The organism is Staphylococcus devriesei (assembly GCF_002902625.1).
GTDB classification, from domain to species: Bacteria; Bacillota; Bacilli; order Staphylococcales; family Staphylococcaceae; genus Staphylococcus; species Staphylococcus devriesei.
This window is the reverse complement of sequence record NZ_PPRG01000051.1, coordinates 1-57,671: the sequence shown is the minus strand read 5'-3', so window position 1 is coordinate 57,671 and position 57,671 is coordinate 1. Positions and strand designations below refer to the sequence as shown.

At 32.2% G+C, this 57,671-nt stretch carries 45 protein-coding genes, 2 pseudogenes and 1 riboswitch (1 of these 48 running past the window's edge); of the genes and pseudogenes, 14 read left to right on the top strand and 33 right to left on the bottom strand.

Annotation, left to right across the window (positions count from 1 at the left end):
- Nucleotides 1-152 carry the 3' portion of a cold shock protein CspA gene (cspA, locus tag CD147_RS08645; protein ID WP_002433901.1) on the top strand. It extends 49 nt beyond the left edge of the window, so the window shows 152 of its 201 coding nt (coding positions 50-201); its start codon lies off the left edge, out of view; the stop codon is at nucleotides 150-152.
- A 118-nt stretch (nucleotides 153-270) separates the two neighbouring features.
- Here the strand turns inward: cspA and lysA are convergent, their stop codons facing one another.
- The 8 genes from lysA to CD147_RS08605 form a co-directional block, all read right to left on the bottom strand.
- Complete coding sequence (gene lysA, locus CD147_RS08640) at nucleotides 271-1,536, bottom strand: diaminopimelate decarboxylase (protein WP_103166998.1); 1,266 nt, start codon at nucleotides 1,534-1,536, stop codon at nucleotides 271-273.
- A 2-nt stretch (nucleotides 1,537-1,538) separates the two neighbouring features.
- The gene (alr, locus tag CD147_RS08635; protein WP_103166997.1) at nucleotides 1,539-2,615 is read right to left on the bottom strand and encodes an alanine racemase; all 1,077 of its coding nucleotides are present in this window, start codon (nucleotides 2,613-2,615) and stop codon (nucleotides 1,539-1,541) included.
- Between the two features lie 6 nt (nucleotides 2,616-2,621).
- A complete protein-coding gene (locus CD147_RS08630) occupies nucleotides 2,622-3,773 on the bottom strand; it encodes an amidohydrolase (RefSeq protein WP_103166996.1) in 1,152 nt (383 codons plus the stop codon).
- Between the two features lie 245 nt (nucleotides 3,774-4,018).
- A complete protein-coding gene (dapD, locus tag CD147_RS08625) occupies nucleotides 4,019-4,738 on the bottom strand; it encodes a 2,3,4,5-tetrahydropyridine-2,6-dicarboxylate N-acetyltransferase (protein WP_103166995.1) in 720 nt (239 codons plus the stop codon).
- A gap of 30 nt (nucleotides 4,739-4,768) precedes the next feature.
- Nucleotides 4,769-5,494 (bottom strand): 4-hydroxy-tetrahydrodipicolinate reductase, encoded by a 726-nt coding sequence (gene dapB / locus CD147_RS08620; protein WP_103166994.1) that lies wholly within the window; start codon nucleotides 5,492-5,494, stop codon nucleotides 4,769-4,771.
- Complete coding sequence (gene dapA, locus CD147_RS08615) at nucleotides 5,494-6,378, bottom strand: 4-hydroxy-tetrahydrodipicolinate synthase (protein ID WP_103166993.1); 885 nt, start codon at nucleotides 6,376-6,378, stop codon at nucleotides 5,494-5,496. The genes dapB and dapA overlap by 1 nt, the downstream gene beginning before the upstream one ends.
- A gap of 1 nt (nucleotide 6,379) precedes the next feature.
- Nucleotides 6,380-7,369 (bottom strand): aspartate-semialdehyde dehydrogenase, encoded by a 990-nt coding sequence (locus CD147_RS08610; RefSeq protein ID WP_103166992.1) that lies wholly within the window; start codon nucleotides 7,367-7,369, stop codon nucleotides 6,380-6,382.
- 115 nt (nucleotides 7,370-7,484) lie between these two features.
- Nucleotides 7,485-7,661: riboswitch (Lysine riboswitch) on the bottom strand.
- A gap of 190 nt (nucleotides 7,662-7,851) precedes the next feature.
- The gene (locus CD147_RS08605; RefSeq protein ID WP_103166991.1) at nucleotides 7,852-9,456 is read right to left on the bottom strand and encodes an ABC-F family ATP-binding cassette domain-containing protein; all 1,605 of its coding nucleotides are present in this window, start codon (nucleotides 9,454-9,456) and stop codon (nucleotides 7,852-7,854) included.
- A 154-nt stretch (nucleotides 9,457-9,610) separates the two neighbouring features.
- Here CD147_RS08605 and cvfB point away from each other — a divergent pair, with 154 nt between their 5' ends.
- From cvfB to phoU, 6 genes are all read left to right on the top strand, one after another.
- The gene (cvfB, locus tag CD147_RS08600; RefSeq protein ID WP_103166990.1) at nucleotides 9,611-10,507 is read left to right on the top strand and encodes an RNA-binding virulence regulatory protein CvfB; all 897 of its coding nucleotides are present in this window, start codon (nucleotides 9,611-9,613) and stop codon (nucleotides 10,505-10,507) included.
- A gap of 273 nt (nucleotides 10,508-10,780) precedes the next feature.
- Nucleotides 10,781-11,731: a PstS family phosphate ABC transporter substrate-binding protein gene (locus CD147_RS08595; RefSeq protein ID WP_103166989.1), complete on the top strand. Its 951-nt coding sequence runs from the start codon at nucleotides 10,781-10,783 to the stop codon at nucleotides 11,729-11,731.
- Between the two features lie 182 nt (nucleotides 11,732-11,913).
- Nucleotides 11,914-12,840, top strand: a complete 927-nt coding sequence (gene pstC / locus CD147_RS08590; protein WP_103166988.1) for a phosphate ABC transporter permease subunit PstC — start codon at nucleotides 11,914-11,916, stop codon at nucleotides 12,838-12,840.
- 1 nt (nucleotide 12,841) lies between these two features.
- Complete coding sequence (gene pstA / locus CD147_RS08585) at nucleotides 12,842-13,762, top strand: phosphate ABC transporter permease PstA (protein WP_103166987.1); 921 nt, start codon at nucleotides 12,842-12,844, stop codon at nucleotides 13,760-13,762.
- Between the two features lie 92 nt (nucleotides 13,763-13,854).
- The gene (gene pstB / locus CD147_RS08580) at nucleotides 13,855-14,736 is read left to right on the top strand and encodes a phosphate ABC transporter ATP-binding protein PstB (protein WP_103166986.1); all 882 of its coding nucleotides are present in this window, start codon (nucleotides 13,855-13,857) and stop codon (nucleotides 14,734-14,736) included.
- Nucleotides 14,737-14,745: 9 nt separating this feature from the next.
- Nucleotides 14,746-15,384, top strand: a complete 639-nt coding sequence (phoU, locus tag CD147_RS08575) for a phosphate signaling complex protein PhoU (RefSeq protein ID WP_103167006.1) — start codon at nucleotides 14,746-14,748, stop codon at nucleotides 15,382-15,384.
- A gap of 209 nt (nucleotides 15,385-15,593) precedes the next feature.
- On the opposite strand, the gene pepF is transcribed toward phoU, so the two are convergent.
- Nucleotides 15,594-17,402 carry an oligoendopeptidase F gene (gene pepF, locus CD147_RS08570; RefSeq protein ID WP_103166985.1) on the bottom strand — a complete coding sequence of 603 codons (1,809 nt, stop codon included), beginning with the start codon at nucleotides 17,400-17,402 and terminating at the stop codon, nucleotides 15,594-15,596.
- A 167-nt stretch (nucleotides 17,403-17,569) separates the two neighbouring features.
- On the opposite strand from pepF, the gene CD147_RS08565 reads away from it, so the two are divergent.
- Entirely contained in the window at nucleotides 17,570-17,914 is a 345-nt protein-coding gene (locus CD147_RS08565) for a hypothetical protein (protein WP_103166984.1), read from the top strand.
- A gap of 73 nt (nucleotides 17,915-17,987) precedes the next feature.
- Here CD147_RS08565 and CD147_RS08560 read toward each other — a convergent pair whose 3' ends face one another.
- The 12 genes and pseudogenes from CD147_RS08560 to CD147_RS08505 form a co-directional block, all read right to left on the bottom strand.
- A complete protein-coding gene (locus CD147_RS08560) occupies nucleotides 17,988-19,001 on the bottom strand; it encodes a siderophore ABC transporter substrate-binding protein (RefSeq protein WP_103166983.1) in 1,014 nt (337 codons plus the stop codon).
- 82 nt (nucleotides 19,002-19,083) lie between these two features.
- Nucleotides 19,084-19,869: an HAD-IIB family hydrolase gene (locus CD147_RS08555; RefSeq protein WP_103166982.1), complete on the bottom strand. Its 786-nt coding sequence runs from the start codon at nucleotides 19,867-19,869 to the stop codon at nucleotides 19,084-19,086.
- A gap of 1,015 nt (nucleotides 19,870-20,884) precedes the next feature.
- Nucleotides 20,885-22,144: an aminoacyltransferase gene (locus CD147_RS08550; protein ID WP_103166981.1), complete on the bottom strand. Its 1,260-nt coding sequence runs from the start codon at nucleotides 22,142-22,144 to the stop codon at nucleotides 20,885-20,887.
- Nucleotides 22,145-22,161: 17 nt separating this feature from the next.
- Nucleotides 22,162-23,424, bottom strand: coding sequence for an aminoacyltransferase (locus CD147_RS08545; protein ID WP_103166980.1), 1,263 nt, complete (start codon nucleotides 23,422-23,424; stop codon nucleotides 22,162-22,164).
- Between the two features lie 655 nt (nucleotides 23,425-24,079).
- On the bottom strand, nucleotides 24,080-24,814 hold the full coding sequence (trpA, locus tag CD147_RS08540) for a tryptophan synthase subunit alpha (RefSeq protein ID WP_103166979.1): 735 nt from the start codon (nucleotides 24,812-24,814) through the stop codon (nucleotides 24,080-24,082).
- Complete coding sequence (trpB, locus tag CD147_RS08535; RefSeq protein WP_103166978.1) at nucleotides 24,807-26,018, bottom strand: tryptophan synthase subunit beta; 1,212 nt, start codon at nucleotides 26,016-26,018, stop codon at nucleotides 24,807-24,809. Before trpB ends, trpA begins: the two co-directional genes overlap by 8 nt.
- A complete protein-coding gene (locus CD147_RS08530; protein WP_103166977.1) occupies nucleotides 25,993-26,646 on the bottom strand; it encodes a phosphoribosylanthranilate isomerase in 654 nt (217 codons plus the stop codon). The genes trpB and CD147_RS08530 overlap by 26 nt, the downstream gene beginning before the upstream one ends.
- Nucleotides 26,643-27,424: pseudogene (trpC, locus tag CD147_RS08525) on the bottom strand (indole-3-glycerol phosphate synthase TrpC). Before trpC ends, CD147_RS08530 begins: the two are co-directional and overlap by 4 nt.
- Before the next feature lies 1 nt (nucleotide 27,425).
- Nucleotides 27,426-28,423 (bottom strand): annotated as a pseudogene (trpD, locus tag CD147_RS08520) (anthranilate phosphoribosyltransferase).
- Nucleotides 28,398-28,997 (bottom strand): anthranilate synthase component II, encoded by a 600-nt coding sequence (locus CD147_RS08515; RefSeq protein WP_103166976.1) that lies wholly within the window; start codon nucleotides 28,995-28,997, stop codon nucleotides 28,398-28,400. Before CD147_RS08515 ends, trpD begins: the two are co-directional and overlap by 26 nt.
- The gene (locus CD147_RS08510) at nucleotides 28,994-30,403 is read right to left on the bottom strand and encodes an anthranilate synthase component I (protein ID WP_103166975.1); all 1,410 of its coding nucleotides are present in this window, start codon (nucleotides 30,401-30,403) and stop codon (nucleotides 28,994-28,996) included. Before CD147_RS08510 ends, CD147_RS08515 begins: the two co-directional genes overlap by 4 nt.
- 292 nt (nucleotides 30,404-30,695) lie before the next feature.
- Nucleotides 30,696-31,733: a M42 family metallopeptidase gene (locus tag CD147_RS08505; RefSeq protein WP_103166974.1), complete on the bottom strand. Its 1,038-nt coding sequence runs from the start codon at nucleotides 31,731-31,733 to the stop codon at nucleotides 30,696-30,698.
- A gap of 152 nt (nucleotides 31,734-31,885) precedes the next feature.
- On the opposite strand from CD147_RS08505, the gene CD147_RS08500 reads away from it, so the two are divergent.
- Nucleotides 31,886-32,980 (top strand): prephenate dehydrogenase, encoded by a 1,095-nt coding sequence (locus CD147_RS08500; protein ID WP_103166973.1) that lies wholly within the window; start codon nucleotides 31,886-31,888, stop codon nucleotides 32,978-32,980.
- A gap of 82 nt (nucleotides 32,981-33,062) precedes the next feature.
- Here CD147_RS08500 and CD147_RS08495 read toward each other — a convergent pair whose 3' ends face one another.
- Complete coding sequence (locus tag CD147_RS08495) at nucleotides 33,063-34,325, bottom strand: Y-family DNA polymerase (RefSeq protein ID WP_103166972.1); 1,263 nt, start codon at nucleotides 34,323-34,325, stop codon at nucleotides 33,063-33,065.
- Nucleotides 34,326-34,471: 146 nt separating this feature from the next.
- On the opposite strand from CD147_RS08495, the gene CD147_RS08490 reads away from it, so the two are divergent.
- Nucleotides 34,472-34,657, top strand: coding sequence for a 2-hydroxymuconate tautomerase (locus CD147_RS08490; RefSeq protein ID WP_103166971.1), 186 nt, complete (start codon nucleotides 34,472-34,474; stop codon nucleotides 34,655-34,657).
- 217 nt (nucleotides 34,658-34,874) lie between these two features.
- Here the strand turns inward: CD147_RS08490 and CD147_RS08485 are convergent, their stop codons facing one another.
- Nucleotides 34,875-35,849, bottom strand: coding sequence for an LCP family protein (locus tag CD147_RS08485; RefSeq protein WP_103166970.1), 975 nt, complete (start codon nucleotides 35,847-35,849; stop codon nucleotides 34,875-34,877).
- Between the two features lie 146 nt (nucleotides 35,850-35,995).
- Here CD147_RS08485 and msrA point away from each other — a divergent pair, with 146 nt between their 5' ends.
- Nucleotides 35,996-36,508, top strand: a complete 513-nt coding sequence (msrA, locus tag CD147_RS08480; RefSeq protein ID WP_103166969.1) for a peptide-methionine (S)-S-oxide reductase MsrA — start codon at nucleotides 35,996-35,998, stop codon at nucleotides 36,506-36,508.
- Between the two features lie 85 nt (nucleotides 36,509-36,593).
- On the opposite strand, the gene mprF is transcribed toward msrA, so the two are convergent.
- The 6 genes from mprF to parE form a co-directional block, all read right to left on the bottom strand.
- On the bottom strand, nucleotides 36,594-39,116 hold the full coding sequence (gene mprF / locus CD147_RS08475) for a bifunctional lysylphosphatidylglycerol flippase/synthetase MprF (RefSeq protein ID WP_103166968.1): 2,523 nt from the start codon (nucleotides 39,114-39,116) through the stop codon (nucleotides 36,594-36,596).
- A gap of 196 nt (nucleotides 39,117-39,312) precedes the next feature.
- Nucleotides 39,313-40,542: an AI-2E family transporter gene (locus tag CD147_RS08470; protein ID WP_103166967.1), complete on the bottom strand. Its 1,230-nt coding sequence runs from the start codon at nucleotides 40,540-40,542 to the stop codon at nucleotides 39,313-39,315.
- A gap of 77 nt (nucleotides 40,543-40,619) precedes the next feature.
- Nucleotides 40,620-41,474: a glucose PTS transporter transcription antiterminator GlcT gene (gene glcT, locus CD147_RS08465; RefSeq protein WP_103166966.1), complete on the bottom strand. Its 855-nt coding sequence runs from the start codon at nucleotides 41,472-41,474 to the stop codon at nucleotides 40,620-40,622.
- Between the two features lie 154 nt (nucleotides 41,475-41,628).
- Nucleotides 41,629-43,095 (bottom strand): glutamine transporter AlsT, encoded by a 1,467-nt coding sequence (alsT, locus tag CD147_RS08460; protein ID WP_103166965.1) that lies wholly within the window; start codon nucleotides 43,093-43,095, stop codon nucleotides 41,629-41,631.
- A 233-nt stretch (nucleotides 43,096-43,328) separates the two neighbouring features.
- Nucleotides 43,329-45,728 carry a DNA topoisomerase IV subunit A gene (parC, locus tag CD147_RS08455; RefSeq protein ID WP_103166964.1) on the bottom strand — a complete coding sequence of 800 codons (2,400 nt, stop codon included), beginning with the start codon at nucleotides 45,726-45,728 and terminating at the stop codon, nucleotides 43,329-43,331.
- Nucleotides 45,725-47,725 carry a DNA topoisomerase IV subunit B gene (gene parE / locus CD147_RS08450; protein WP_103166963.1) on the bottom strand — a complete coding sequence of 667 codons (2,001 nt, stop codon included), beginning with the start codon at nucleotides 47,723-47,725 and terminating at the stop codon, nucleotides 45,725-45,727. Before parE ends, parC begins: the two co-directional genes overlap by 4 nt.
- 200 nt (nucleotides 47,726-47,925) lie before the next feature.
- On the opposite strand from parE, the gene plsY reads away from it, so the two are divergent.
- Both plsY and CD147_RS08440 read left to right on the top strand, forming a co-directional pair.
- Entirely contained in the window at nucleotides 47,926-48,534 is a 609-nt protein-coding gene (gene plsY / locus CD147_RS08445; protein WP_103166962.1) for a glycerol-3-phosphate 1-O-acyltransferase PlsY, read from the top strand.
- A 207-nt stretch (nucleotides 48,535-48,741) separates the two neighbouring features.
- Nucleotides 48,742-49,041 carry a HesB/YadR/YfhF family protein gene (locus CD147_RS08440; RefSeq protein WP_103166961.1) on the top strand — a complete coding sequence of 100 codons (300 nt, stop codon included), beginning with the start codon at nucleotides 48,742-48,744 and terminating at the stop codon, nucleotides 49,039-49,041.
- A gap of 123 nt (nucleotides 49,042-49,164) precedes the next feature.
- Here the strand turns inward: CD147_RS08440 and menI are convergent, their stop codons facing one another.
- The 3 genes from menI to CD147_RS08425 all read right to left on the bottom strand — a co-directional run bounded on the left by menI (nucleotide 49,165) and on the right by CD147_RS08425 (nucleotide 54,369).
- A complete protein-coding gene (gene menI / locus CD147_RS08435) occupies nucleotides 49,165-49,635 on the bottom strand; it encodes a 1,4-dihydroxy-2-naphthoyl-CoA hydrolase MenI (RefSeq protein WP_103166960.1) in 471 nt (156 codons plus the stop codon).
- A 92-nt stretch (nucleotides 49,636-49,727) separates the two neighbouring features.
- Complete coding sequence (gene acnA / locus CD147_RS08430; protein ID WP_103166959.1) at nucleotides 49,728-52,433, bottom strand: aconitate hydratase AcnA; 2,706 nt, start codon at nucleotides 52,431-52,433, stop codon at nucleotides 49,728-49,730.
- A 295-nt stretch (nucleotides 52,434-52,728) separates the two neighbouring features.
- Nucleotides 52,729-54,369 carry a glycine betaine uptake BCCT transporter gene (locus tag CD147_RS08425; protein WP_103166958.1) on the bottom strand — a complete coding sequence of 547 codons (1,641 nt, stop codon included), beginning with the start codon at nucleotides 54,367-54,369 and terminating at the stop codon, nucleotides 52,729-52,731.
- A 194-nt stretch (nucleotides 54,370-54,563) separates the two neighbouring features.
- Between CD147_RS08425 and mscL the strand changes: the two genes are divergently transcribed.
- Complete coding sequence (gene mscL / locus CD147_RS08420; protein WP_103166957.1) at nucleotides 54,564-54,917, top strand: large conductance mechanosensitive channel protein MscL; 354 nt, start codon at nucleotides 54,564-54,566, stop codon at nucleotides 54,915-54,917.
- Between the two features lie 75 nt (nucleotides 54,918-54,992).
- Here mscL and sbcC read toward each other — a convergent pair.
- The coding region (sbcC, locus tag CD147_RS08415; RefSeq protein WP_103166956.1) for an exonuclease subunit SbcC at nucleotides 54,993-57,671 on the bottom strand (2,679 nt) is incomplete at its 5' end.

Sequence of the window (57,671 nt, the reverse complement as noted above, 5' to 3'; positions counted from 1 at the left end):
TTATCGAAGTTGAAGGAGAAAACGACGTATTCGTACACTTCTCAGCAATTAACCAAGATGGTTACAAATCATTAGAAGAAGGTCAATCAGTTGAATTTGAAGTAGTTGAAGGCGACCGCGGTCCTCAAGCTGCAAACGTTGTTAAACTATAATAAATAGATTGTAAAATATTGACTTTAGTAACACCTTACCAAGATGTAAGGTGTTTTTTATTTTTATAAATTAAAGAGCCTTATTCCACCAAGATAGTAGAATAAGGCTCTTATAAATTTATTTGGTATCATTTATGATCAATTGTCTTAGTGATTGACGTTTAATAACTTCACGCGCTTTTCCATCTTTTAAGAAGAACACAGGTGGTTTCTGCATTTGATTGTAATTAGAAGCCATAGAGTAATGGTATGCACCAGTAGATAATATAGCTAAATAATCTCCGCGTGCAACGGATGAAGGTAATTGCGCATTACGGATAATGATATCTCCAGATTCACATAATTTCCCTGCAATCGTTACATTGTCATCCGCTTCCTCATGACGATTTACTAGTAAGGCTTGATATTTAGCGTCATATAAAGCTGTTCTAATATGATCACTCATACCACCGTCAATTGAAATATACTTATTAACATTTGGAATATCTTTAATAGTTCCTACTTCATATAATGTAATACCAGCTTCACCTACAATTGAACGACCTGGTTCAATACCAATTTCTGGCATGTCATAATTTAAACGTTCAACTTCATGTTTAATAGCGTCAGTAATTTCACCAATGCCTTCTTCAATAGGGAAACTTATATCACTTTCAAGATATTTAATCCCAAATCCTCCGCCTAAGTTAAGTAACTCAACTTTAATATTATTCTCATGTAACCAATTTAACACAATCTTCGAAGTTTCAATCATTGCTTCAGTGCCTTCGATTTGAGAACCTATATGGAAGTGAACACCTTTTAAATGTAATCGTTTAGACTCACGCACTTTATTAACTGCTTCAAGTGCTAAACCATGACGAATGGATAAGCCAAATTTACTATCTTCTTGTCCAGTTTGAATAAATTCATGTGTATGCGCCTCTACGCCAGGATTTACACGAATTACAACATTAACAGTGTCACTCGCATATTTATCAATTAATTCAATTTCTTCAAGTGAATCAATTACAAAATAACCTACACCATTTTCTAACGCATACTGAATCTCACGTTTTGTTTTATTGTTACCATGAAAGTGAATCTTGCTAGGATCGAATTTAGCTTCTAGTGCTGTATATAATTCTCCTTCAGATACTACATCTAGTTGTAACTCTTCTTCTTGCACAAGTTTTACCATTTGAATACAAGTAAATGCTTTAGATGCATAAGAAATATTATATTTTAATCCGCTTTCTTGAAAAGCTTTATGATATCTACGCATTTGATTGCGAATTTCGTCTTCATCGTACACAATAGTAGGTGTCCCGAAACTTTGAGCAAGTGTTTTTAAGCTTGTACCTGCCATTGTTAGTTCACCATACTCATTATATTTAACTGCCATCTTTATCTATACTCCTTTATGAGAGAATCATGATTCATTGCACTAAGTTGTTCTGAGTTAGCGCCTACGCCCTTGAAAGTGTATTCATCAATGCGTATATCTTCATTATATAATATCACTTCATCTTGTGCATGGACTTCATCATTTACTTCAACAAACATATGACTCATCATTAAAGCGCGGATAGGATAACGTTTACCATTTATTAAGGCTTCATGTTTTGCGCGAGACTTAAGAATACCGTCGCCATAGCCAATATCCACAACTGCTAAACGTGTATGATTTTTCGTCGCCTCGAAAGCAAAGCTATAACCACAATAGTCACCACGATTAACTTCTCGTACTTGGATGACATTAGCTTTAACAGTGAGTGCTTGATTAATTTCTCGTTCATCTAAATTGCTATAGGGACGAGAACCATACAATGCTATGCCCACACGTGCATGTGTATGGTGAGGAAGAAGGGCGCGTTCTTCACGATAATAGCTTGCACTGTTTTGTGCATGAATCATATCAAAATGATAGCCTTCATTAAGTAAAGTATTAACTACATTAACCCATGCCTCACGTTCTAACTTATATTCCGACACATCAAACTCCTCGGCATAACCAAAATGCGTCCATAATCCTACAATATTCATTTTCCGATTATCTTGGTTATTTTGATGATGTACGATTACCTCTTTAATTTCATCTAATGATTTAAACCCAGAGCGATGTAATAAATTTTCAAATTCTAAATGAACATTAATACCTTGTAAATCACTTTTATATTTATAATAGTATTCTACTGAAGGTAAAGTAATCTGAATTTGATACTTTCTAACCGTTTCAAAATCATATACTGCATTCATTAAAAAGATAGTTGCATTAGGAGCAAGTGAACGTATTTTCACTGCTTCCTTTAAAGATGTAGTACTAAACGTAGTTATACCAGCTTTTAAAAAAGTTTTTACAACAAATTCTAATCCATAATGATAGGCATTATTTTTAACTACCGCCATGATTGAATTACCATTTTTTACTTTAACGACATTTTGATAAAATTGCTCTGTGTCCACTGACCAAGTTGCTGTCACAATCTCTTACTCCTTTCCGTAATTTTTTAATAATTGTTCATAGTAATTTGCTACATCAATTAAAACCTTCTCATCAAAATTAAGGGTAGGAGTATGTAGACCTGTTACAAAACCTTTATCATCATTTCGTGTGCCTACAAATGCAAAATAAGATGGTGCTAAATGTTGACCATAAAAACTAAAATCTTCTCCGAATAAGAAAGGTAGGAGTTTATCTATAACCTCTAAATTCGCATCTTGAATAGCTTGATCAACGCTAGCACGTAATTTCGGACTATTCATAGTAGGCGGATAGCCTTCTTCAAACTTAACTTCACATTCTACGTTAAATAATAAGCTCACACTGTCAGCTATCTTTTGCATTTGAGCCGTTATAATTTTTAAATCTTCTGGGTCATATGTTCTAATAGTACCTTCAAGGTAACCATTACTAGGTACAGTATTAATAGCCTCACCAGCTTCAAAGTGTCCCATATGAACAATATTTCGTTTTAATCCATTTAAATGATATTGTTGAATTTGTCCAACTTGATTAAGTACATGTAAGAGTGCTTCACCACATGAATGTCCCTGTTCTTTATCGGCAACATGACTTGATAATCCTTTTAAAAAGAATCTATATTCAGTGGCGCTTGCAGTAATTTCTTCATCTCTAATGACTACTTGGCCTTCTTTTGCAAAAGGATTTACATGAATGCCAAATACCGCTTCGATAGGGTAATCTTCAAATGCGCCCGCTTTAATTAAACGGTGTGCGCCGCCACCAGTTTCTTCGGCAGGTTGAAAGATAAAGACCACGTTATGAGGTAGTTCATTACGATCGGCCATAGCTTTACAACGCTTTACAAATAACATTAGTGCTGTTGTATGACCATCATGGCCACAAGCATGCATGATATTATCAGTTTGACTGCGGTAATCCACTTCATTTTCTTCAAAAATAGGTAAAGCATCGATATCGGCACGAAAGGCGATAGTGTGGTCACTATTACCTTCTAAATATGCAATTACTCCAGTTTCTAAAGGACGTTGATATGCTACATTTAATTCTTCTAGAAATCGAATAATATATTGTGTTGTTTCATATTCATGAAGACTTAACTCAGGGTGTTGATGTAAATGTCTTCTATGTTTAGTTACAAATTCTAATTCGCTCATAATATCATTCCTTCAACTTATTTTTCGTTAAAATTTTTATATGTAAAGCTTAGCTTAATCATGTTGAGACTGAAGTATCGATAGAGTGTCTGAAAACTGATAAAAACAGTGTCACAAAAATATAAATATGGTTAAGAGCCCGAAACATTTATTTAGTCAAATGTTCTAGGCTCTTAATCTTATAGATAATAGGAACTAATTAAATATCATTGTTAACATTAAATGATGTTCTATTAAATTAAACTTTAGTCATTTAACTTTCTTAAAGCTGAAACAATTTCATGTTTCGAATCTTCAACTTCAGAAGTTTGTTTAATTACTTTAGCAGGAGTGCCAGCAACCACAGTGCCAGCCGGAACATCTTGAGTTACAATTGCACCTGCAGCAACAATCGCACCTTCACCGACACGTACACCTTCAAGTATAACGGCATTAGCCCCAATTAAGACATTGTCTTCGATAACTACTGGAGAGGCGCTTAGCGGTTCAATAACGCCCGCTAATACAGCTCCTGCACCGACATGGACATTTTTACCAGTTGTGGCTCTACCACCTAATGTAGCGTTCATATCTATCATAGTACCTTCACCGACAACAGCGCCGATATTAATCGTTGCGCCCATCATGACTACAGCGCCATCACTAATAATAGCTTGTTCGCGAATAAAAGCGCCTGGTTCAATACGTGCATTCGTATTCGTTAAATCTTTAAGTGGTATAGCTGAATTACGACGATCCATTTCTATTTCTAATTCTTCAATATTAGCTTGATAAGTGTCATAAAAAGCTTTCCATTCATCTGCCTCACAGAAAATTACCTTTGAATCATCTGACCCAAATACTTTAAATGTTTGTGAAAACTTTACGCCTTCAAAATCACCATTTGCATATACTTTTAATGGTGTTGATTTCTTAGCATCGCTAATATATTGAATGATTTCTTCTGCTGACAAGTGTTGTACCATAAGTTTAGTCTCTCCTTGAAAATTATATTTTTACAGATTATCAAATGTATAATAACCATTTGGCAATTTAGCTAATTTTTCACCGGCATTAATTGCACCGTTAGCGAAAATATCTTTAGATTGTGCTTTATGAGAAATAGTAATTGTTTCATCAATACCGGCGAATAAGATATCATGTTCACCGACAATTGTACCGCCGCGAATCGCATGAATACCAATTTCATCTTTAGTACGTTTTTCATTACGTTCATGTCTATTATAAACTGGAGTGATATTTTCTCGAGCTTCTTTAATCACATCATACAGTTTAATCAACGTACCACTTGGTGCATCTACCTTTTTATTATGATGTGCTTCAGTTAACTCAATATCAAAATCTTGTAATAGGGGAACGGCGGCTTCTAATATTTTAGTAAGTGCATGGATACCGTAGCTCATGTTAGCACTAAAGAATACTGGCATATGCGATGCTAATTCTTCTAGTTTTTTCACGATAGCTTCTTTTTCACCTGTAGTTGCAATAACTAAAGGTAACTTAAACTCTTCATCTAAAAGTGGTAATAATAAATTAGGGTTAGAAAAGTCAATAGCTACATCTGCTTTATCTTGAGCATCAGCAATATGATTATAATGTGTATATGGCGTAGCCTTATTATGTTCTGGTTCAATTACACCGATAATTTCATGACCTTTCTCTTCAGCCAATCGTGCTACACGTTGGTTCATTGCTCCGTAACCAATTAATAATATTCTCATTAAAGTTCACCCGCTTTAAACTTTTTATACGTATTAATCAATACTTTTGTATCTTCGGCTTCTAAAGGTAATAGTGGCAAACGTAATTCATAGTTGCCAAATCCTAAATAACTTGTTAATGCTTTAATTGGAATTGGGTTAACATCTACTGATAATGCTTTTAATAATTTTCTAACCGCTTCAAACTCTTTTGAAATATCTTTTCCACTTTGTTTAGCATCGTATAACGCTTGAAACTCTCTAGGAATCACATTTGCAATTACTGAAATAACACCATTACCCCCGCGATTATAAAATCCTACAATGTTATCATCATTACCGCTATATAAAGCAAATTCATCTTGATTAATACGTTTTTTAACTTCTTCGTAGTATTCAAAATCGTTAGTTGCATCTTTGATTGCTACTATATATTGGTTACGACTTAGCGTTTCTACAGTTTCTGGATCAATCGTCATATTCGTTCTTGAAGGCACATTATATAACACGACAGGCAACTGTACTTTATTAGCAATCGTTTCAAAATGTTTAATTAACCCTCGTTGATTCGTTTTATTATAGTAAGGGGTGATTAACATAACTGCATCAGCGCCAAGCGCTTTAGCACGTAACGAGGCTTGGATGGATTTTTCAGTATTATTTGTACCAGTTCCCGCAATAATAGCAACTTGGTGATTAACTTGTTTAATGACAGCTTCGAGTACCGAATCTTTTTCATCTTCCGTCAAAGTAGGGCTTTCTGCCGTAGTCCCATTAACGATAATAGCTTGCACATTATTTTTTAATAAAAAGTCTACATGTTTTTCTAATGCATTATAATCAACTTCATTATTGGTAAATGGAGTAGCTAATGCTACACCTACGCCTTCAAAAATATGCGTCATATTATCTAGCTCCTTTTAAATTAATAACTTGCTCCAATACTTGAACTGCATTTAATGCCGCACCTTTAAGTAAGTTGTCAGATGTACACCACACATGGAATGTATTATCTAAAGAATCATCACGACGGATTCTACCCACGAAGACTTCATCTTTTCCAGTTGAATTAATCGCTTGAGGGTATTCATTGTTATCAGGATTATCTACTAGAACTACTCGTTTGTCATTTTCAAATAAATTTTTAATGTCTTGAACAGTTGCTTCCTTGTCGAGCGTCACGTCAATTTCAACACTATGGCTATCTTGAACTGGCACACGAGCACATGTTGCTGTTACTCGTAAATCTGGTTCATGCAAAATTTTACGTGTTTCATCAATCATTTTTTGTTCTTCTTTGGTATAACCATCCTCTAAGAACACATCAATATGTGGTAAGACATTGTTGTAAATAGGGTGAGGATAGGCTTCAGGTGCTTTACCATTTGCACCTTCGATTAAATCTCTTTTACCTTTAATACCTGAACCAGAAACTGCTTGATATGTTGTATAAGCAACACGTTTCAAGCCATATTTATCTTGTAATACTTTTAATGGTACTACCGATTGAATTGTTGAACAGTTAGGGTTAGCAATAATGCCACGTTTAAATTGAGGCTGATTGACTTCAGGAACAATTAAGTCAATATCTTCAGTCATTCGCCATTGGCTAGAGTTATCAATCACGATTGCTCCTGCTTGTTCAAAAATAGGGGCGAATTGTGCGCTTGTTCCGCCACCAGCACTCATTAAAACATAATCATATTTTTCACTTGCCGCTTGTTCGGTAAGTTCTTGAACAATATAAGTTTGCCCTTGAAATTTAATTTCTTTTCCTGCAGATTTTGCAGATGAAAATAATACTAATTCATCAAATTTAATATGTTTGCGATCGATAGTTTCTAACATTTTTGTTCCAACTAATCCTGTTGCACCAACTACTGCTATTCTTCTCATGAAAAGTCACTCCATTATTCTTTTTGAATTTTCGAAAAATTGATTATAAATATTATGTGGAGACATGCGATATAAAAAAAGTAAGTTCGAAATGCACGAACTTACTCATAATATATATAAGTGATGCACTCCATTATCAAATAATAATGACAAACTCTTAGCTCTTAACTATAAAGTCCAATAAATTATAACTGCGTTTATAATTTACTTCGGCATCGCACCCTTTCAATATTAGCTGTTGCAGACAGTTAACCTAATATATACTGATGATTGATGCGCCTCATCGATTTTTATTTAATTGTTATGAGTTACATTATACATAAGCCAAATATTTATGTAAACAGATAATTGTGATTTTTTGGAAAAGACTGAAAAATTAATGTGTATTATTAAAATAGCAAAATTTATTAGTATGAATAGAAAAATAGCTTGTTCCCTCAAATGTCGTCTAAAAGGGGACAAGCTAAGTTTATTTTAAAATACTATTTTTGTAATATACCAATTTCTTGAAGATATTCTTCATAAGGCACTTCTTTAGAAAGGTCACCAGGTTGATTTAAATCAATTACACGATTTGAAATTGTGTTAATAAATTCAAAGTCATATGAAGTAAAGATGATTGAGCCTTTAAATGATTTCAAACCATCGTTAACAGCGGTTATACTTTCCAAGTCAAGGTGGTTCGTAGGTTCATCAAGTAATAATACATTGGCACTAGAAAGCATCATTTTACTTAACATACAACGTACTTTCTCACCACCAGAAAGAACACTCGCTTTTTTCTTAACTTCTTCACCACTAAACAACATACGACCTAAGAAACCACGTAAGAATGTTTCAGTTTGTTCATCTTCAGGCGCATATTGACGTAACCAATCAACTAAGTTCATGTCTACACCCTCAAAGAATTCTGAATTATCTTTAGGGAAATAGCTTAATGAAGTTGTTACACCCCATTTAAATGAACCTTCATCTGGTTCCATTTCTCCGGCAAGTATTTTTAATAATGTTGTTTTAGCAATCTCACTATCTCCAATTAAGATAGCTTTATCATTTGGATTCATAGTAAATGAAATATTATCTAATACTTTTTCACCATCAATTGTTTTTGAAAGACCTTCAACAGTTAATAAATCATTACCGATTTCACGTTCTGGAGTGAATTTAACGTAAGGATAACGTCTAGAAGATGGTTGGATATCATCTAATTCAATTTTTTCTAATTGTTTTTTACGACTAGTCGCTTGTTTTGATTTAGAAGCGTTAGCAGAGAATCGAGCGATAAAGTCTTGTAATTCTTTCATTTTTTCTTCTTTTTTCTTATTTTGTTCTTGAGCCATCTTTTGCGCTAATTGACTTGATTGATACCAGAAATCATAGTTACCGACGTATAACTTGATCTTCCCAAAATCTAAATCTGCAATGTGCGTACACACATTATTTAAGAAGTGACGGTCATGGGATACCACAATTACTGTATTATCAAAATGAATTAAGAAGTCTTCTAACCAGTTAATGGCAGGAATATCTAAACCATTGGTAGGCTCATCAAGTAATAATACATCTGGCTCACCAAATAAGCTTTGAGCTAATAACACTTTCACTTTTTGGTTGTTCTCTAATTCTGACATTTGCTTATCTTGTAAGTCAGCAGATATGCCTAAACCAGAAAGTAGGGAACCCGCATCCGCTTCAGCATTCCAACCATTCATTTCAGCAAATTCGCCTTCTAATTCAGCAGCACGAATACCGTCTTCATCACTAAAATCGGGTTTCATATAAATTTCATCTTTTTCTTTCATTACTTCGTATAAACGTTCATGACCTTTAATAACTACATCTAAAACACGCTCATCTTCATACGCGAAGTGATCCTGTTTTAAAACTGCTAAACGCTCATCTTTACCCATTGAGACATGGCCAGTTTGAGAATCTAATTCTCCAGATAATATTTTTAAAAATGTAGATTTACCAGCACCATTCGCCCCAATAAGTCCATAACAATTGCCTTCTGTAAATTTAATATTTACATCTTCAAATAGTTTACGATCGCCGAAACGTAAACTTACATCAGTTACTTGTAACATGCATTTACTCCTTTATTAATCGTTTATCTAACGGAAAAATTATATCATATTCTCTTTTGAGTTTCGACCTAATCTAAAACCGAAAGAGTGAAATGCTAGTTTTTATTAAGCATGTTATAATGGGTAAGAATACAAACCCTTGAAGGAGAATATTATGGCATTAGATAAAGATATCGTTGGTTCAATAGAGTTCTTAGAAGTAACCGGCTTAGAAGGTTCTACTTACCTTTTAAAAGGGCCTAACAATGAACAAGTAAAATTAAATCAATCTGAAATCAATGATGAAGATGAATTAGAAGTAGGAGAAGAATATAGTTTTTTTATTTATCCTAACCGTTCAGGTGAGTTATTTGCTACTCAAAACATGCCTGACATTACTAAAGACAAATATGATTTTGCAAAAGTACTAAAAACAGATCGTGACGGCGCTCGTGTTGACGTAGGGTTACCTAGAGAGGTATTGATTCCTTGGGAAGACTTACCTAAAGTTAAATCATTATGGCCTCAAGTAGGCGATTATGTATTAGTAACTATGAGAATTGATAGAGAAAATCAAATGTTCGCACGTTTAGCAAGTGAAACTATCGTTGAAAGTATGTTTACTCCAGTGCTTGACGATAGCCAACAAAATAAATTAATTAAAGCGCGTCCTTATCGCTTATTACGTGTAGGAAGTTTCTTATTATCAGAAGATGGTTATAAAATCTTTGTACATGAATCAGAGCGTAAATACGAACCTCGCTTAGGTGAGGAAGTAGAAGTAAGAATTATCGGTCACAATGAGAAAGGTGAACTAAATGGTTCATTTTTACCTTTAGCACATGAACGATTATATGAAGATGGACAAATTATTTTCGATTTATTAGTTGAATACGAAGGAGAGCTTCCATTCTGGGATAAATCTAGTCCAGAAGCAATTAAAGAGGTCTTTAATATGAGTAAAGGTTCATTTAAACGAGCTATTGGCCATCTTTATAAACAAAAAATAATCAACATTGAAACCGGTAAAATTTCACTAACTAAAAAAGGTTGGAGTCATGCAGATCAATAATTAATAGAGACGTTTTTCTTCTATTATTAAGTTCCAAAGTTCTCATTAAATATCAACAATTTACTATTAATAAAAACATTCATTGTTTAAGTTATAGCTTAAGCAGTGAATGTTTTTTTATATAAAGTTTTTTTATCTAACATATTGAATTTTTTAGCATCTTAACAAAACCTTTACATTTAATCTATTTTATATTAACAAAAGGTATGTAATATAGGCATTGTAAGAAATATATATAACAATTTGGGTTATTTATATTAGGAGGATGTTTCAATGAAAAAATGGCAATTAGTCGGTACAACTGTTTTAGGCGCTTCAGTATTATTAGGCGCATGTGGCGGTGGCGATAGTAGTGGTAGCGGTTCAGGAGATGGAAAAGACCTTAAAGGCGAAGCAAAAGGTGAAGGTTCATCTACAGTAGCTCCAATCGTTGAAAAATTAAATGAAAAATGGGCAAAAGACCATCCAAACGCAACTATCTCTTCTGGTCAAGCAGGTACTGGTGCTGGCTTTGAAAAATTCATCGCCGGTGAAACTGATTTCTCACAAGCTTCTAGACCTATTAAAGATGAAGAAAAACAAAAATTAGAAGACAAAGGCATTAAATATAAAGAATTCAAAATTGCACAAGACGGTGTAACAATTACGGTTAATAAAGATAATGATTTTGTAAAAGAATTATCTAAAGACCAATTGAAAAAAATCTACACTGGTGAAGCTAAAACTTGGAAAGATGTAAATTCAAGTTGGCCAGATAAAGAAATTAAAGCCTTTTCTCCAAACTCAAGTCACGGTACTTATGACTTCTTTGAAGAAGAAGTAATGGATAAAGAAGATATCAAAGCAGAGAAAAACGGTGACACTAACGTAATCGTTCAATCAGTTGAAAAGAACAAACAAGGTATTGGTTACTTCGGTTATAACTTCTATGAACAAAATAAAGATAAATTAAAAGAAGTTAAAATCAAAGATGACAAAGGTAAAGCAACTGAACCAACTAAGAAAACAATCAAAGAAGGCTCTTATGCTTTAAGTAGACCATTATTCTTATATGTTAAAGAAAAATCATTAAAAGAAAATGATGTAATGAGAGAATTCATTAAATTCACTTTAGAAGATAAAGGTAAAGCTGCTGAAGATGCTGGTTATGTAGCTTCTCCAGAAAAAACTTACAAAGATGAATTAAAAGAACTAAAAAAATATGACAAAGATTCAGATAAATAATAATCAATTTTAATATCAAAGGGCTAGAAATTATTCGAGGGGGAGGACAAGGTGGCATTACCGCTACCTTGTTCTCGGTTATATGGGTGATTGTTAAAATGTTACAGATTAATTTGAACTCATTATTTACCTGATAATTTCTCGCTCTTTTTATACATTGGGAGAAAAAGAGAGGGTTATATATGGCATCAGAAACAAATGTTAGAGAATTGATAGCTAAGAATAACGCCAAAAAGGGCGGTTTTAGTGATAAAATTGTTCCCATTATCTTAGGAATTATAGCTGCTATCTCTATCTTAACTACAATTGGCATCTTATTTACGCTAGTAACTGAAACGATTACATTCTTCACACGAGTCTCATTAGCTGAATTCTTATTTACTAAAGATTGGAATCCAACAGGTTCTGATCCTAAATACGGTATTTGGGCATTAATTCTTGGAACATTGAAAATTACAGTTATCGCTACAATCGTAGCTGTCCCAATTGGTTTAGGCGCTGCAATTTACTTAAGTGAATATGCAAGTGATAAAGCGCGTCGTATTATTAAACCGATTCTTGAAATCTTAGCAGGTATTCCAACTATTGTTTTTGGTTTCTTTGCTTTAACTTTTGTAACACCAATTATTAGAACAATTATTCCTGGCCTTGATAGTTTTAACTCTATTAGTCCTGGGATAGTAGTAGGAATCATGATTGTTCCGGTTATCACAAGTATGAGTGAAGATGCTATGGCATCTGTCCCTTCAAAAATCCGTGAGGGTGCTTATGGACTTGGTTCTACTAGATTTGAAGTAGCTACAAAAGTTGTTCTACCAGCGGCTGCTTCAGGAGTTGTTGCATCTATTGTATTAGGTATTTCTAGAGCTATTGGGGAAACAATGATTGTATCATTAGCAGCAGGTAGTTCACCAACATCTTCATTAAGTTTAACTAGTTCTATCCAAACAATGACTGGTTATATTGTAGAAGTTGCAACTGGGGACGCAACTTTTGGTTCAGATATGTACTACAGTATTTATGCTGTAGGATTTACACTATTTGTATTTACACTAATCATGAACTTAATCTCATATTGGATTTCTAAACGCTTCAGAGAGGAGTATTAATATGACGGCTACTACAGAGGCTAATTCTAAAATATTAGTAGATCAAAACAAAGTTGAAAAGAATATAACGAGTCGTAGTAAAAAAAATAAACTTAATAAATGGTTGTTTTTCGCTTGTATAGTAATCGCACTACTTGTACTTGTAGCTTTACTCGTTCAAACACTTGTCAAAGGGATTGGCTATTTGACACCTGACTTCTTTACTAGTTTCTCTTCATCTACACCATCACAAGCAGGTATTAAAGGTGCTTTAGCAGGAACTATCTGGTTAATGTTGAGTATCATTCCTATTTCAATCATTTTAGGTGTAGGAACAGCAATTTATTTAGAAGAGTATGCTAAAGATAATTTCTTTACTAGTTTCATGAAAGTTAGTATTTCTAACTTAGCAGGCGTACCTTCGATTGTATTCGGTTTATTAGGTTTAACTCTGTTCGTACGTGGCGGAGGTATTGAAGCATTATCATTAGGTAATAGTGTTATTGCAGCAGCATTAACCATGTCTTTACTTATACTACCAATTATAATTGTTTCAAGTCAGGAAGCTATTCGTGCAGTGCCTAACTCAGTACGTGAAGCTTCATATGGTTTAGGTGCTAATAAATGGCAAACAATAAGACGTGTCGTTTTGCCAGCATCATTACCTGGTATTTTAACAGGTTTCATCTTATCTCTATCTCGTGCATTAGGTGAAACAGCACCTTTAATTTTAATTGGTATTCCAACTATCTTATTAGCAACACCAACAAGTATTATGTCAATGTTTACAGCTTTACCAACTCAAATTTATACATGGGCTAAAATGCCACAAGCTGAATTCCAAAACGTTGCTTCAGGAGCAATTATCGTATTACTTGTTATCTTATTATTAATGAACGGCGTAGCGATATTCTTACGTAATAAGTTCTCTAGAAAATATTAATACTAACACTACTACACATAGCTTAAATTAGGGAATAGAGAAGGTAATGTTAATGAAACTTCCTTCTCTCAGATATAAAAGGAGTTTTAATAATGACAAATACAAACTTAAAAGAGAAAAAACAAGAAGTAGCAAAACACACGGATCGTTCACAAGAACCTGTTTCAACAGTAGTTTCTTCAAATGAGCATCAACACATTCAACATAATGATAGCGATAAAAAGGTCGTTTATTCTACTCAAAATTTAGATTTATGGTATGGAGATACACATGCACTCCAAAATATCAATTTAGATATTTTGGAAAATAATGTTACTGCTATTATCGGACCTTCTGGTTGTGGTAAATCAACATACATTAAAGCATTAAACCGTATGGTAGAATTAGTTCCTTCAGTGAAAACTGCTGGTAAAATTTTATACCGTGATCAAAATATTTTTGATGACAATTATTCAAAAGAAAAATTAAGAACTAATGTAGGAATGGTCTTCCAACAACCTAATCCATTCCCTAAATCAATTTATGATAATATTACTTACGGACCTAAAACACACGGTATTAAAGACAAAAAATTACTTGATGAAATTGTTGAAAAATCATTACGTGGCGCTGCAATATGGGATGAACTGAAAGATAGATTACACACAAATGCTTATGGCTTATCTGGTGGACAACAACAACGTGTTTGTATTGCTAGATGTTTAGCAATCGAACCAGACGTTATTTTAATGGACGAGCCTACATCAGCATTAGACCCAATTTCTACTTTAAGAGTAGAAGAATTAGTTCAAGAATTAAAAGAACGTTATTCTATTATTATTGTTACACACAACATGCAACAAGCTGCACGTGTATCTGATAAAACTGCATTTTTCCTTAATGGTTATGTTAACGAATACGACGACACTGATAAGATTTTCTCTAATCCTTCTGACAAACAAACTGAAGACTATATATCAGGACGTTTTGGTTGATATTCGATGATGACCATTATTAGACAGAAATACGAAGGCCAACTTGGCGATTTAATTAAAGATATTCGTCGACTTGGCCTTCGTGTTTATTTTAATATCGAAAATGCATTAGTGTCGTTGAGTGAAAATGATAGAAAATTTGCTAGAGAAATTATTGAAAAAGATAAAATGATTAATAACTTAGATTATGAAATTAATGAAAAAGTAATTATGCTAATTACAAAACAGCAACCTATCGCTACAGATTTAAGAATGATGATGTCGGCATTAAAAATTTCAACTGATTTTGAACGTATGGGAGATAACGCGGCAAATATTGCTCATATTCGTTTACGTGTGAAGATTACAGATCATTATGTGTTAACACGTTTAAAAACAATGGGGAAATTAGCTATGCTGATGTTACAAGATTTAGATAATGCTTTTAAGAATGAAGATATCACTTTAATTAAAGAAATCATTGAACGTGATCATGATATTGATGATTTATATGTGAATATTGTTAATACGACGTATCTTATCGATAATGATCCGTTTGTAGCTGCACAAGCACATTTGGCAGCACGTAACCTTGAGCGCGTAGGGGATCATGTAAGTAATATTGCCGAAAGTGTTTATTATTACTTTACTGGAGAATACTACGAATAAATTTTCTTCATAATAACCCAAATAAATAAAAAGCGAAGGGAGTGGGACGACGAAATCTAATGTAATTTCAAAGATTTCGTCGTCCCACCCCGGCAAGGTTGACTAGGAATGAAGAAAGTGAGGCTCGAACGCATCTTCATTTCAGACAACTACTGCCATAACTAAAGGCTGAACCATTTTTTTATTAATGGCTCAGCCTCTTTTATACGTTAATTTTGTTGTTCTATTTGGTCTGTTAATGTTTCGACCTCATCAACTAATTCTGATATATACTTAATTGTTGCTTTTAAAGGAGCATCGGTAGTAATATCTACGCCAGCAATTTTAGCTAGTTCGACTGGAGTTTTACTACCACCAGCTTTAAGTGTATTTAACCAAGCATCTACTGCAGGTTGGCCTTCTTGTTTAATTTTTTGAGAAACAACTGTACCAATCGTTAACCCTGCAGAATAAGTATATGAATATAATCCCATGTAATAGTGTGGTTGGCGCATCCATGTTAATTCGGCACTATTCGTTAATTCAACTGCGTCGCCAAAGAATTGTTCATAAACGTCTCGCATAATAGAATTAAGCACTGGAGCTGTTAACGATTCGCCATTGTCGACTTTATGATAAACTTCACGTTGATATGCTGCTTCGAGTAGGTGAGTTACCATATTATGATAATACGTACGTGATAATATTGAACCAATAACCCAACGTTTAAATTTAGGGTCTTCACTATTACTAAATAAATAATTGGCCATTAACATTTCATTCATTGTTGAAGGTGCTTCAACAAAATACATAGACGCCTCAGAATCTAATAGTTTTTGATGTTGTTGCGCAAGCGTAAAATGTCCTGCATGGCCTAACTCATGTGCTAACACAAACGTTTCTTCCATTTTACCAGTCCATGAAATAAAAACATATGAGTGGGTGAAATAAGGACTTGCGCAATAAGCACCAGTATCTTTTCCTTTGTTTTGAGCAAAATCAATCCAACGATGATTATACGCTTTATCAATCATTTGTGCATAATCATCGCCAAGTACATCTAATGCACCGTGAATATATTTTTTAGAATCTTCTACTGAAATTTCAGGTTCATAACTAGGATCTACCGAAATCTTTAAGTCTTCAAAACGCATTTTATCGAGCCCGTGAATTCGTTGTAATAACTTCGCATATTTCTGCATTACAGGAGCTAAATCACTCATGATTACATCAATTTGACGATTATACATTTCACGAGTCACTTCATGATCTTGTAATAAGTAGTCAATAACTGAATCATAACCTCTGAGGTCAGCTTCGATTTTTTCTTGTTGCACATGCTGATTATAAGTTGCAGCAGTCGTATGTTGGTATTTACGCAATGCATTATTAAAACTTTCAAAACTTTTTCTTCGGAATTCAGGATCTGGATTATCTTCATATTCATTTTCAAACGTAGCGTAATCCATTGGATAATTAATATGATTATGTTCGAATGATTCAAATGCAATATCTAACATTTTAGTAGTTCCATATAGTTCGTACGCACTCTGGAAAGTAGGCGACAGACTTGCTAACACTTCTTCAACTTCTGGTGATAATTGATATGGCTTTCTTTTAATTAACTTTTCAAGATAGTGAGGAACTTCTGAATGAGCCATGATACTTTCAATCTCGCTACTTGGTAATAATAAAATTTCAGATTCTACGAAGGATAATTGACTTGTTATTTTACCGTAACTAGTAGATAATTTAGCACTTAGTGTTTGAGCATCCTCACTTGAAGCATCTACACTTAATCTTAGTTCAGCATAGTTGCCTAAACGGTCTAACTGTATAAGTATTTCTTCAAATTCAACTAATGCTTTTTCAACTATATTTGCTTCTATTTTATCTTTATATTTTTGATTAAATGCTTTAGAAGCATCTAATACCTCTTTTAAAGTAGTATAAAACTGTTCATCACTTTCAAATAAGTCTTTTAAATCCCATGTTTCTTGCGTCGGAATATCTTTTCTGGATGGTAATCCTGTTGACATATATATCACTCCCTAAACTAAGTCTTACGCATATTATACACAATATATTTTTCAAACTCATTATTAAGCCTTTAGCCGGAGTTAGCGATTCATAGAAAAGTGTATAATTTATTTAAATAATATTGTATCATGAGTAAATAATTCATTTTATATGTTAGGAGAGTACTATGACTATATTTGATATGCCAAATTACCTTTGGGTTACTATAATAGCAATGATTATTTTAACTGTTTTTTGTGCACTTGTTTTGAAAAAATGGTTTGCAGCTGCAGTCATCACTTTTGTTGTGTTAGCTGTTTTAGCATTCTTTATACCAAATTTTTATGATATTTCATTCCAACCATTATTAGGTTATGCAGCATTTTTAGCAATCATTAGTTTAATCATTAGTTTCTTATTATGGTACTTTACAAAAAATTGGCGTCGTGAACGTAAAAAGAAACAATTAGAAAAAGAAATTCAGAAATATGAGCACGATGAACCTCAATATCGTCGACGTGATAGAAGATAAAATAAATAAAGCGAGTAGGCCACATTTGTGACTTGCTCGCTTTATTTATTTAGTAAAAGTGGAAGTGAAATACTTACTTTTTAAATGCCTTTTCAATTTTATCTAATTGTTCAATAGTAGTATTGATACCGCCCTCACTGAAATACCACGCATTTGTTTCGAATTGATAAATTTGATCATTTTTTACTGCTTTCATATTTTTAATTACATCATTGTCCAACACAGATGGTAATGTTTTGTCATCGCCATTTTTCGTACGATCTATAACCATTAATTTATCAGGATTAACTTTATTTAAATATTCATACGTAACTGTATTACCCGCTGAATTCTCTTTCATATTTTTATCAGCGTGTTGAATGCCTAAATCTTTATTTAAGAAACCACCGAATCGACCTGTAGAACCAAAGGCTTTAATTCCTTTATCATCTACATTTAAAAATAGAACCGTATCATTATTTATTACTTCTTTAGTTTTATTTACCTTATCACTTAATTGATTATTAAGCTCCTTAGCTTTATTTTCTTTTTTGAAAATCTTTCCTAACAACGTAGTATGATCTTTAATAGAATGAATATAGTTATTATTATTAGGACTAACAAATAATATTTTAGCATTTGGCGCTGCTTTCTTCATTTCATCAAGTGTTTTAGTATGTGCTTGTCTAAAAGAAGCAAAGATTACGTCAGGTTTAGATTTAGCTAAAGTGTCATAATTAGGTCTTCCAGGATTACCTAAATTGGGATACTTGCTATCTTTAAATTCAGAAAGGGAAGAGGGTAGAAATGATGCCCCTTTACCTTTAGCAATAGATACTACTTTGTCCTGTAGACCCATTTGTTGCATGATATCTAAGGCACCGTAGTCTAGTACAGCTACGCGGTCAGGATCAACTGGGACTTTAACTTTTTGAGTCTTACTTTCGCCACTACTATGCGTGTGTTTCTGATCTTTAAACTCATAAGTGTTCTCAACTGTAATGGTTTCCTTGTTAGAAGAAGACGTTGAATTGGATTTATTACTACACGCTATAAGTAATAATAGTGTAGTAATTAATAATATACTTAATTTAAATGTATTTTTCATAATGTAACCTCCTAGGCAACATTATAACATTATAATTGCAAATGATAATCTTTTTCAATAAAACTTATTAAAAATTTAATATTTACGAGTCCTTATATCTACTAATTAAAACGTCTAATGCTTTACTTACTGAGTTAACATTTGCCTCGACGATAGTAAATGAATTTTCATTTTCAAATAAAGAAGCACTTGTCTTACCGTCATTAATAAAATAAGCAGCTTGCGCATGATTTAGCATTTTAATATCATTATGATCATTTCCAAAAGCAATATATATTGGATTTGTGCCAAGTATATGAGCAATTGCAAAATATTTATTAATAGATTTAGCAGTGATATCAATATTCAATTCATTTGAATGATTAATTAGTTCTAGTTGTTTACCATTTGTAGCTAGATATGTAGCAATATCTTTAAAATTGTCTTGGCTAATATTTAATAATATAGTCTTAATAGGCGATTGAATATCATTTATTGAAAGCTTTTGAGCAAGACGATGAGGGTCTAAACGCTGATAAATAGTGTGAGTTGTAGCTACTTCAGCAGCATAGTTCCAATCATCATCGATAATATAATTTAAATTGTATTTTTCTATAATTTCCTTAATAAGCGCAAAATCTTCATTTATAATAGTTGCTAGTGTTTGAATATGATTATTTTCAGAAATAATCGAGCCATTGCCACCAATTAAAGTAAATTCATGAAATTGTGTGGGAAGTACGGGTAATAAGTCGCGAATTGGTCTTGCTGATGCAAAAATAATCCTATGACCCATGTTATGTAAACTAGAAAGTCGCTCTATAATTCTTTTATCTATATGACGGCCATCAAAACAAATCGTACCATCAATATCGAGGATGATGTTCATATATAAACTCCTTATATTACATATATACGTATATATGTATGTTATATAGAGAATTTTATCATAACATTGTAGTAATAAGTGTGTGAACGTAAACATAATACCGAAACAATTAAGTAGTTATTTAAACAATAAATTCTTATATTAATAAGAAAAGGAGTGGTCCCCTAAAGCTAGATACATAACTTCCTATAATATATATTATGTAAACTAAAATATTAAAAAATATCTATACTACTTTTTTTAACGCTGTCACGCCGGTTTCTGAGCATTTAAACTTCTTAAGCCGTGTAATTCATCTATAAAATTTTAATCTCTAATTTTATTACTATTGTAATAAAGAATTTTCTAGCTAATTTGTATTATACGCGTGTAGACGTTAAGTATGTACGTATGTTGGTCGTGAGTATGAGTTTTAAACTTTCAATACTTACTAATGACTAGTAATTTAATATCTAATTTAACGTACAAGACTAAGACATTAATAATTTACACTTTAAAGAATTAACAAGCTATGATCCAAAAAGCTTAAAGGTTTATAATCCTATTCAGTGTAATTATTAAATTTGCTAAAAACTACTTGTTACATTAGCATCTGTAACATCTGTTCAAATCGAAATTATTTCGATATAAAATCCTATCACTTTATTTCAGCTAAAATAACAATTTAGCAATAGTTTTATTTAACAAATAATTTAAATTTTTCTAAATAAAATAATTTGTCAATATTATTGATAAAAATTGCAAATGTGCTATTATAAAATTGTAGGAAACAACATGCTATAACACCTTAGATTTTTGCCTACAACAAACCGTAACTTGTTTCTAGCACTTGTTACGATAAAAACGAGGTAATAAAATCTTCGAAGTATCTTAGATTTTTATTACCTCGTTTTGGCAAGGTTATCGAGATATACGGAATGTATAATTTTAACGTTCTCCCTTTCTCCCTCAACCTTTGCTAGAAGTTTAGAGGCTAAGACATTTTTATCCAAATGTCCTAGCCTCTTCTTAAAAGTTATTTTTTTATTTTCTTACGAATGCTGTTTAAAGTTGTGAATAACCAGTATTTCACTTTATTAATTGGTTTATAAAAATCTCCAATCAATTCTTCAATATAAACATTAAATCCTCGTTTAAAGCGATAAACACCATAATCCTCACTATTTTCAGTAAAATCACCAGATAAACCATAGAAATTATAGCGATCATAACCATGTTCAAAGCAATAGTTCATCATATGCCAATGCATCATGTACGGTCCCATATAGTTGTTGTATTTCTCTGATGATCCTCCAGAAAAGTAATTCACTTCATAAGAATTCGCAAAGAAAATACCTGAAGCAAGATTTAAAATCTGACCATCTGTTTGACGTAATTCACTCGCATTTAAAAGTTCTTTTTTATCATGTTCAATTTGGCTATCTAAATCGGCAATTTTTCTTAATTGCTTATCATTTTTGTTCTCTTTTGCCATCATTTGGTCACGACGATTTTCTTTATCATTTAAAGCGTCTTGTAGTGATTTTATGTATTCGTCTAAATCGATATAAGCTAGCGGAACAAGAACTTTATCACCATAGGTATCAAAGAAATTGTAGAAATATTCATCAGTTTTTGATACAAAACCAGTACGCGCTTCTGTTTCACGATATAAATCTAAGAATAGATGGAATTCATCTCTTCCAAGGAATCTAACTTTAACCCCGTAGTTTATCGCTTTATTTATATTACGTTTACGTTGGCTATCAAATTGTTTTCTTAATGATGCAGGCGTTTCACCTTTTAAGTAACTAACACCCATCCATCTCGCCTGACTTGAAGTGTCATATTGAGTTGTAAAACCATGATGGTTATAACCATGTGATTTAAATAAATTAACAATCGCATCGTTTTTTTCACGACCTTCAACAGGTTTTACATCTTTATCATAGATTTGGTAAATCCAGTAAGGATCAAGTTTAACATATAAACATTGATGTTGATGTAAATACTTTTCTAATTCACGTAAATAGAAATCTGCAAGACCTAAGTCAGAGTAATCCATGACTGGCCCACGATTTGAATAATATACATAACTTCCCATTGTAGGTATTTTAGAAAAAAGACTAGCAGCAATAACTTTATTACTCTCATCTTTGACTCCTAACAATACTACTTGAAACCCATCATTTTCACGGGTTTGTATATTTTCTTTAGTTTGAAAATAATGGCTTTCCAATGATGGATTTTGTACAAAGTTTTCATACTCTTTTACTGTTAACTCTGTAAATTTCATATTAGTCTAATCCCCTCTTAATTAAATCTATTTTTTAACCCTTTGAGTGTTTTATAAACTGAATACATTGGCTTGTTAATCGGTTTCACAAAATCACCGACATATTCAATTACATCTGCGTTAAAGCCTTTTTTGAACTTTACAACTCCTGCGTCTTCAGCATCTTCACTGAAATGACCACTTATTCCATAGAAATTATATCTATCAATGCCATGCTCTAATGCATAGTTTATCATTGTCCATTGGACCGCATAGCTACCAGCAAAATGTCGATATTTATTAGAGGTTCCGCCAGCATAGTAAACCACTTCGAATGGGTTAATAAAGAAGAAACCAGCTGAAATTGGTAATTCATTACCATGTTCATTTTGTAATTCTGTTGCTTCATCAAGTTTTTGTTGATTAGCCTCTAATTGTTGTTCTAGATTAACCTGTTTATTTTGCGCCTTTTTATTTTCAGGACGTTTTTCTAAATCTTTGATAGCTTTATTTAAATCCTTATTCAAGGTATTTCTTTCATTTTGAAGTTCTTCAATGTATTCATCAAATTTAATATATGCTAATGGAACTAATACTCTATCTTTAAAATGTTTAAATCGAGTGTAATAGAAACTGTCCCCTCTATCTTTAAAATCTTTAGTTTCAGTAGTATCTTCCATAAATGATCTAAAGATTGGTAATTCTTTCTCAGTTAAAAATTTAACTTTAACACCATTTTTTTGAACTTTCTTAGTATTACGTTTTCGTAAACTGTCCATATTGTTTAAAATATCTTTAGCTGTTTTATCTTTTAAATCAAGCACAGAGTGGAATCTAATTTGTAGAAGAGAATCAAAACCTGTTGTAAATCCTTGGTGTTCAAATCCTAACTCTTTCATCTTATCAAATATCCAATCATTGCCTGCATTATCTGTAATTTCACCATCGTGATTACGATATTGATAAGGTAAATAAGGATCTACATTTACATACAAGCAATTATGTTGTTTTAAATATTTAGTTAATTCATTAAAGAAAAAGTGAACAAGTTCTTTATTTTCATAATCAATCACAGGCCCACGGTTTGAATAAAAATATTTAAAGAATTTCATTACAGGCACTGCTGTTAACATACACGCTGCAAGAACTTCATTATCTTTATTCTTAATACCAACTAGGTGAGTTTCTGTCTTTTCAGCAACCTTTACTTCATAATTTTCTACCGTTTGTGTAAAATGACTGTACGGCATTTTATCTGTAAAATCACCGAATTCAGTCGCTGTTAAATTTGTAAACTTCATTTTTTTATAACTCCCATTTTAAAGAATCTTTCTCTCTTGATGTTCACTATTTGCATTATAGTTTTAATAATTATTATATGTATCATTAATAAAAATTTTTATCTTTCTAATCTCATTAATTATACAATAGTTGACTATAAAACTGAAATAGAAACCATTTCTATAAGCGAATTATTAAACTACATGCTAATTAATAGGAAATGAAACAGAATTCTAATGTAATGTCGACGTTCTCATAGTCTCGCCCCACAAAGTTGCTTAAAGATGAAGAGATTAGGACAAAATTTTTAGAATTTGGCCAAAACTTAACGATAAGTCAAATTGTTTTTCAGATTTTATCAGACTGTGGTGACATCTTCCGAGACTCTTACTTTCGTGACCTCGTTTATACGGTTTCAACGAGAACGACGTTTAATGTCTTTAATCTTCGTTTCAAACGACTACTAACAAAATTAAAAGCTGATCCATTTTTTTTATTAATGTCTCAGCTTCTTATATAGTTATTATCTTGTCATTCATTCTAAATCATTTTGTTTTATTTTTCCAACCATTATAATGAGCATTCTTGTGAAATATAGATTATGAACTTCTCGCATTATAATTTAATACGTCACAATCTATAATATTATGGAAGTTTGTTGTTGTTTTAAATCACTTATTTATATAAATCAAGTGTGTGTCTAATCTCATTTAGATATGTTTCAAATTCTATTTTATTTCCTTTATCTATACGGCGTACGATTTCACTTCCAATTACAATGCCATCCGCTACAGTAGCTATACTACGTACATGTTCAGGTGTTCGAATGCCGAAGCCAGCTACTACTGGAATAGAAGTGTATTCTTTTATCTTATGCAACTTTTCTTTTAGTTCAGGGTGAAACGTACCGTTTTCTCCAGTTGTTGCATTCATAGTTACGGTGTAAACAAACCCTTCAGCACTTTTAGCAATCGTTTTGATTCTATCAGGTGAGGCAGTCATTGCTATAAGCGAGATAATCTTTACAGAGAATTTAGACACTTTAGCTTTTAATTGCTCTGTTAATTCAAATGGTAAATCTGGAATAATTACTCCATAAACATTTACATTTTGACATCTTTGAAAGAATGCTTCATCGCCATAAGACAATATAATATTATAGTAAGTCATTAAAACATATTTATTTTTAATTTCATCCTTGTGCTTTTCTAATTCATCAAAAATGTAATCAATTGTTACACCTTCTTCAATTGCCTTATTACCTGCTTTCATAATTGCTGGTCCATCTGCTACTGGATCTGAAAAAGGAACCCCGATCTCTATAATATCCGCACCGTGTTTATCTAGTAATTTAACGTTTTCGATAAAATCTTTCGTTCCCATTAAATATGGTATAAATAATTTAGTCATGTGACTCACCTCTTTCTTCAATATATTGACGAATTGTCTCCATATCTTTGTCTCCCCGACCTGAAACAGTCACCACTATGATTTGGTTCTTATCCATCGTTGGTGCTAACTTTTCAACGTAACTAAGCGCATGTGCACTTTCAATTGCTGGAATAATACCTTCACATTGACTGAAGCGGATAAGTTCTTCCATAGCCTCTTCATCGCTAGCATTTTCATATTGAACTCTTCCTATATCGTGATAATATGAATGTTCTGGCCCTATGCCCGGGTAATCTAAACCTGCTGAGATAGAATGTGCTAATTCAATTTGACCATAATCATCTTGGATAAGGTACATCTTAGAACCATGGAGTACACCTGGGCGCCCTTTTCCAATAGCCAAAGCGTGTTTGTCTGTATTCACACCTTTGCCAGCTGCTTCAATACCATAAAGTTTTACATCATCTAGAATAAATGGATAGAACGTGCCAATTGAATTTGAGCCACCACCTACACAAGCAACGACTGCATCTGGTAAACGCCCTTCTTTATCAAATATTTGAGTTTTAATCTCTTGTCCAATTACACTTTGGAAATCTCTAACCATAGTTGGAAATGGGTCCGGTCCTAAAGCAGATCCTAATAAATAATGTGTATCGTCTACATGACTCACCCAATACTGTAGTGCTTTATTTACCGCATCCGATAATGTGCCCTGTCCGTCATCTACTGCTTCCACTTTCGCGCCGAGCAATTCCATTCTAAATACATTAAGTTGTTGACGTTTAATGTCTTCTCTTCCCATAAATACTATGAGTTCCATATCGAAGAGTGCTGCAACGGTTGCGCTCGCTACTCCGTGTTGTCCTGCACCAGTTTCAGCAACCAACTTATTTTTTCCCATACGTTTAGCAAGTAACGCTTGTCCTATCGCGTTATTAATCTTATGTGCCCCGGTATGATTTAAATCTTCTCTTTTTAGATATATTTTTGCTCCACCTAATTGTTCAGTGTAGGATTTAGCATATGTTAACGGCGTTTCTCTACCTACGTAGTCTTTTAAATAATACGCAATTTCTTTTTGAAATTCTTCGTCTTGCTTGGCTTTATGATAGGCTTGTTTTAATTCAATAATAGCTGGCATCAAGGTTTCGGGTACATATTGCCCCCCATATTCTCCGAAAAATCCTAATTCATCAGCTTCTGTTTGTATTTTTTTCATCTTTTAACGCTCCTTTAACTAATTTAATGATAGTAATCATTTTGTTTTTATCTTTATCTCCTGCTATTTCTATGCCGCTCGATATATCATATCCCGCATGTTTGAGACCCATTTTCTCTATTTGTATGATCTTATTAGCATTTATACCTCCAGCAATTAAATAAGGTACTTTAATATTAATATGATTTAATAAGCTCCAATCAAAAGACTCTCCAGTACCGCCATATTGAGTTGAAGGGGTATCAATAATAAATAAATCTACGACGTCTTTATATAATTCCATAGTTTCTTCAATTTTATTATTAGCTGGTAAGGCTTTAATTGTCTTAATATTCTTAAAATTTATTTTAATATTTTTTATAAATTTTGATGATTCTTTTCCATGAAATTGAATCGTATTAATTGTTGTATTTTCAACTAAATCTTTTACTTTTTGAAAAGTAGGATTCACTACTACCACGACTTTTTCAATATTATTAGCAATAAGAAGTGACATTCTGTTTATCTGATTGATATCAACATGTCTTTTGCTTTTAGGGTAATGTATAAAGCCGACCATATCTATATTGAGTGAATTGACTTTTTGAATATCTTCTTCCGTCTTGAATCCACAAAATTTTAATATCATATGTTCACCTTATGTAGCTTAAGGTTTGGCATAAATAATGATAAATCCTCACAATTCATCAGGGCACCACCAATTAATAAACCATCGATCCCAGAATTAACTATATTTTGAACATCATTAACTGAATTAACCCACTTTCAGAAATATAGTAATGACCAGGTTGTTTACATTGTAATATTTGATTCGTGTGTTCGACGTCAGTCACAAATGTTTTTAAATCTCTATTATTTATTCCAATAATTTTAGCATTTAAGCGATATGCTCTTTCTAGTTCTTCTTTATCATGTACTTCCACCAATACTTCTAACCCTTTAGAGGTCGCATAGTTATATAATTGTGCTAATTGCGTATCTGTTAAAATATTAACAATTAACAGTACAATAGATGCTCCAGCTTTTTTAGCAACATCTATTTGAAGCGGATCTACAATAAAATCTTTACATAATACTGGTAAAGTTGTTTTAAGAGAAAGTTTTTGCAACCTTTCAAAGCTTCCACCGAAATACTTTTCATCGGTTAGCACTGAAATAGCATTTGCGCCATAAAGTTCGTAATCTTGGACCTGTTGAACTAAATTACGTTCTTGAAAAGCTTTTACTGAAGGACTTTTAGATTTTATCTCTGCTATAATACTCAAATCATTGTTCTTTTCTAGCACTTTGGATAACAAAGATTTAATAGGCAAATTAATTTCGTTTAATGTTTTAAGCTTAGACGTATAATATCCTTCATTTAACAAATGTATTTTATAATTTACAATCTCATTTAGAATCGTCATATTAATTGCCCTCCATGACTAAACATTGTTTCATGGCACAACCACTATCAATTAAATCTCAGCCAATTTTATTCCTGCTTTAATCGTTTCTACTTTTCCAGATACATAAAGAGCTAATGCTGAATTTAAAACGACTACATCCCTTTTACATGTTTTATCGTATCCACTAAGAATGTTGAGTGTGATAGTTCTATTGTCTTTAGGTGTGCCGCCTTGCAGTTCATTATTATCAGCATATTTCAGACCATAATCTGTAGCATTTAAATAATAATGCTCGATTGTGCCATTTTCTGTTATTTCATAGATTTCGTTATCTCCAGAAAGCGATGCTTCATCCATACCGTTTGCGCCGTGTATAACTATAGCGCGTCGTCGACCTAAATCTCTTAAAGTCTCAGCCACCATTTTTAACTTAGTAGGATCGTAGACGCCCATCACTTGGTAAGATAATTTGAAAGGATTGATTAAAGGTCCTACTAAATTGAATATCGTTGGCATACTTATCGTCTTTCTCAGAGGTTGAATATATTTCATTATTGGATATGATTGTGTCGCGCTAATAAATGCTAAGCCTTTTTCTTGTACTTGAAAAGGCACTTCCGACACATTAGTCGTAGCAATATCTAACTCTTGAAGTAAATCTGTACTTCCAGAGTTTGAAGTTATACTTTTATTACCATGTTTAATCACCGGAATACCTGCACTTGCCACTACAAATGCTACGGTAGTAGAAATATTGAAGCTATTCGATTGATCTCCGCCTGTGCCACATACACATATACTGCCTTCGTATGTTGGTTGTTGTGGGTACATAATTCGTATTAAGCTATTCACTACATAAGTCAATTCTTGATGTTGAATGTCTTTCTTAGTGAATTGCAGTAAAGCTTCAACCTTTTTATCATTATCAATGGTTGGATTAATTAAATATTCAATAAATTGAGTGATTTCTTGTTGAGTTAACATATGAAATTTACTGAGTTGCGCTAAGTTTTCCATTTATGATGCCCCTTTCACTAACGATGTTGATGAAATTTTGAATGATTTGAGTGCCGAATTCTGTCGCGAATGATTCAGGATGGTATTGAATACCATAATGAAGCTTTTTAGTGTCTTCAAAAGATTGTAGCGCATCTTTACTTTCGCCAGTAACTGTTAAATTAGGTGGAAAAGTTTTGATATCACTAACAAGTGAATGGTAACGCATAATTTTAAATTCTTTAGGTAGACCTTGGTATAAACTTGTTTCATGGCTTACTTTCATAATATCTACTTTGCCATGCATAACCTTTTCTCCTTGAATAACCTTGCCTCCGTAATAACAAGTTAAAGCTTGCGCACCTAAACATACGCCTAAAATAGGCAATGTTTGATACGTTTCAATAATTTTCATTAAACAATCTGTATCTAATGGGTGTCCCGGCCCTGGTGAGATGATGACGCCGTCAACCTTAGACGTATAAGTCAATACATCTTCATCATCAGGATATTTAATAATGGTTTCTTCTATTTGATTGACGATATCTACTAAGTTATAGGTAAAAGAATCATAGTTATCTATCACTAATATCATGGTGTCACCTCTAATAAACTTTTAGCTTTTAATCTCGTTTCTTCTAATTCTTTTTCAGGGATGGAATCGTAAACTACTCCACACCCTGCTTCAACTTCTACAGTGGTATCATCGATAAGCATTGTTCTAATCGCTAAGGCGAAATCTAAATTTTGATTACAATTTATGTAGCCTATACCTCCACTATAGATTCCTCTTTTATAAGGATGAACTTCATATATACGTTCTATTGCTCTTAGTTTTGGAGCTCCAGATACCGTACCTGTTGGTAATAAATTAGCTATAATTGTCATAGGAGACAATTCCTTTTTAATTTTTCCTTTTACTTCACTTACAAGATGTATAACGTGTTCATATTTTTCTATTTCCATCAGTTTTGTTAATTGCGATGTACCAGTAACGCTCACTCTATGAATATCATTACGCCCTAAATCCACTAGCATGCTATGCTCACTTTTTTCTTTTTCATCTGCTAATAACTGTTGCGCATTTCGGTCATCCTCTTCAGGCGTTTGTCCTCTTCTTATCGTTCCAGCTATTGGGTTAGTGATAACTTCTCCGTTATGCACAGCAACGAAACTTTCAGGAGAACTACCAACAATCATGTCGTCATCCATGTTAATGTAGTACATATACGGACTAGGATTTTGTCGTTTTAAATTTTGATACAGTTGATAGCTTAATCGATATTTATCTTGTCCGAAGTGATGTTGATAACTGTAAATCCTTGAAGGTACGACTTGAAACATATCTCCTTCAGTAATTTTTTGCTTTAGGTATTTAACTATTTCTATAAACTTGCCGTTCGAAATATTAGGAACTATTTCAGATCGTTTAGGTGGCGAGATATAGTTTTCTTCATAAACTTTTATTTGAGACAATGCCTTAACATTCTTTTTCACTCTAGATTTTAGCTGTTTACTATTATCTTTTGAGAATTGATTAGTTGCTATTACATACAAATTTTCTTTGTAATGGTCAAAGACATACACATCTTCAATCATATAAAATCTTACGTCATAATTTTTGTTATTTTCATTTACTACTTTTTTCTTCAAAATTGGGAATTCATGTCTTACTAAATCAAAACTGCAACTACCGATAAATCCAGAAATAAAAGGCAATTGTTTTAATTTATCATCTGTAATTGTATGATTGAAGCGGTTAATATAGTCTTTCAAATAACTATATGGATCATCAATTATCACTGTAGTTGCATCACGAGTTATAATTTTTAATTCTTTGTCAGTCAGTGTTAATGTTCCATAATTATCAAATGCTACGATAGAATATCTGCCCTTCACTTGCTGTTGACTTGCACTTTCTAAAATAATTTTCTTTTCTTTTAAATCACCTAGAACTTCTGGGGTGATTTTTGCTTTTAAAACTTCATAATAAAATTCCATATTTAATCCTTTCTCCACAAAAAACGTCAACATCCTTGTCTGCAAGGACGCTGACGCGTGGTACCACCTTAATTAACTAAATATTTTAAATAATCAAAATATTTAAAGTTCACTCATTTTGTATTTAATTGTCTTCGTATAAACCCAATTTCATTATTAAAGGTGTCAGTTTACATCAACCATTAGCTTTCTTCTTACTACAAATTATATCGCCTACTAAATTAACAGAATTGTGTAATAATTCTTATATTTCAGTATAATACACACTTATAATTTATTTGTCAATACTCCTCTATAAATTGATTGGAGATAAACAATATGCGTACAGTAAATCTTGAGTTGCCTTTATTGATTCAATATGAGTACGTTCAAGTGCATGCGAAGATTCAATTCCTGCACCAAATAACCCGTGACGAATATCTGCTCCGGCTTTTAACGCAGCTGAAGCATCTGAGCTATAATAAGGATAAATATCAATCTTATAAGGAATATCATGAAGCCTACACAGATTAACTAAATGCGATTTTAGACCTTTATGATATGGTCCCGAGCCATCTTTAGCATAGATAGAAACAGTATATTCATCAGACGCTTGACCATCTCCTAGGGCGCCCATATCAAAAGCTATAAATTCTATGATATTCGGTGAAATAGACGCGTTGGCTCCATAGCCAATTTCTTCATTATTTGAGATATAAAATTGAGTTGTATGAGGTAACTTAATATTCTCCATTTTAAGCTTTTTAAGTAACTCCATTATCATTGCTACACTTGCTTTATCATCTAGGTGTCGAGATTTGATGAAACCTGAAGAAGTAATTTGAGTTCTAGGATCAAAACTTACAAAGTCCCCTACTTCTATCCCTAAATTTCTAGTTTCTAATGCAGACGTAGTCTTCTCATCTATACGAATTTCCATATGTTCTATGTCTCGTGGAATTTGATGATTATCTTTATAGACATGAACGCTAGTTTCGTGCAAACAAATTGTCCCAGTATACACTTCACCAGCTTCAGTTTGAATTTCACAATATTCACCTTCAATAGCATTATAAGTGAAACCGCCAATTAAGCTAATGGCTAAACGACCATCTTCCTTTACTTCTTTAACCATTGCTCCTAATGTATCTACATGTGCCGTAATACATCTTTGCATTTCATCATCTTCACCCTGAGCTGTAATAATCAATGCACCTTTGTTAGTGAGTTGAGTTGGATAGCCTAAATGTTCTATGTTCTTCTTAACATAGTTAATAGCATCTTTAGCATTTCCTGATGGACTATTAATCTCGGTTAGTTCTTGTATAGTTTGTAATATTGTTTCACTCATTCAAATTCCCCCTCTATGTTAATAATATTTATTGTCATTTTATCTTATTTATAATCCTATCTCTATTATTTCGTTATTCTCTTATTGTTTAAAGTGTAAGTCTAATTTACAATATTTATATTCTGAAAATTTTGAAATAAGGTGATTCTATTATGGTTAAACATATTTTATTCGTAGGTCTAGGATTAATTGGTGGCAGCTTAGCTAGTAATTTAAAGTTTTATAGACCAAATATTAAAATTTCAGCTTTTGATACTAATATTAGCCAATTACACAAGGCTTTATCCATGAAGATTATAGACACTATTGTTGATGATTATGCTACTGGCGTTAAAGATGCAGATGTAATTATATTTGCTACGCCTGTTCAACAAACTGACAACTATTTAAAAGAATTGCCTAATTATCAAACTCGTCCCCGTCTCATTATCACAGATACTGGTAGTACTAAATTAACTATTCAAAGACACGAAGACAATCTTTTAAAACACAATATTCATCTGGTTAGTGGCCATCCTATGGCAGGTAGTCACAAATCTGGAGTTTTAAATGCTAAAAGTCGTCTGTTTGAAAACGCCTATTATATTTTAATTTATAATAATCCACTCAATGATAAAGCTGCAGAGATTTTACAAGAATTATTATTGTCAACTTCAGCTAAGATTATAACTTCTTCAGCTGAAGAACATGATTTTGTAACTAGCATTGTGAGCCATGTCCCTCATATTTTGGCAGCAAGTTTAGTACATGTGAGTGAAAGAAATACATTTAAGCATCCTTTAATCAAACAATTAGCAGCCGGTGGTTTCAGAGATCTAACACGTATAGCTAGCAGTAATGCTAACATGTGGAAAGATATTACACTAAGTAATAAAGAGAATATCTTACAAGGCCTAGAAATGATTCAACAGCAAATTAAAGATATTTCTAATCATATTAAAAATAAGGACTCTAAAGAAATATATAACTTTTTTAACAATGCGAAAAAGTATAGAGATCAATTACCTGTTAAACAACAAGGTGCCCTAAATACTGAGTATGCTCTGTATATTGATATTCCGGATAAAGTGGGTATGATAAGTAAAATTACCACTATATTAAGTTTACATAATATTTCTATAAGTAACTTAAAAATTGTCGAAAATCGCGAAGATATCTTAGGCGCATTACAAATTTACTTTAAAACTCCTACACATCGAGACTTGGCTATTAAAGTATTGAGTGAATTCGAAACGCATATTTTATAAATAGAAGCATCCTCCTTTCATGCAATGCTACTTCGATAACTCTCGAATTGTAGCATTAGCAATTAATTTGGAGGATGCTTTTCTACATTTTATGTCCTGCCATTAATCCTAAACGTCCATGCTTCGTTCCTGGGTCAGTATATGAAATAGCCTTAGATACAATGCCTTTTCCATATTTACTTTGTAAATAATCAATCGTTTTAGCTAGTTTTTCATCTCTTCTTCTTGCATATTCGTCAATAAATAAGTTTAGTTGTCTATCATTTTCACTAATTAATTGTGTGAGCGATACGCTAAGCGTTCGATAAAGTGCTTGCTTATCACACAGTCGATTAGCATAATAATTAACTACTTTAAAAATGTCTTTTTCTAAATTAGTAGCATCAGTCAAAGTATATTGTTTGTGTACGCCACCGCCTTCGGTATATCCAAATGAAAAGTGAATTGTACGCGCTAATTGCTTGCGTGCTCTTATGCGACTTGCCACATCTTCTATGAGTTCTTGCATTACTACTTTAGTTTCTTCAAATTGATAATCTCTCATCAAAATTTGACTTTTACAGATTGAGGGATTGGTAATATTATATTTTTCTCTCACTTTACTTTGATCAATACCATTGGCATGTAAATGCATATCAGTTCCTAAAATTCCAAAGTCCCTTTTTAAATATCTATAAGAATATTGTGCTAAGTCTCCTACCGTAATAATCCCTTTTTTATTTAACTTCATCTCAGTTTTTTTATTTATTCCCCAAAACTCTCTTAGTGGCTTTATTTTCCATAATTTCTGTGGTACATCTTGGTAACGCCATTCAGTAATACCATTTTTTGTATGTTTAGCTTCAATATCCATGGCGACTTTACTTAACAGCATATTGGAGCCAATGCCTATCGTACAATATATACCTGTTTTATCTTTAATTTCCTGTTGCAATCGTTCAGCAAATGAAATTACTGTAGAATTAAAACGGTGATAGCTATTCGTCACATCCATAAAAAATTCATCGATACTATACTGATGTAAGTCTTCTCCCGGAATATATTGCAATGCAATTTTAGAAATTTCAATTGATACTTCTAAATATTTTCGCATACTAGGATTAATAATATAAATATCATTTCGATGTGGAATTTCAAATAATCTTGAGCCTGTTTTTATCCCAATTTCCTTTAATTTAGGAGTCGCCGCTAAAACTACCGAACCTTGTCTTTTAGTATCGGCTACTACAGCTAATTTGGCTCTTAACGGATCTAAACCTTTCTCAAGACACGCTACACTCGCAAAAAAACTCTTTTGATCAATACACAATACATCTCTGTCTTCCAGTAAATTATAGTCATACACTTTAGCAACCTCCCTTAGACACTTTCATTATATACGAACATTTGTTCTATTTCAATATATAAAAGAACTAATGTTCTATTATTTCCATGGAGTGATTTCTAAAAAAGTGCTATAATAACTATAAATTCAGAAAAGGAGGCCTATATATGCCAATTGTAAATGTTAAATTACTTGAAGGACGTTCTGATGAACAATTAAAAGATTTAGTAACAGAAGTTACAAACGCTGTAGAAAAAACGACTGGTGCTAATCGAGAAGCCATCCATGTAGTTATTGAAGAAATGCAAAAGAACCATTATGGTGTTGGTGGAGTAAGAAAATCTGATAATTAATGTAAGGTTTACATAATTATCTTATTGTTATATTAAAATAAAGATTTTCATTAATTTTTATGACTTACTCTTTCAAAATTCATTAAAGTAACGTAAAAAATGGCGTGAAGATATTTTCTCATAATGAGATTATCTTCACGCCATTATAGTAGCGACTAAAAAACTTATCACTTCTGCTTAAAAAGCTGTTAACTAGCTTCTATCATTCTCTCTTTTATTATTCGTTAAAGAACTTTTTAATTGCTTCTTTATTTTTTTCTTTATCTATCTCTAAGGCACTACCGTCGTTATTAGTATTTATATTTTGATAAGAATTCTTCACTGGAACCGTCAAGGATTCAACATTCTTATCTCCTCTAATGCCAAAGCTTGTGCCTGTTTGGAAGATTGCTGAATTAGGCATGTTGGTATTAATGTAACCTCTTAATATGCCAGCAACTTTCGGTAATTTGACAACCGTGCTAGGTGAAACAAGTTCTTGTTTTAAAGTTTGCATCACTTGCTGTTGGCGTCTTACACGGCCGAAATCGCCTTCTTCATCATGTCTGAATCTTGCGTAGCCAAGTAATTCTTTACCATTTAAACGTTGATGGCCTTTCTTAAGTGATACACCTATATTTTCAGACATATTTTTTTCAACATCGATTGGTACACCATTAGGTTCTAATTCATCAATCATTTTTTCAAAACCTTTAAAATCAATAACAGCATAATATTCTGGATTAATACCTAAATTTTTGTTTAATGTTTTTCTTAATAATTCTGGTCCTCCAAGTGAATATGCCGCATTAATTTTGTAATTCTGATAACCAGGGATCTCTGCGTAAGTATCACGCATCACTGACAACATTTTCATCTTTTTATGAATATAATCGTATTGTACAACCATAATTGAATCGCTACGTGATTGACCGCCATTTGCCTGGTCAGCACCTAGTACCAGAACTGAAATTTTTCCGTCATTTTTCACTGGCCCATTAAATTTGTGCACTTTAATATCTTTAGCATGTTTTTCTGCATAATCAACACCGCTACGATAACCGTGAACAATATAGATAATAGCTATAATTAACAATAATGCTAAAATCAATATTATAAAAGGTAACTTGCGAAGCTTTTTCTTCTTTCGTCTAGAAGGTGTTTGTGTGTTTGCGTGTCGTCTGTATACTGTCTGATCCTTCTCTTCTGTCATATTTACCTACCTTTTATCTTTTAAATATCTTCAAAATTGTATATCTATGTATTATAATTATATATAGCAAAGTTATAGAAATTACTTCGAAAAATCAAGTAATTGCTAAATAAATGGTACTAAGGTCCAATGAAAGGATGGCATAAATGAATATTAATACAGCATATTTTGCTGGCGGTTGTTTCTGGTGTATGACCAAACCTTTCGATCAGTTTGATGGTATAGAAACAGTTACATCTGGCTATATGGGCGGTTCTACTCAAAATCCAACGTATGAAGAGGTAAAAAGTGGAACTACAGGCCATTACGAAATTGTTAAAATTGAATATGATGTAGCTTTATTTTCATACAATAAGCTACTCGAAATCTTCTTTTCTGTAATTGATCCATTAGATGAAGGTGGACAATTCCAAGATAGAGGTTCGCAATATAAAACAGCCATATTCTATACAAATGATCATCAAAAGAAACTTGCTGAAGAATATATAGAGCAACTAAAACAAAGTATATATTCTGATAAAGCGATTGCTACAAAAATTTTACCCGCTTCAACTTTCTACAAAGCCGAAACTTATCATCAAGACTTTTATAAAAAGAATCCAGAACGTTATGCTCAAGAACAGCAAGATCGAGCTAATTATAAATCATCAAATAATTAATTAAATAAGACATCCGATTAAGTAACGCTATATCTATCTTCCCTACTTAATCGGATGCTTTTTATATTTCAATTTTTAAACCTGCTTATTTATGACGAATTACTCTCATAACTTTTAACATACTATACCATAATGAACTATCTTTTCTATAAACTAAAAATCTAGGCTCCCAACCAGGGCTATATTTTTCCTTATATCTACGTAAGCCTTGGAAACGGTATAACCCATTAAAATGTTCAAATACACGTCCAGCTATACGTTCTCTATGATAAGAGTAATCTAATTGACCTACATTAGATAAGGTTGCCATACCCATGTTAAACGCTTTATACCCTTTTTCCTTGCTCCACAATAACATGTGCAAGTATAAACCATCCATTAGAGGTAAATCTAAGTCTGGTAACCGTCTGATTAAATCAACTGAAATTGCTTCATTATAATGAGTTGGCATTAATGTACAAAATGCGATGATTTTACCTTCATCATTCTTCATAACCCCTATTGGCGCTTTTTCTAAGTAATCTTCAGTAAATTGACCTACTGAGAAATGCATTTCATTTCTACCGTCTAACCATTGATCACTAACTTCTTTTAATTCTGCAATTAATTCATGTGAAAATGGTGGTTCAATAATATCAAATTTAATATTTAAATCTTCAAATTTATTTAATGTAGCACGAAAACCGCGACGTTTCTTACCAGAGGTTGTGAACTGTGTTAAATCAATAATTGCTTCTTCACCTAATTTGAAAAATTGGTTTCCAAAATTATGGTATAAAGGCATATATCTATCAGACACTTGATAAAAGATAATATCATAACCTAATCTTTCAGCATAACTATAAAAATCAATTAATAAAGATTGAAATGCTTTATCATCACCGATTGGATCGCCCAATACTACAAGCGCGTTTGATTTATATCGGTACATCATAAAGGCTTGTTTACTTTCATCCATGAAAATATCTTTATCGTCACTATAAATTAAATGGCTTAAATAATTTCCTCCATATGTTTCAATAATAGAAATACATTGAGATAAATCTTCCACCTTATGTGGCCGATTAAAACGCACTTCCATTAACCACGCTAGTGTTCCAACTAAAAGTACAATAACCAAAATAGTTAGCCAGAAATAATATCTTAATAAGGACGTATCCATTTCAAGGTGATAAATATCTAAGGCATAAAGTGTTTCTGAAATAAATAAATGGTTGATATATAATACAACCACACTTATCAATAGTGTAAGTAATAGCTTTTTTAATCTGAATGGTCGTTTTAAAACCTTAGCACGTCGATACGCAAAGATAAGTAACACAAAAATTAAAACTAACCATGACAATAATAAGAATGATGCATACGTATATACCGTTGCAATAACTATTAAAATTAAAGAAATCATCACAAAAATAATAGCGCGTCTACTTTGTTTTAAAATCCCTCTTATATTAATAAATAATAATAAACATGCACTCGTATGGATACAGAGCATAATGTAATATACAAAATGATTAGCATCGTATAGTCCATCATACACAATAGTAATATTATTAATAAAGAAGAGTAAACTAGTAAATAATACAAGTACTGCAAGTGCAAATGAAGGAACCTTCGCTACGATATCTTTTTGATAAGAAAATAAAAATGATGTGACATCTTTTGCTGGAACATAATATTTAGATTCTTCAAAGTATCTACGAGCCGATGAACCAAATTCAAATGTTGATAAAATAAGTGCAATAATAACTGGTACAAAGTAATAAGCAAATCTATAAAGTAATAGTGCTAAGAGTACCTTTTCTTCAGGAACACCTAATGTTTTAAGTCCTACTATTACAACTAAATCAAATGCTCCAAATCCTCCAGGTATAAAACTAACTAAACCAGCAAGCGCTGCAATAATAAAAATACCAATTACAGTAGTAAAAGCAATATGGATATCTACTGTAAGGGTAGATAAATATAATACTGCAGCTGCAGCTAACCATTCCAAGCTAGAAACAAGTGTACATGAAATCCCCATCGTTTTATGTTGTTGATCAATTGGCTTAATAATTGTATAAGCAATAAAGATAGGTAAAAAGAGTGCTACAACATATAGTATCCATCTAACCCAACTTACTTTATCAAGAATATGGGAAGCATCAAAAATGTGTAGTACTACGAGGATTGATAAAAGACTTAACCCTGTCAACATAGAGATTAAAACGATTGAAATAGCGTGAACTAATTTCTTCCGTTCAGAAGTATAATTCTTATAAACAAATGCTCTAAGACCGGCACCGATAAAACCACCGAATCCTATAATTGCATTTAAAGCATTAATAATATAACTCACTCTAAATACTTTGTTTGTAGCTATGTCTAACTTCAGAGTTTTAACTAGAATCAAATCATATAAACTTAATAAAATCATTGAAGCGCCACCACAAACAAACAATCCTAATAGATGCCAACGATTAATTCGACCAAAGGATTCTAGAGTTTGTTTAAAATTAATATCAGATAGTTCATGATATAACGTTATTACAACAACAATAAATAATATTGCTGCGAATAAAAATTTCAACACTGATAATATTCTATTTTTAATTTCTTCAGACATATTTTATTTCGACCCTTCGATTTATATTATTTTAAAATATATCATACCTTTTTAAGTATGAACATATATAACCAGTTTTATTAGGCTAACAGAATTGTAATGTATGACTTATTACCATGACCATTAAATATAAACATACAAAAAGCCACGATAAACATGATCGAATATCGTGACTTTATTACTTTTATTTAATCTATTAATCAGCTTTAGTATACTCTTTTGATTCTTCTTTAGTAATCTCATATTCACCTGAATCGTTGCCATAATATTTATTATAGCGACGTTTAAATATTAAGAACAGATGAGAAACTAGTACTTTAAGAATGGCATAACCAGGAATACCTAGAATAACCCCAACAATACCTAATAAATTACCTGCACTTAATAAAATAAAGATAATTGTAAGTGGGTGAATTTTTAACGTTTTACCCATAATATTTGGAGAAATAAAATGTCCCTCGATAAATTGAACAAGCGTCCATACTACAATCAATTTTAATAACATTAATGGAGATGTGATTATTGCAATAATAATAGCTGGTGATATCGCAATAGTAGGACCTAAGTAAGGTACTACGCTGGTAACAGCAGCAATAGAAGCTAAAACTAAGCCATAATCTAAACCAATAATTGTATAGCCGATATATAGTAAAATACCGATACAGAAAGAGACAATAATTTGCCCTTGAATATATGAACCTACTTGTACGCTCATTTTTTCAATTAAATCATGATAATCTTTTCTAAATTTAGGTGGCATAATTTTTGTAGAATAATCTTTAAATTTATGGCCGTCCTTTAACATAAAGAATAAGACGAACGGAGTAGTTACAATTACTACACCAACATTAACGATTGCTTCAGCAAACGTTTTAATTTTAGTTCCGAAACCATCAGAATAATTAGATACTACTGAAGGGATTTTTTTCGAAACTGAATCTAGCCAGTTTTGTATTTCACCGTAAAATGAAGATAAGAATGAAAAATGTGTTATCTTATCAATGACATTATTAAATTTAGATACGTATCTAGGAATATTATTAGCTAAACGTGTGATCTGATCTCCAATAACTGGAATTAATAGAGTAACAATTAACGTTGCGCCCCCTATTATTAATAAAAAGACAATTGTTATTCCGAGTAACCGTGGAATATTATATCTCTCCATTAAGTTAATAATAGGATTAATAAGATAGAATAAAATCAATGATACAATAATCGGTGCAGCTATTGTATTAAAAACAATAATAAAAGGTTGAAATACATATGAAACTTTATCAAAAATAAAAATAAAAATACCTAATAATACAAGAGAAATTAAAGCAAATATTAAATCTCTTCCACCTAAAAACTTCATAAACCTTGTTTCAGTGAAATTTAATTTTTTATTTGTCTTTTCTTCACCTTGCTTCTTCTCTATTGTCATACTTTTCACCATACCTTAATTAACAATATTAAATTTAGCTATTATTCATCATAACACAAAACTATTCAAATAATTGTTTAGTTATGTAATGAATTAATCTGAGATTCAAAATGATAGATATGTAATGCCATATACACAATTTCTGATTCATTTATAGGAACATTAAGGTATTTTTGAATCATTTTAGAAATTTTAAAAGCCGTATTATAAGAATTAGGATAAAAATTTTTCACCATATTAATAAAAGCCTCTTGCGCATGTACAGCTTCTTTATTGTTAAATCGGCGAATTAAAAATTGCATATGTCTGATAAAACGTTGATATTGCACTGTTTGATTATCAACTGGTTGACCTAAATCATTCTCTATAATAACAACACTCTTACTAATTAATTTATTAATCAATGACATGTCATGAAGAGACAAATCCTCAGTATTTGAAGCAATGTGAAGTGCTATAAATCCTATTTCATCGGGAGGAAATTCAACATCTAAATGCTGATTTAATCTATCTATAACTTGACTAGCAATATCATACGCCTCACTATATAAATGTTTCGTTTCAATAGCAAAAGGATTACTAATGATTTGGTTTTGCTTTAATCTATTATATGCAAAAATAATATGATCGGTTAATGCTACAACTAGATTCTTATCATCAATAGTATGCGTTGCACTTGTAATAAAGTTTACTGATTCGATAACTGCTTGTAATACATGGTCGTCCGCTAATTCTACTAATGTTTTATAGTATTCTTGTTGTTGCCGTTGTTCTAGTTTGTAAACTTTTTCTATTGAAGCATCATCATCTAAGGTCATTCCAACTTTTTTATTAAATCCAATTCCTTTACCTATTAAAATAACCTCTTGATTATTATAAGTGCATATGATGACGTTGTTATTTAATGTTTTAGAGATATAGTACTCACTCATCATAATCACCTTTCTTAGTGTTATTAAAATTATATAGCTAAATATAAAAATTTAAAAGGTATCTTTTTTTAAACAAAATACTCCTTTCAAAGTTTTGACAAATAAGTTAATCACTTTGAAAGGAGTATAATATAGATTTGTTTTATCATCTAGACTAAGATTTGTATTTTTTAGGAATCTTGTTTTCTCGTCCCCAACTTTCGATACTAAACAAGTTAATTTCTAAATTCTCAGGCTTGAAAACGGGTCTCATGCCAGCTTTACGTTGTTTTTGATAATCCCTCATTACGGCAATTGCAATGTTTGAAAGACCTATGATGGATACTAAGTTTACAATGGCCATTAACCCCATAAATAAATCTGCAGTACTCCAAACAGTTTCAGTTTTTACAACTGCGCCTACAAACACTAAGATAACTACTAAACATCTAAATACGAATAGTATAAATTTGTTAGTTGATAAAAATTCAATATTTGATTGGCCGTAGTAATAATTACCAACTACTGAAGAGAAGGCAAATAATGTTATCGCGATAGTTAAGAAAATTCCTCCAGCTGAACCTAAATGTTCATTAAGAGCTGATTGAGTAACTTGTACACCTTGAGGCGCATTATCTCCAAATTTTAATCCTGAATATAGTAAAATCATGATTGCAGTGGCTGTACATACAAGCATTGTATCAAAAAATACACCTAACGATTGTATTAGGCCTTGTTTAACTGGATGAGGTACGGCTGCAGTAGCAGCTGCGTTAGGTGCAGAACCCATACCAGCTTCGTTTGAGAATAAACCACGTTTGATACCTTGTAATAATGCAGCACCCACGGCACCACCTGTTACTTGTTCAAAGCCAAAAGCACTTTTAATAATCGTACCAATCATTGGAACAACTTGATCAATATTTAATAATAAGATAATTAACACCATACCAATATAAACAATTGCCATGATTGGTACAACTAAAGATGAAAGTGTTGCGATACTACGCACACCACCAAAAATAATTATACCTGTAATAACTGCTAAAACGGCTCCTGTAATCACAGGACTAATGTTGTACTGAGTATTTAATGACTCAGCAATCGTGTTAGATTGTACAGTGTTAAATACAAATGCAAACGTTACAGTAATTAAGATGGCGAAAAATACACCTAACCATTTTTGATTTAAACCTTTAGTTATGTAATAAGCTGGACCTCCACGGAAGCCACCTTCTTTATCATGTACCTTATAAACTTGGGCTAAAGTTGCTTCCATAAAAGCACTTGCTGCTCCAATAAAGGCAATGACCCACATCCAAAACACAGCGCCTGGGCCACCTAAAACAATAGCGGTAGCTACACCGGCAATGTTACCTGTACCTACACGCGAACCAGCACTAATAGCAAATGCTTGGAAAGGTGAAATACCTTTCTCTCCACTGTCTAATCTTTCAGGCTTTTCAGTTAAAGCTCTAAACATTTCAGGTAACATACGCAACTGAACAAACTTAGAACTGATTGTAAAGAAGAAACCAACTGTTAATAATAAACCTATTAGATATTGCGACCATATTAAATCGTTACCTACCTGGACGATGGATTTAAACCACCCAGGAATCAAACTATCAAAATCACTCAATTACATCCCTCTAATCATTTTTAAATAATATCCTAAAATATGTTACAAGAGATTTATATTGTATTGAATAAAAATTCTTGAGTCTAAGGATAACCATAAATAGCTTTTACCCTAGCCTCTTAATCTCTAATCAAAATCAATACAAATCTCTTGAGAATTTATGCATAGTTCAATTAACAAAGTTAAGTTTATCATTTTATGAATAAATTGAAAATAATAACTTTTAAAGTTTATTAACTTAGTGTCATATTAATGACTTCACCAAAATCTTTAATATCAACAATAAATGATCCATTTGTATATTGTTCAGACTGATGAATATTAGCAATTGCCCCTGATTCTGAGTGGCTATTAGAGAAAATAGTATATGTTTCTTCATCTTTAATAACATGACCAGCTACAAGACGATGAGGAGCTTTCTTCAATTCTTTAAGTAATGTAATCCCTCTTTGAGCACGTTTAGCTTCTTGAAGCACTTTAAAGTTAATACATTTTATCGCGCCTCTTTGAGTAGCCATAATCACTGAGCTATCTTGATTGACAGCATCAGTCATAATAACGTAATCCTCATCTTTTAGATTAATAGATTTAACGCCTGCTGCTCGTAATCCAGTATCTGATAATTCGGCAGTAGAATAGGTTAATGACATACCTTTAAATGTTAATACGCTAATTAAGCTATCTTTAGATAAGCGTATAACATTAACAATCTCATCATTATCTTTTACTTTCATGGCAACTAATGGTTTGTTATATCGAGTAGTTTTAAATAATGAGAGCGCACTTTTCTTAATCATGCCATTTTTAGTGGCTAGTATATAAAATGCATCTGCTTTGAAATCTTTCTCGTTATAAACGTCTACAACCGTTTCACTATCTTCAAGCGGCACAATTTGAGATACATGTTGGCCTAATTCCTTCCAACGTATATCTGCTAATTTGTGAACGGGAATAAATAAATACCTACCTTTATTGGTAAAGACAAGTACCGTATCTTGTGTATTTACCGTTTGATATTTAAGCAGACTATCTCCGTCTTTTAAGCCAATCTCTGATACACCACTCGCATTAAAGCTACGAGTAGAAGTTCGTTTAATATAACCTAGACGAGTAGTACTTAAAACAACATCTTCACTAGGTACCATAACCTCTTTATCGATTTTAATTTCTGAAATCTCCGCTTCAATAGATGATAATCTTTCTGTTTTAAAACGTTTTCGAATATCTGTTAATTCATCTTTAATTACTTTAAGTAAAGCGTCATGATTATCTAAAATATGATGATATCCTTTAATCAGTTCTTCTAACTCATTGTGTTCATTTTCAAGAGCGACAATGTCCGTATTAGTTAAACGATAAAGTTGTAGCGTAACAATAGCTTCTGCTTGTGCTTCTGTAAAATCAAATTCAGCTATTAAATTCTCTTTAGCATCTTTCTTATTTTTAGAGTTACGAATTAGAGCAATCACCTCATCTAAAATAGATAAAGCTTTCATTAAACCTTCAACAATATGCATGCGTTTTTCAGCATGATCTAAGTCATATTTAGTTCGATTCGTTACAACTTCAATTTGATGACTAAGATAACTATCTATAATTTTTCGAATACCCATTAGCTTAGGACGACCGTCGCTAATGGCTACCATATTAAAATTATAAGCAATTTGTAAATCAGAATTTTTAAATAGATAGTTTTTAATCGCTTCTGCATTAACATCTTTCTTAAGTTCAATGGCGATTCTTAAACCAGTACGGTCTGTCTCATCACGCACTTCAATAATACCATCAACTTTTTTATCAGCGCGTAATTCATCAATACGTTTTACAAGTGAACTTTTATTAACTTCATAAGGAATTTCAGTAACTATTAATTGTTTACGTCCATTACGAAGCGCTTCTTCCTCTACTTTAGACCGTACAACAATTTTACCTTTTCCAGATTCATAAGCTTTTTTAATCCCATCAATACCTTGGATAATACCACCTGTTGGAAAATCTGGTCCTTTAAGATATTTCATTAATTGGCTTACTGTAATATTTGGATTATCAATATATTTTAATGTAGCCTGAATCACTTCACCTAAATTATGTGGTGGAATATCAGTGGCATATCCTGATGAAATTCCTGTTGAGCCATTGACTAATAAATTAGGAAAACGCGCTGGAAGAACCATAGGCTCAAGCGTTGTATCATCATAGTTTGGTATAAAGGATACTGTTTCTTTGTTAATATCGCGTACTAATTCTTCAGATAGCTGACTTAATTTCGCCTCAGTGTAACGCATAGCGGCAGGAGGATCGTTATCAATACTACCGTTATTCCCATGCATTTCAATCAAGACATGACGTAATTTCCAATCTTGACTTAGACGTACCATGGCCTCATAAACTGAAGAATCACCATGAGGGTGGTACTGACCAATTACATCCCCGACTGTTTTCGCACTTTTACGGAAATTTTTATCGTAAGTATTACCACTACTGTGCATTGCGAATAGAATTCTACGTTGAACAGGTTTTAACCCGTCACGTACATCCGGTAGCGCACGCTCTTGAATAATATATTTACTATATCTTCCAAAACGATCGCCTATCACATCTTCAAGTGATAAATCTTGAATTATCTCACTCAATTTGTTTCCTCCTCAGTGTATTCTTCAGTTTCTAATACTTGTACTTCATTGTTATCTAAAATATTTTGATCTTCTTGCATACCAAATTCTACGTGATTTTCAATCCATTCACGACGTGGTGCAACTTTATCACCCATTAGAGTAGTTACACGTTTTGATGAACGCATTTCGTCTTCAATTTGAACACGAATTAAAGTTCTCGTTTCAGGGTTCATTGTTGTTTCCCATAATTGTTCAGGGTTCATCTCACCTAAACCTTTGTAACGTTGCAACATAAATCCTTTACCTAACTTTTTCTGAAGCTTATCAAGTTCGTCATCTGTCCAAGCATATTCTACACGTTTTGATTTACCTTTACCTTTTTCTAATTTATATAGAGGTGGTAAAGCGATAAATACTCTACCTGCTTGAACTAAAGGTTTCATATATTTAAAGAAGAACGTTAATAGCAATACTTGGATATGCGCCCCATCTGTATCAGCATCCGTCATAATTATAATTCTATTGTAATTACTATCCTCTATCTTAAAATCATTACCAACGCCAGCACCAATTGTATGAATAATTGTATTAATTTCTTCATTTTTGAAAATATCTTCAAGGCGCGCTTTTTCGGTATTGATAACTTTACCTCTAAGTGGCAAAATAGCTTGGAACTTTCTATCTCTACCAAGTTTAGCAGAACCACCAGCAGAGTCACCCTCAACTAAGTAGAGTTCATTTTTTTCAGTGTTTTTACTTTGCGCTGGTGTTAATTTACCAGAGAGTAATGTATCTTTGCGTTTATTCTTTTTACCTGAACGAGCGTCTTCACGTGCTTTACGAGCCGCTTCTCTAGCTTGTTGAGCTTTAATAGCTTTTTTAACAAGAGATTTAGAGAGCTGACCCTTTTCTTCTAAATAGAAAGGTAGTTTATCAGAAACAACTGAATCTACCGCACTTCGTGCTTCTGAAGTACCTAACTTAGATTTAGTTTGCCCTTCAAATTGTAATAATTCTTCAGGAATACGCACTGAAATTACTGCTGTTAAGCCTTCTCGAATATCGTTACCATCTAAATTTTTATCTTTTTCTTTAAGTTCACTAATACGACGAGCATAATCGTTAAACACACGAGTCATAGCAGTTTTGAACCCAACTTCATGTGTTCCACCATCTTTAGTACGCACGTTATTTACGAAACTTAGAATACTCTCTGAATATTGATCGTTGTATTGAAACGCAACATCAATTTCTATGCCATTTGAGGTTCCGCTAAAAGTCGCGACATCATGAAGTGCTTCTTTACCTTCATTAATATAACTTACAAATTCTTTAATCCCTTCTTCATAGTGATAGATTTCTTCACGTTCTTTACCACTACGTAAATCGTTTAGTACAATTTTAAGATTTTTTAATAAGAAAGCAGACTCTTGTAACCTCTCACTCAACGTATCAAAATTAAAAGATGTTGCAGTTTTAAAAATTTCTGGATCAGGTTTAAATGTTACTTTGGTACCAGTTTTTTTAGTTTTACCTGCTTTAACTAAACCAGAAGCTGGTATACCGCCATTTTTAAAACTTTGTTTATAAATATTACCGTCTCTATGTATCTCAACTTCTAACCATTCACTTAAAGCATTTACTACAGACGCACCAACACCATGTAGTCCTCCAGATGTTTTATATCCACCTTGTCCAAATTTAGCCCCTGCGTGTAATACAGTGAATATAACTTCTACAGTTGGCTTTCCAGAAGCATGCATCCCCGTCGGCATTCCACGTCCATCATCTTCAATTGAAATACTATTATCTTGATTGATTGTTACATTAATTTCGTTACCGTAACCATTTAATACTTCATCAACGGAGTTATCGACAATCTCATATACTAAATGATGTAATCCTCTTTTATCAGTAGACCCAATATACATACCTGGTCTCTTTCTAACAGCTTCTAAGCCTTCCAGAACCTGAATAGAATCATCTGAATAATGATTTGTTTTTTTTGTTGCCAATGCGTTCGCCTCCTACAAACGTACGTTCGTTTTAAAAACTATACAATAGTTATTCTTATATAAATCGGGTTAAATTGCAAGTGTGAGTTATACATAGTCACCGATTATATTTATGTATTAATTATTTTTTAATTTCAGTCGTGGTTAATCTAAGATTATGGTAAAATATAGCTAGGTTATTAAAGGATGTGTAAAGTTATATGATGATAGTTCTCATGCTACTAATAAGCTATCTCATCGGTGCTATTCCTAATGGATATGTGATAGGAAAGCTCTTTTTCAAAAAAGATATACGACAATTCGGAAGCGGTAATACAGGAGCGACTAATAGCTTTCGTGTACTCGGTAAACCTGCTGGCTTTATAGTTACATTCTTAGATATATTTAAAGGGTTTATAACTGTATTCTTTCCTATTTGGTTTCCAGTTCATGCAGATGGACCGCTTAGCACGTTCTTCACACATGGCTTAATCGTCGGTTTGTTTGCTATTTTAGGTCATGTCTATCCTGTCTACCTTAAATTTAAAGGTGGTAAAGCTGTAGCAACAAGTGCTGGTGTAGTATTAGGTGTTAATCCTATTCTATTATTAATCTTAGCACTAATATTTTTCGGTGTATTATATTTATTTAAATATGTTTCACTTTCGAGTATTGTTGCTGCAATATGTTGCGTTATCGGCTCACTAATTATCCAAGATTATATATTATTCGGTATGAGTTTAGTTGTAGCAATATTATTAATCATTAGACACCGAACGAATATAATGCGAATTTTCAAAGGTGAAGAACCAAAAATTAAATGGATGTAAAATGAATATTGATAAAGCCTAGAATGTTTATATGTTCTAGGCTTATTAATTTACCTATATTTATATGAGACGAATTTAAATTACCACTATGCCAAGTCAGGTTCTGAGTATTAAATGTTTTTAAAAGTAAGCAATATGTTATAATTCAAACAGTTCTAATTTAAAATTATTTAACATTTATAGATATATAGCGTAGGAGGCTTTTTAATGAAAATCGAACTAACCGATCAAGCTGCAGAATGGTTCAAAGAAGAACTAGATTTGCCAGAAGATAATAAAGTCTTACAATTTTATGTGAGATATGGTGGTGAATTCCAACTTAAACAAGGATTTAGTCCAGCTTTTCGTGTTGAGCCAAGAGAAGATGTAGAAATTGGTTATGAGGAAAATTATAATGGTTTAGTAATTGTCGTATCCGCTGAAGACTTATGGTACTTTGAAGATAATGAAGTACTTGTAGAAAAAGTCGATCACGATGATGAAATAGCTTATTCTAAAACAAAATAACTGTTATATAGATATAGAGGCTAGGACATTAGTATTAAAATGTCTTAGCCTTTAATATTTTATTAGCAAGGAGAAACAACGTAATCATAAAATTACATTAGATTTTGTTTCATTCTTTTTTAATTAGAAATCAAGATCACTACTTTGTGTTACTTCAAAATCTTTACCTTCTTGATTTAATTGTTCTACTTTACTATAAACTGCATGCCATTCAGGGAAAAATCGATCTAATCGTACAGGTCGGAAATTTTCACCCTTTATACAAATTAATGTTGTTGAACCTGTAGTAGCAAGTTCGCCTTTTTCATTAAAAATTTCATACTTATAGACAGAACGTAATCTAGAATATTGACTCACCCACGTTTTTATAGTTACTTTTTCTGGGTAAAAGACAGATTTTTTATATTGAATTTGTAAATCAATAACTGGTGATATAATACCTTCTTTTTCCATATCTGCATAACTAAAGCCTAATTTGCGAATGTAATCAGTACGTGCTACCTCGAACCATGTAGCATAATTGCCGTGATAGATAACACCCATTCTATCTGTTTCTTGATATCTAGCTTCAATTTCAGTCATACTGTAAATCATACTTAAGTACCTCTTTTCAAATATCATTCACAAATAATAGTAACATAAAAAAGCCGTGCTAACATACTGCTAGCACGGCTTAAGGGTTTATATTATTGAGCAAGTTTATTTCTTAAAACCATTTGTAATATACCACCATGACGATAGTAATCTAATTCTACTAATGAGTCAAAACGAACAACCGCTTCAAAATCAACAACGTCTCCGTTTTCTTTTTTAGCATGAACTTTGACAATATCATGCGGACGCACTGTTTCATCGATATCAACTGAAATTTCTTCTTTACCATCCAAGTTAAGTGATTCAGCTGATTCGCCATCTTTAAATTGTAATGGTAATACGCCCATCATTACTAAGTTAGAACGGTGAATACGTTCGTAACTTTGAGCAATGACTGTCTTAACACCTAATAAATTTGTACCTTTAGCAGCCCAGTCACGAGAAGAACCCATACCGTAATCATTACCTGCTAAGACAGCTAAGCCAATACCATCTTCTTTATATTTCATAGCTGCGTCATAAATCGGCATCACTTCATCTGTTGGCCAGTAGGTAGTATAACCACCTTCAGTGCCAGGAGCTAATTGGTTTTTAATACGGATATTAGCGAATGTACCACGTACCATTACTTCATGGTTACCACGACGAGAACCGTATGAGTTAAAGTCACGAATTGGTACATCATGAACTAATAAATACTTACCTGCTGGCGTATCTTTACCGATAGCCCCAGCCGGAGAAATATGGTCAGTTGTTACTGAATCACCAAATTTACCCATTACTCTTAAATCTTTTAAAGGTTCGATTGTGCCAGGTTCTTTAGATAATCCTTGGAAGAATGATGGATTTTGAATATATGTTGAATTAGGGTCGAAGTCATATAATGGTGCGTCAGTGACATCGATTTCATTCCACATTTCATTATTGTTATACACATTCTCATATTCTTCTAAGAATAGCTCAGGCGTTACTACTCTATCAACTGTATCAGAAACTTCTTGGATTGATGGCCAAATATCTTTTAAGTATACATCTTCTCCATCTTTACCTTTGCCAAGAGGTTCATTTTGTAAGTCAATGTCCACTGTTCCTGCTAATGCATATGCCACAACTAATTGTGGAGATGCTAAATAGTTAGCTTTTACTAGTGGATGAATACGTCCTTCAAAGTTACGGTTACCAGATAAGACAGATGTTACAAGTAAATCTTCTTGAGCTATAGCTTTTTCAATTTCAGGTAATAAAGGACCTGAGTTACCAATACATGTTGTACAACCGTAACCAACTAAGTTAAAGCCTAAGTCATTTAGATATTCCTGTAATCCAGAATCTCGTAAGTAACCTGTTACAACTTTTGAGCCAGGGGCTAATGAAGTTTTAACAAATTCAGGTACTTTTAGGCCTTTTTCAACTGCTTTTTTAGCAACTAAACCTGCACCTAACATAACGTAAGGGTTAGATGTATTAGTACATGAAGTGATGGCAGCAATCGCTATATCACCAGTCTTCATCGTAGCAGTTGAACCATCATTAAATTTAATTTCAGCCGTTTTGTCAAATTCACTTTCTTCTAAACCATGCCCTTGGTTACCTGCTGGAGCAGTAACAGATTTTTCAAATTCTTTTTTCATATCACTTAAGAAAATTAAATCTTGAGGACGTTTAGGGCCTGAAAGTGATGCTTCTACAGTTGATAAATCTAAATCAATTACATCACTATATTCAGGATCTTCTTTATCTACTGTAAAGAACATATTATTTTGTTCTAAATAGGCTTGAACTAATTCAACATGCTCTTCTTTACGACCAGTTAATCTCATGTATTTAAGTGATTCTTCATCAACTGGGAAGAATCCGCAAGTTGCACCATATTCTGGAGCCATGTTAGCAATCGTTGCACGGTCTGCTAGTGGTAAATCTGTCACCCCTGGTCCAAAGAATTCTACAAATTTACCTACTACGCCTTTTTTACGTAGTTCTTGAGTAACACGTAAAGCTAAGTCTGTTGCCGTTGAACCTTGTGGTAGTGAATTTGTCAAACGTACGCCAATAACTTCTGGAATTGGAAAATATGATGGTTGTCCAAGCATGCCCGCTTCAGCTTCGATACCTCCGACGCCCCAACCTAAGACGCCAATACCATTAATCATTGTAGTATGTGAATCAGTACCAACTAATGTATCAGGAAATGCCGTTTGTTCACCGTCTACATCACGTACATGTACTACATTTGCTAAATATTCTAAGTTAACTTGATGCACAATACCAGTTGCAGGTGGAACTGCATTGTAGTTATTAAACGCTTTAGTCGCCCAATTTAAAAATTGATAACGTTCATAGTTACGTTCAAACTCTAATTTCATATTTCGTTCTAACGCTTCCGGGTTGGCATAGCTATCAACTTGAACTGAGTGGTCGATAACTAAATCTACCGGTACTTCTGGATTGATCTTATTAATATCCCCACCAACGTCATCCATTGCTTTACGTAATGAAGCTAAGTCCACGACTGCTGGAACGCCTGTGAAGTCTTGTAAGATAACACGTGACGGCTTAAATGGAACTTCCCCTGAATTATCCGCTTTGCCAAAATTACCTAACGCCTTAATATGTTCATCAGTTATAACAAAATCGTCTTCTTGTCTCAACACCGACTCTAGTAACACTCGGATTGAGTAAGGTAATTTACTAATGTTTGTTAAACCTTGATCTTCTAAACTTTTCAAATCGTAATACGTGTATGTTTGCCCATTTACTTCAAACGACTTTTTGGCTTGTTGCTTCATGTTAGAAGTCATATGTTTATCCCCCTTGAATATTAAAATTTCATAATTATATGCCTTTATTAAATTGTATAATTATATGATTTTCAAAACAACTGTATACCCCTAGTTTTATCTCAATTTAGCTTTCGCTTTTATAATCAGACTATATAAGCAAATGTTATCGTTCATATTAAGTATAATAAGCAAATATTATTAATTGAGAACGATTTTCATTAATAAAAACTTTTAATATTTCTATTAAAAAAAGCCCTTAAATACTTTTAATATAAAAGCATTTAAGGACTTTTCTAAAATCAAATGAAGTCAATTATTCTTTTTCAGCATTTCTTCTTGATTCACGTTTTTCTAAAATATCAGATTCATAATCTTGTTGCTGATGTTTAACGTAGTCTTCAAGTCGATGCTTATTAGGTTGTAATGTTAAACCTAAGAATTTTCTTTCTTGGTTAGCGTCTTTGTAGAAGCTAACCATCATCATTATAACGACGAATGAGAATGGAAATGCACTAATAATTGCCGCGCTTTGAATCGCATTTAAAGCATGTGCACCATTTCCTCCACCAGCAAGTAATAAGATGAAAGCAATTAATGATTGCGCTATACCCCATGTTACTTTGATAACATTTGAAGGTTCAAGTGAACCGTAAGATGTTTGCATACCTAATACGAAGGTTGCTGAATCGGCTGAAGTGATAAAGAATGATGCGATTAATATTAATGCGACAAGTGATAAAGCCATTCCTAAAGGTACATGGTTAAACACTCCGAATAATTGAGTTTCTGGAGTCATGTTGAATAATTCAGGGTGCTTTTTACCAGTTTCGATGCCTAACACACCGAATACACTGAACCATAAGAAACTTACGATTGCAGGAACAAGCAACACGCCTGAAACGAATTCACGAATTGAACGTCCTTTAGATACACGTGCAATGAATACACCTACGAATGGACTCCAACTTAGCCACCAACCCCAATAATAAAGTGTCCAAGAAGACATCCATTCACTTTTTTGATTATTTAAAGGCGCAGTGTCAAAACTGTTAAATAAGAATGAATTAAATAAACTACCAGTTGAAGTAGTAAACATGTTTAAGATTAATACTGTTGGCCCGATGATTAAAGCAATAATCATTAATACAGTACCTAAACCAATATTTAAGTTACTTAAATATTGAATACCTTTACTCAGTCCAGACCAAGCACTCATAATGAATAAAATTGTTACTACTACAATAATGATAGATTGAACCCATACATTATTTGGTACTCCAAATAAATAGTTTAAACCACCATTGATTTGAAGTGCACCCATACCTAGCGATACAGCTACACCAACTACTGTAGCAAATACAGATAAAACATCAATGATTGTGCCAATAGGACCTTCTACTTTATCCCCTAATATAGGACGTAACGTTCTAGAAATTAGGCCCGGTTCATTTTTTCTAAACTGTGTATAAGCTAATGCAAGCGCAACTACACCGTACACTGCCCATGCGTGGAATCCCCAATGGAAGAATGTGGAACGTAACGCTTCAGTGTATGCTTCAGTAGTTTTTGGATCAGCACTTGGTGGTGAAGCAAAGTCAGCCATAGGTTCTGCTGCACCATAGAAGACTAATCCAATACCCATACCAGCACTGAATAACATAGCAAACCATGAAATAGTATTGAATTCAGGTTTATCATTAGGTTTACCTAACTTTAATTTACCAATTGGGCTAAAAATCAAGAATATACAGAAGAACACGATAACTGTAGTCAAAATCATGTAATACCAACCGAGTTTTTCAGTAATCCAACCACTAATTTGGCTAGTCACTGAATCAAATTGAGTTGGCAAAAATGCACCGATAAGCACTACAATTGCAACTACAATAGCACTATAGATAAAAACCGGCGAAAACTTCTTTCCTTTTTTATTCAACTCAGAAGAAGAATTCATAATTAATATACTCCTTTCATTCCCGTTATTAAATTTTCAAAGTATGAAAATAATATATAATTATTTTCGTAAAGCTATATTATAGGATAACAAAGCCCCTATTTAATATCAAATTTCATTAATTTTACTATTTACTAAATATTTTATACATTGTATAATATTTTTTATTCATGTATAAAGAGAGGAATTGTGTCATGTTAAAAGAATTTAAAGAATTTGCATTGAAAGGAAATGTACTAGATTTGGCTATTGCTGTAGTTATGGGTGCAGCTTTCAATAAAATCGTAACCTCATTAGTTACATACATTATTATGCCTTTAATTGGTAAAATTTTTGGCTCTGTAGACTTTGCGAAAGAATGGGAATTCTGGGGAATTAAATACGGATTATTTATTCAGTCGATTATTGATTTCATTATTGTAGCCCTCGCATTATTTATATTTGTTAAAATTGCGAATACACTAATGAAAAAAGAAGAGCCTGAAGAAGAAATAGAAGAAAACACTATTTTATTAACTGAAATTCGTGATTTATTACGACAAAAATAATTTTTAAATAGACATCATAACGTTTATTCATGTAAGAACTATGAACGTTATGATGTCTTTTAATTATTGTTAATATTAATTCCGTTTAAATTGAGTGTAGCTTTGATATTGATTAGTCTTCACTTCTAATATTAATGGTATTCGTTGTTTCAACTCACTAACATGAGAAATGATACCCACCATTCTACCTGTGGTTTTTAATTTTAATAAGGTATCTAGAGCTGTTTCAAGGGTTTCTTGATCGAGCGTACCAAATCCTTCATCTATGAACATTGACTCTAAAGTAATGCCACCAGATTCTTGTTGTACGACTTCACTTAAACCAAGTGCTAATGCTAATGATGCTTGGAATGTTTCTCCCCCTGATAAAGAACTAATATGTCTTGCTTTATTTGAATAAAAATCAAATACGTTAATTTCTAAACCACTATATCCTTGAGAGACTGTTTGACTTCTTTGTAATTGATAACGTTTACCACTCATATTTGCTAATCGAATATTAGCTTGTTGAATAATACGTTCTAAATAATAAATCAAAACGTAATTTTCTAATGTTAATTTTCGACTATTTTTGCCTGAAAGAACCTCTGCTAATTCAAAAATTTGTTGTTGTTCTTTAAGTTCATTGTTTAAATAAGTTATATGTTCTTCAATACTCTCAAATTTTTCTCTGTTTTTTTGAATTTTGAACTGAACTGTCGCACTAGTGTCGACATAACTATTATATAATTTTTCTACTTCATCTCTTTCAATTTCTAAAGCAGAGATATCCTCTAATTCTTTGCCCTTAGTTAGATTGATTAAACGATCTATTTCAAGGGAGTATTTTTGATGTTGATGATTATAATCATCAATTTCTTTTTCAATTTCTTTTTTTGAACTTAATTTACTTAATAAGCCATCTACTTCTTCGTACGATTTTAAACCAATTCTATTCATCTCATCATCAATATTAGTTTCGAAACTTTTTATTTCATTATCTATATCATTAGAAGCGGTGATATAATTGTTCAAATTATTAGTTTCAATTGCTAAATTGTGATTAGACTGTTGAATGTTCTTATTTACAGATTCTATTTTAGTTTTATATCTATCTACTTCTGAATCGTACGTAATATAACATGTTTCAAAGTCTTTAATCTTAGAAAATGAAGTTGTATTTTCAAAATCATTAATTAATATTTCGTGTTGTTGTTTTTGTGAAGATAGTCTTTCAAATTGAAGTAGTAAATTATTCTTATTTTCTTTAAGATCTTCTAATTTTTTTTGTAATTTATCTAATTTTTTAGATTGTTGTTGAAGTAATTCTATTTCCTCGTTTTTCATATCTAACTCTTTTTTTAATGCTTCAATATTTAAATCTTCATCTTTATTAATCTCTAATTCATCCATTTGCTTCGAGAGAAGTTGAGCAGTTGTTTCAAGTTTTCCAATTTTGTTATTATTTACGTTAATTTCATTAGTTAGTCGTTTAATAGCATGTTGGTTCTTACTAATTTTATCAAAATCAATATGTTCATTAAGCGATTCAATTGTATTACCACAAATAGGACAAGTGTCACCAATATGTAAAGCCGCTTGAATTTCTGTAACAAAGGTTTGTTTATTATTTAAATCAATACTTGTTTTATCAACGGATTCAAGTTGCTCCGATAAACTTTCAACTTCACACTGAAGTTCTTCCATATCTTTGAGGGTGCTATGTTTTTGATTATTTAATTCGTTATACTTATCTCTATTATTTTTTACAAGTACTTTTCTATCTAACTCACGTTCCAGTTGAAAAATAGATTGGGATAACTGATTTATTTTATCATCGTCTATATCGATTTCTTTAATTTTATTTTGTAATTTTAATATTTCTTTATCATTTTCATCTTGCTTTTCTTTATTAGAGATTAACTGTTGTCCAATTTCCACTACTTCCTTATATGCGGAAGAATATTTAGTTAAGCTATCAAAAAATTGTTTAGTTTTATTGATATATTCCTCTTTGCTTTTAATATTTTTTGTACTTTCTTCTAAATCTTCATATTCTTTTTCAAGAGAAGTAAGTTGTTTCTTAATGTTTGAAATATCATTATTAGTACTAGCTATTTTCGAATTGGTTTCCTGTAATTTTTGTTCTTTAGCGTTTTTTTGTTGATAAAGATTGTCTAATGTCTTTACTTCGTTTAATCGTTTTAATTCTTTCTTTAAACTGTCAATCTTGTCTTTTTGTTCTTCAATTTTTTCTTTTTGGTTTTTATTATACTCAAGTTCATTTTGAGCTTGTACTAATTTTTTATTATCTTCAATACGGACATTTAAGGAAGCTAGATGAGAATGCTGTTCTGATTTTAATTTTTCAACTTTTTCATTAACTTGTAACCCCAACTTTTCAAATTGAGGAATAGATTTAATAATTTCTTTCGTTTGCATACTGTTTAATTGCTTTAATTGTATTAATTTTTCATTTTCAAATGTCTCTATGTCTTCCCAAAGCGACTGAATTTGATTATAACGTGTTTCAATTTGCTTTTTTTCATTTTTTACTTCATCTAGTAGTATAGTTTGCATTTCTTCAAATCTTATACTATTAAATAACGTTCTTAGTATACTTTGTTTGTCAGAACTATTAGAAACTAAAAACTTTTTAAATTCTCCTTGAGGTAAAATAAATAATTGTCGAAATTGCTCAGCGTTAATACCTAGTAAATTCTTGATAAAATTATTTCCAGTACTAATTTTACTTTCTTTTAGCTCATATTGATT

Coding starts and splice junctions, on each gene's coding strand:
- lysA (WP_103166998.1), bottom strand. CDS start 1,536: ATGGCAGTTAAATATAATGAGTATGGTGAACTAACAATGGCAGGTACA.
- CD147_RS08630 (WP_103166996.1), bottom strand. CDS start 3,773: ATGAGCGAATTAGAATTTGTAACTAAACATAGAAGACATTTACATCAA.
- dapD (WP_103166995.1), bottom strand. CDS start 4,738: ATGGTACAACACTTGTCAGCAGAAGAAATCATTCAATATATTAGCGAT.
- dapB (WP_103166994.1), bottom strand. CDS start 5,494: ATGAGAATATTATTAATTGGTTACGGAGCAATGAACCAACGTGTAGCA.
- dapA (WP_103166993.1), bottom strand. CDS start 6,378: ATGACGCATATTTTTGAAGGCGTAGGTGTAGCATTAGCTACTCCATTT.
- CD147_RS08610 (WP_103166992.1), bottom strand. CDS start 7,369: ATGAGAAGAATAGCAGTAGTTGGTGCAACAGGATTAGTTGGAACAAAA.
- CD147_RS08605 (WP_103166991.1), bottom strand. CDS start 9,456: ATGTTACAAGTAACTGATGTAAGTTTACGTTTCGGCGATCGTAAACTA.
- cvfB (WP_103166990.1), top strand. CDS start 9,611: ATGGCATTAGATAAAGATATCGTTGGTTCAATAGAGTTCTTAGAAGTA.
- CD147_RS08595 (WP_103166989.1), top strand. CDS start 10,781: ATGAAAAAATGGCAATTAGTCGGTACAACTGTTTTAGGCGCTTCAGTA.
- pstC (WP_103166988.1), top strand. CDS start 11,914: ATGGCATCAGAAACAAATGTTAGAGAATTGATAGCTAAGAATAACGCC.
- pstA (WP_103166987.1), top strand. CDS start 12,842: ATGACGGCTACTACAGAGGCTAATTCTAAAATATTAGTAGATCAAAAC.
- pstB (WP_103166986.1), top strand. CDS start 13,855: ATGACAAATACAAACTTAAAAGAGAAAAAACAAGAAGTAGCAAAACAC.
- phoU (WP_103167006.1), top strand. CDS start 14,746: ATGACCATTATTAGACAGAAATACGAAGGCCAACTTGGCGATTTAATT.
- pepF (WP_103166985.1), bottom strand. CDS start 17,402: ATGTCAACAGGATTACCATCCAGAAAAGATATTCCGACGCAAGAAACA.
- CD147_RS08565 (WP_103166984.1), top strand. CDS start 17,570: ATGACTATATTTGATATGCCAAATTACCTTTGGGTTACTATAATAGCA.
- CD147_RS08560 (WP_103166983.1), bottom strand. CDS start 19,001: ATGAAAAATACATTTAAATTAAGTATATTATTAATTACTACACTATTA.
- CD147_RS08555 (WP_103166982.1), bottom strand. CDS start 19,869: ATGAACATCATCCTCGATATTGATGGTACGATTTGTTTTGATGGCCGT.
- CD147_RS08550 (WP_103166981.1), bottom strand. CDS start 22,144: ATGAAATTTACAGAGTTAACAGTAAAAGAGTATGAAAACTTTGTACAA.
- CD147_RS08545 (WP_103166980.1), bottom strand. CDS start 23,424: ATGAAGTTTACAAATTTAACAGCGACTGAATTCGGTGATTTTACAGAT.
- trpA (WP_103166979.1), bottom strand. CDS start 24,814: ATGACTAAATTATTTATACCATATTTAATGGGAACGAAAGATTTTATC.
- trpB (WP_103166978.1), bottom strand. CDS start 26,018: ATGAAAAAAATACAAACAGAAGCTGATGAATTAGGATTTTTCGGAGAA.
- CD147_RS08530 (WP_103166977.1), bottom strand. CDS start 26,646: ATGATATTAAAATTTTGTGGATTCAAGACGGAAGAAGATATTCAAAAA.
- CD147_RS08515 (WP_103166976.1), bottom strand. CDS start 28,997: ATGATATTAGTGATAGATAACTATGATTCTTTTACCTATAACTTAGTA.
- CD147_RS08510 (WP_103166975.1), bottom strand. CDS start 30,403: ATGGAATTTTATTATGAAGTTTTAAAAGCAAAAATCACCCCAGAAGTT.
- CD147_RS08505 (WP_103166974.1), bottom strand. CDS start 31,733: ATGAGTGAAACAATATTACAAACTATACAAGAACTAACCGAGATTAAT.
- CD147_RS08500 (WP_103166973.1), top strand. CDS start 31,886: ATGGTTAAACATATTTTATTCGTAGGTCTAGGATTAATTGGTGGCAGC.
- CD147_RS08490 (WP_103166971.1), top strand. CDS start 34,472: ATGCCAATTGTAAATGTTAAATTACTTGAAGGACGTTCTGATGAACAA.
- CD147_RS08485 (WP_103166970.1), bottom strand. CDS start 35,849: ATGACAGAAGAGAAGGATCAGACAGTATACAGACGACACGCAAACACA.
- msrA (WP_103166969.1), top strand. CDS start 35,996: ATGAATATTAATACAGCATATTTTGCTGGCGGTTGTTTCTGGTGTATG.
- mprF (WP_103166968.1), bottom strand. CDS start 39,116: ATGTCTGAAGAAATTAAAAATAGAATATTATCAGTGTTGAAATTTTTA.
- CD147_RS08470 (WP_103166967.1), bottom strand. CDS start 40,542: ATGACAATAGAGAAGAAGCAAGGTGAAGAAAAGACAAATAAAAAATTA.
- glcT (WP_103166966.1), bottom strand. CDS start 41,474: ATGAGTGAGTACTATATCTCTAAAACATTAAATAACAACGTCATCATA.
- plsY (WP_103166962.1), top strand. CDS start 47,926: ATGATGATAGTTCTCATGCTACTAATAAGCTATCTCATCGGTGCTATT.
- CD147_RS08440 (WP_103166961.1), top strand. CDS start 48,742: ATGAAAATCGAACTAACCGATCAAGCTGCAGAATGGTTCAAAGAAGAA.
- menI (WP_103166960.1), bottom strand. CDS start 49,635: ATGATTTACAGTATGACTGAAATTGAAGCTAGATATCAAGAAACAGAT.
- acnA (WP_103166959.1), bottom strand. CDS start 52,433: ATGACTTCTAACATGAAGCAACAAGCCAAAAAGTCGTTTGAAGTAAAT.
- CD147_RS08425 (WP_103166958.1), bottom strand. CDS start 54,369: ATGAATTCTTCTTCTGAGTTGAATAAAAAAGGAAAGAAGTTTTCGCCG.
- mscL (WP_103166957.1), top strand. CDS start 54,564: ATGTTAAAAGAATTTAAAGAATTTGCATTGAAAGGAAATGTACTAGAT.